Origin of the sequence: Corynebacterium sp. KPL2895, from assembly GCF_040225815.1 — a bacterium.
GTDB lineage: Bacteria > Actinomycetota > Actinomycetes > Mycobacteriales > Mycobacteriaceae > Corynebacterium > Corynebacterium rhinophilum.
On the sequence record NZ_JBEHFY010000010.1, the window covers coordinates 1 to 56,224 of the forward strand.

Consider the following 56,224-nt stretch of genomic DNA (forward strand, 5'->3'; position numbering starts at 1 on the left):
CTCCCACACCCAACCTCTTGGAACTGACCCCCGGCCTGCCCGATACCGCCGGCATCATCACCCCCGAATGGCGCGCAGCCTGGCGCGATGCCGCCGCCCAGCCGCTTTCCGATGCCCCTCCACTCCCCCACCACATCGCCAACCACCTGCGCTACATGCGCGGGCTGCGGGTGGATCCGCGCCGCATCGTCGTTACCGCCGGTGCCCGCGATGGCCTGGCTTTAGTGCTGCGCACGCTCGGTACTGCGCTGCGCGTCGGCGTCGAATCGCCCGGTTACCCCAGCCTGCGGCGCATTCCGCAGGCGCTTGGCCATGAGCTGGTGAACGTACCCACCGATGCCGATGGCGTTACCGTTCCCGATACCGACCTCGACGCGCTCATTGTCACCCCAAGCCACCAGTACCCGTATGGCGCCTCACTGCCGGCCGAACGCCGCGCCGAACTCGTCGCCTGGGCCCGCCAGCATGGCGCTTTACTCATTGAGGATGACTTCGATTCCGAGCTGCGCTACGTAGGCCAGCCGCTGCCCGCGCTCGCCGCGCTCGCCCCAGAGCGCACGGTGTTGCTCGGTACGTTTTCCACCGTGATTTCACCGTCCATCGCCTGTGGCTATGTGGTGGTCCCGGATGGGCTGCGCGGGGGCATCGACAAGCAGCGCGATATCTTTGGCCAGCCGGTCGGTACCATCCCGCAGGCCGCGCTCGCCCATTACCTGGCCAGCGGGGCGCTGCGGCGCCACACCGGACGCATGCGCCGGACCTACAAGCGCCGCCGCGACCTCGTGGCCGATGCCCTGGGCTCTCTCCCCGGCGCGCGCCTACTGCCCATCAATGGCGGTCTACATGCGGTTTTGCTGTGCGACCCGACCATCGTTCCGCGTGCCGCCGCCCGCGGCATCAAGCTGACCCCGCTGCGCGAATACTGGGGCGGCGTGGACGCCGAAGACGGCGTCGTTTTAGGTTTTGGTCACTTAAGCGATGACGACCTGCGCCGCAGCCTGAGCGCGGTCGCCGCCGCGCAACGCGAATGTTAGCCTGAATTTAAATGCCCTCGCACAGAAAGACGTAAGAATGACGCTTGGCCCGCTCGAACTTCTGCTCATGCTCATCCCGCTAGCTATCTACATCGGACTTATAGCCGGTGTCATTTATTTAATCGTGCAGGTCGCGCGCAATTCCAATGATATTAAGCAGAATTCGCAGGCCATCGCGCAACTTCGAGAGGCACAGAAAAACGGCCCCTCCGCTGGGCAGGGGCCGCATTCTTAAATGCCTAGTCCGCAGGCTTTTCCGTATTCACCGCGTGCGAAAAATTTTCGCTGAATTCCTTGAAGCCCTTATTAAAGGTGCCCAGGTTTTCCATGAACCCGCCCATGATGTCTATGGGCAGCGGGAAGACGATGGTGGAGTTTTGGTCCGCGCCCAGTTCCAGCACCGTTTGTAGGTAGCGCAGCTGCAGCGCCGCCGGGGCCTTGCCCAACTCCTCTGCAGCCTCGCGCAGCTCGCGGGAAGACTGCAGCTCACCGTGGGCCGAAATGACCTTGGCGCGGCGCTCGCGCTCCGCCTCCGCCTCGCGCGCCAGGGCGCGCTGCATCATCTCTGGGATTTCCACGTCCTTAATCTCCACGATGCGGGTCAACACTCCCCACCGTTCGGTTTGGCCGTTGATGATCGCCGCTAGGTCCTCGTTAAGCTCCTCGCGGTGGGCCAGCAGGTCATCGAGGCTCGCCCGACCCAAAAGCGAACGCAGGGTGGTCTGCGCAATCTGCGAGGTGGCCACGGCGTAGTTTTCTACCTCGAGGACCGCCTTGCTCGAATCGGTGACCTCGAACATGACCACCGCATTCACGCGCACGGACACGTTGTCCTTGGTGATGATTTCTTGCGGCGGAATCGTCAGCGTGACCACGCGCAAATCCACGCGCTCCAGCTTATCGATGCCCGGCAGCAAGAAATGCAGCCCCGGCTCCAGCATCGGTCGCAGGTGGCCAAAGCGGAAGGTCACGCCCCGCTCATACTGCTTAATCACCTTGAGCGAGTAGGACAAAAACACCCCGATGAGAGCGAGGATGATGCCGATGACGATCGGCCAGAATACGGGAGCGGACACTTAGATTTCCCCTTCCAGTTCTTGACGCACCGAGCGGTAGCGCGTGGATTTTCCGTACTTCGAACCATAGCGATCGACCTGCGCCGCCAACTCCGCCTCGCGGTTATCCATCTCCGGCACCACCAGCTGCGGCGCGTTCGAGGGCGTATTCCACAGGTGACGGGCCAACGGGTACACGCCGAAACCGGTGATGATAAGCACCGTAGCCAGCGTCAACGCCACTTCCGCGGGCGAATGGTAGCTAATCAGCGAGGCCAAGGGCAGCAAGTAGCCCATCGCCGCCACCGCCAGCGCGATGCCGCGGTGGAAGCGCCCCGAATCCGAGTGCGGCCACGGATCCAACTGGCGCGTGACCTCCCGCCCGTGGTGCGAGACCGTACACTGCTGCTTGACCGGGCAGGTATTGCACACGGTCGGGTTCGCGCGGTAGCGCATGACGCGGTTTTCCGGGTCGAAGCTGGAGGGCCAGAGCCAGTGATCTTCGGGGCATCGCCAAGCATCGTGGTCTTCCATGTACCGGAACGTGCCGGATTGGTTGGACATGGTGCGGTTGGCGGTTTGTTGCGCCAGCAGGTCGAATACCCAGGCCACTGCGAGCAGGAAGAGCCCGTAGCACGCGGATAGTACGGTAAATGCACCCGGCATTAGTCGTCCTTCTTATCCGAGCGGTAGGTACCGCCCCACTTCGTGCGCGATTCAAATTCCTGGCGCGGCGCGGTGGCGGAATCGCCGCGCTCAGCATCGGGATCTTCCTCCTCCACGAAGGCACCGCGCTCATCGATGTACCCGTAGCGCCGGCCCGTGGAGCTGCGCTTGTCAACGCGCCCCTTGCCACCCGAGACCAGTCCCACCGAGGAACCCACGGGGACCTCGCCCGCGTGGTCGTCCTCATCTGGGGTGATGATGCTAAACAGCGGATTGGTTGGGTGCTCCTCCACCGTTGGGATGTCCTTCTTGTAGAGCACGCCGCGCAGCGCCATCCAGAGGAAGGGCAGGACGCCGAGGAGGAACATGACATCGCCAGGCAGGCGCAGCCATTCCATGATGAAGTTGCCGGGCTGGGTGATGTAGCCCAGTGACCGCGCTTCCACGTAGCCCGATCCGACGGATTCGTAGAGCTGCATGATGCCCAGCGGCAGGAGCGAAATGACCACCATCCACAGCAAGCCCAGGTTTTGCAGCCAGAAAGCCCAGCCCATGGCCTTATCGGACCACTTGTCCTTAGGAATGAGATAGCGCAGCGCAAAGACCGACAGGCCCACGGCCAGGAAGCCGTAGACGCCCATCATCGCGCCGTGGGCGTGGTTTGCGGTAAGCGCCGTGCCGATTTCGTAGTAGGAAACGATAGGCAGGTTGACGAGGAAGCCGAAAATGCCCGCGCCCAAGAAGTTCCAGAAACCGACGGAGACCAGGAACATCACTGCCCAGCGGTGCGGGAAGGGGCGCTCGCCCGAAGCGCGCTGGCGGGAACCCAGCTGCATGAAGGTCCAGGCCTCAACGGTCAACAGGGTCAGCGGCACGACCTCTGCGGCCGAGAAGAATGCGCCCAGGGCCATGTGCTCGACCGGGGTGCCCGAGAAGTACAGGTGGTGCATCGTGCCCAGCACGCCACCGGTGGAGTAAAGGATGACGTCCAAGAAGATGATGCCCAGGGCGATCTTTTCGCGGACCACGCCGAGCAGGACGAAGACGTAAGCCACCATGACGGTGGTAAATAGCTCCAGGAAGTCCTCGACCCAAAGGTGGACCACCCAGAAGCGCCAGAACTCAGCGACGGAGATGTGGGTTTCCGATCCCGCCAAGTTGCCCACCGCGTAAAACGCGGGGATGGCCAGGCCGGCGAAGAAGAAGAGCCACGGCATATTGGACTTGTGCTCGTTTTTCAGGCGGCCGCGCAGCTGGCGGTAGATGATGCCAATCCACACGAACATGCCGATGGTAAGCAGTACCTGGAAGAAGCGCGGCAGGTCCAGGTATTCCCATTGCTGGGAAAATAGCGTGCCCTCTTCGATGTAGCCCATGGTAGAAAGCCATTCAAAGGCCATGGAGCCAAAGACCACGACCGCGATGGCGCCGAGCAGGAACCATACGAGCCAATCCTGCTTCTTCGGTTCCTTCTTGCCCACGAACGAGGCTAGGAAGATGCCGGCCGCCAAGAGCCCGCCGGCGGTCCACAGGAGGGAAAGCTGCACGTGCCAGGTGCGCGAGACGTTATACGGCAGGATTTCTTGCAGCGGGATGCCAAAGAATCCGGTCAGCTCCGTGCGGTAGTGCTGGCTGGCCGCACCCAGCAGCGCCTGGATTAAGAACAGCAACGCAATGACCAAGACGAACCAGGCCACCACCTTCTGCGACTTGGTCAGCCCGACCTCGCCCGGCTGCTTAAAGTCCAGGTTCGGCGCTTCTTCCGAATGCCAGCCGATGGACTTGGACCACCGGCCGTAAATCGCGAAGATCAAGCCGGTACCGCCGATGAGCGCGATGAGCGAGAGCACCGACCACACCACAAGATCCGCGGTCGGGCCGTTGTCCACGCGCGATTCCGCCGGCCAGTTATTGGTATAGGAATAGTCGTGGCCCGGACGCTCTGCCGCCGAAGCCCACGCGGTCCAACCGAAGAAACCTACGAGGTTATTGATGTCTTGCTCATCGGTAATAAAGTCCGACGGCAAGCCACTGTTGTGGGAATCCGGGCCAAAGTACTGGGCGTAGTAGTCCTTATTGGCCTCGAATGCCGAAATCTGGTTATCGGTCCACTCCAGTACGCCCGTTTCTTCGTCATAGCGGTTGGTGCGGAATTCTTCTACCACGGCTTCTTCGGGAGTGGCGGAAGAATCAACGAAATCGGGCATACCATTCGCGTCGTTTTCCTCGCGGGCGTGATCGAGAGCGCGGCGCAGGTACTCCGCCGTATAGTCCGGTCCTAGATAGGCGCCGTGGCCCAGCACGGAGCCGTATTGCTGCAGGCCGCGGGCCTGGTACAGCGCCTGGCCGTTAGTGATCTCTTCCTTGGTTAAGACCGTTTCGCCCGTGGATTCGGAGACAATCTTTTCCGGCAACGGCATGGATGCGTCATAGGTGCGGTACGCCAAAAATCCCATGACCAAAAAGCCAAAGATCATGACGAGGGCGATGCCCTGCACCCACACGTTGCTCACCTTGAGGACCGGTTTCTTCCGGTCCTCAACCCCAGTCGTGGTGGCCATAAAGTGTCCTTTTCACAGTTGTAGAGAGTTCGACATACATCATTATGAACGGACAAAGCGGTGTTAAATAGTCGAACGGAAGGCCCCTACCCCCATTCGCCCACATCGGCCAGCCCGCACGCGAGCATTATTGGGAAAATCGGTGCACCATATAGCCGGGTTCCGCCCCCAGAATCCCCACCCAGCTTGTTTACCCCCGGTTTTTCCGTAACAATTAATGCATGACATTCGCAGAGCACACCAAGCGCAATTGGCTCATCACGTTCTTCGCCGCGATTTTCCTCGCCGCCATCGTCTGCATGATTTTCTTAAACGATCCACACCGCACAATGGTGGTCGCCATGGTCTTTATCGCCTCGGCAATCCTGCTCTTCGGCGCGATCCTCGGCATCTGGTACCTATTTCGCCGCAAGGACGAAAAAGACCCGCAGTAGATAGGCTGGGGCGCATGGAATTTAGCTTGCTTGGCCACGCCTGCGTCGCAGTTGCGGCGCCGGGCGGGCGTATCCTCATCGATCCCGGAACCATGACGCCCGCCATTCCCGACGCCGATGCGGTGCTCATTACCCATGCGCATGCAGATCACCTAGACTCGGACCGGCTTCCCGATGCCCCACTCTGGGCACCTGCCGAAGCCTGCGAACAACTGGGGCGCGGTACTGCGGTCTCACCGGGCGAGACCATCACCGTCGCCGGCCTCGACATCGAGGTACTCGGCGGCCAACACGCGCCGATCCACCCAAATATTCCGCGCCCAGTCAATGTGGGCTACTACTTGGGCGGCCTGCTCCACCCGGGCGATCAGTACATCGATCACCCCGCGAACGTGCTGCTCCTACCCATTGCCGGGCCGTGGGTGAAGGCCGCGGAGGCCGCCGATTATGCCCAGCGCGTCGGCGCCGCGGTCACGATCCCCATCCATGACGCCGTGCTTTCCGATGTCGGCCGCACCGCCTTCGACACCATGCTCACCAAAGCCGGAGTACAGGGCTATAAGCGGCTAAATCCAGGCGAGAAATTTACCGCTTAGTCTATTTTTATTCTCTGACTACCCTGCGGTTTCGCAGCGGGGTGCTGTACGTTACATACCGCTTGGTCTAGTCTTGCGTGGCATGACGACGAAATACGATAACTCCAACGCAGACTGGTCCTTCGCCACCCGCTCCGTTCATGCAGGCCAAAACCTCGACGGCGCGCACAACTCCCGCAATGTGCCGATTTACCAAACCACCTCGTACGTCTTTGATGACGCCGAGCACGCGGCCAACCGCTTTAACCTCTCCGATGCAGGCCCCATCTACACCCGCCTGACCAACCCAACGCAGGATGCGCTGGAAGAGCGCTTGGCCTCCCTTGAAGGCGGCGTGGCCGCCGTGGCCTTTGCCTCGGGCCAGGCCGCAGAGACCGCGGCCATTTTCAACCTCGCCTCGGCAGGCGATCACATCGTTTCCTCCCCGCGCCTCTACGGCGGCACCTCCACCCTCTTTACCGTCACGCTCAAGCGCCTTGGCATCGACGTCACCCTCGTGGAAAACCCGGACGACCCCCAGTCCTGGCAGGACGCCGTACAGCCTAATACCAAGGCCTTTTACGGCGAGACCTTTGGCAACCCGGTAGCCGATGTCCTCGATATCCCCGCCATCGCCGAGGTCGCGCACACTAACCAGGTCCCGCTCATCGTGGATAACACCATCGCCACCGCAGCGCTGGCCCGCCCGCTCGACTTGGGCGCGGACATCGTCGTGGTTTCGACCACGAAGTTCTACACCGGCAACGGTTCTGCGGTGGGCGGCGCGATTATTGACGGCGGCTCCTTCGACTGGACCGTCGAGCGCGACGGCGAGCCGGTATTCCCCCACTTCGTCACCCCCGACGAGGCCTACCACGGCCTGAAGTACGCCGACCTCGGCGCCCCCGCCTTCGCGCTCAAGGCCCGCGCCGGCCTGCTGCGCGATACCGGCGCCGCCATTTCTCCGTTCAATGCATGGCTGACGCTTAATGGCATTGAGACGGTAGGGCTGCGCATCGACAAGCACAATGCCAACGCCCAAGCCGTGGCCGAGTACCTGGAAGGCCACGCCAAGGTGACGAAGGTCAACTACGCCGGCCTGGATTCCTCGCCGTATAAGAAGATCAAGGAGAAGCTGGGTTACTCCTATACCGGCTCCGTGCTGTCCTTCGATATCGACGGCGGGCGCGAGGAAGCATGGGCGTTTATCGATGCCCTGAAACTCCACTCCAACCTCGCCAATATCGGCGATACCCGCTCGCTCGCCGTTCACCCGGCGACCACCACGCACTCGCAGTCCGATGATGCTGCCCTTGCCGCGGCGGGCATTGCGCAGTCGACCATCCGATTGTCTGTGGGCATTGAAGATATCGACGACATCATTGCTGACCTCGAATTGGGATTTAACGCACTGGCATGAGCTGTATAAGTATCGGCGATTTTCGCACCGAAGCAGGCGCCACGCTTTCCGATGCCCACATCGCCTACCACCGCTTCGGCCATTTCCTCGGCGATCCGCACGGCGGAAATAACGTCATCTTGGTGGAACACGCGCTGACCGGCAACGCCGATGTGGCCGAGTGGTGGTGCGATCTCATTGGCCCAGGCAAGGCGCTGGATACGACGAAGTGGTGCGTTATCGCCATGAACGCACTCGGTGGCTGCAATGGCTCCACCGGCCCCTCCTCCTCGCATCCAGATGGCCGCAGTTGGGGATCGCGTTTTCCGGCGTTATCCATTCGCGATTTGGTGGCCGCGGAGAAAAAGGCGCTGGAAGAACTCGGAATAACGCGCGTACATGCGATTATCGGCGGTTCTATGGGTGGTGCACGCGCCTTGGAATGGACGCTGATGTACCCGGAGGCGGTCGATGCTGCGTGCGTTATCGCCGTCTCCGCGCGCGCCTCCGCGTGGCAGATTGGTATCCAGTCGGCGCAGATTTCCGCGATTGAACGCGATCCCTTCTGGCACGGCGGCGACTATTATTCCTCCTCCCAGCGCCCTCGCGAGGGACTCGCGGCGGCGCGGCGCATCGCGCACCTGACGTATCGCGGCGAGCAGGAAATTGATGAGCGCTTTGGTGTTCAGGCCCAAACCGACGAAGAACCCCTCGGGCCCTATCGCCGGCACGACCAGCGCTTCGCCGTGAACTCCTACCTGGATTATCAGGGCTCGAAGCTGGCGGATCATTTTGATGCCGGCTCCTATGTCACACTTACCGAGGCCCTCAACCGCCACGACATCGGCCGTGGCCGCGGCGGCCTGAACCGCGCGCTGGGTTCTTCGCAGGTACCGACCATGGTCGTGGGCGTCGATACGGACATCCTTTATCCCTATCACCAGCAGGAACACCTCTCTCGGAACCTAGGCAACCTGCTGGCCATGGCGAAGGTAGTCTCTCCCGTCGGCCACGATGCGTTCCTCACGGAGTCGCGCCAGATGGACCGCATCCTGCGCAACTTCCTCACCCTGTCCCAACCGCACCCGCTGGACGCGGACAGCACAATCGACTACGCCATCTAGCCAACCCCGCCTACACGCCGGCGCGTGCGCAATTCCGCATCGCCTACGCCAGCGGTTTACGGTCACTGGTGGCTCGACGCACGAACGGGACGCGGCGCGAGGCAGATAGTGGCGGGGTCCGGAACGGGGGCACGGTAAGTGGCTAGCCCGGACTCCTTGCAGAAGGCATACAGAAGGATCGCCGGAGCGGCGCAGGTTTAACTGCGCTGGCTTCGGCAATGTTCTTTATCGGGCCCAGGGCGGGCGCCACACGATGCCTTCGTGCGGGTGGCGCTCTAGGCGCCCACGACGGGGCGGGGCATTTGGGTCATCGTCGTTGACGGCGTTGTGATACTTGCAGGCGATGGTCAAGTTCTCGGAGTTGGTCTCGCCGCCGAGCAGCCACGGTTGCAGGTGGTGAACCTGGCATTCATCGGCAGGGATATGACAATCAGGCCACGGGCACACCGGATTTTCGGCCATCGCCATCTGCCGCTGCTTCCAGGTGGCCAGCCGGCGCGTGTGGTACAGGTTCACGGGGCCGGTGACGGGGTGGATGAGGGTGATGAGGCCGGCATCGGCAAGCGCGCGCTCCGCTAGCTGCGCACCGGTGATGGTGGCACCGTTAGTCAGCTGCAGGGTGACGTCGTCCTCGCCGTGGGTAACCTTCACCATGTCATCTAGCGTGAGGACCACGTTAGTAGTGATGGTGGAGGCGGCCGCGCCCTCTGCAAATACCCGGCGCGCATCGTCCACGGTGGAGACGTGGTTATTAATCTCAGCCACCAGGCCCGATTCCGCGGTGATGGTCAGCGTCCACAGGTCATCGGTGCGGCGGGTAAGACGCACGCCCTCCGCGCGCTTCTGTGTGCGCTCCTCCTTGACGCGGCGGCGGGCGCGCTTTTCTATCTCGCTGGTAGAAACGTTGAGCCGGCACAGCTCCTCGCGCAGGGCCCACGCCGCGCGCTGGGTCTTCAGCTTCTGCGCGTGCACCTCAATGATTTTCAGCGCATCGAGCGGGAGCGCGGTAGTGCGGGCGGCGCGCTGCTTGGCGCTAAACGATGTCTTGCCAAAATACGTATCCGCCAAGCGCGCGAATTCCGCGGCCTCTTTATCGCTAAAACCGCGGTCTACCAATTCGGCTTCGGATAGCCCAGCGCACTCCCCGATGAGCGCCATCGGGGAGTTTATCGCTGCGAGGTAATCCGAAATCATGGCCCCGAGCCTAAACCGCGGGTAGCTGAGGGCGCGAGGCCAAGTGCGCGGCGGCTGTGGATAGCCGCGCGACACGCCGCAGATTGGTGATACTGAAACAATCACCTGTGGATAACTAGCTGCCCAGCGCGTCCACGGAGTAGGCGAGAAAGGCCATCAGCGCGCCGATGACCCCGGTAAAGGTGGCATCGAAGCGGCGCGAGCGCACCGCCAGCACGCCGACGCGGCGCGAATCGCACGTCAGGCGCACCACCGTCAGCCACAGCAGCGCGAGCCCGAGCAAGAAGGTAGCTCGGCGCCAATACTCGAAGATGGCATAGCCGCCGGACAAGGCCACCCCGGCGATGAAGAGCCCGATGGCCACCCACTGCACGGAAGCGGGCAGCGGGGACGGTTTCAGGTGCGCGTCGTGGGGATTGTCTAAATTCACGCCAGCTTTTCCGCGCGCTCAACGATGTTGCGCACCAAGAAGGCCCGCGTGAGCGGTCCGACGCCGCCTGGGTTGGGCGAGACGAACCCAGCCTTATCCCAGCAATCGGGGGCGATATCGCCGGTGAGCTTGCCGTCGACGCGGGATACGCCGACATCGAGAAGCGCGGCGCCTTCCTTAATCATGTCCGCGGTAAGCATGTGCGGTTGGCCGGCGGCGGCGATGACGATATCGGCATTGCGGGTTTCGGCGGCAAGATCCTTCGTGCCGGTGTGGCAGAGGGTAACGGTGGAGTTCTCACTGCGGCGGGTCAACATCAGGCCAATGGGGCGGCCGACGGTCACGCCGCGGCCGATGACGACGGTCTTGGTGCCGCCCAGCTCCACGCCGAAGCGGCGCAGCAGGTGCAGGCAGCCATTCGGGGTGCACGGCAGCGGGGCTTCCTCATTGAGAACGAGCTTGCCCAGGTTGACCGGGTGGAGACCATCGGCGTCCTTTTCCGGATCGATGCGCTCGAGGATGGCGTTTTCATCCAAGTGCTTGGGCAGCGGGAGCTGGACGATGTAGCCGGTGCAGGCGTCATCGGCATTGAGCTCATCGATGACCGCCTCGAGTTCCTCCTGCGAAATATCCGCCGGCAGGTCCTTGCGAATGGAGTTGATGCCCAGCTTTTCGCAATCGCGGTGCTTCATCTTTACATAGGACTGGGAGCCTGGGTCCTCACCCACCAGAACGGTGGCCAGGCCAGGGGTTATCCCCTTGTCCTTCAGGGCGGCCACGCGCTCAGCGAGGTCCGCAAAAATCTCGTCACGGTACAAGGTGCCATCTAGTTTGGTAGCGCTCATAGCCCCCATCCTAGACTGAAGGCATGAGCCAGCTGCACATCGTCTTTGATAATCCCGTCATCCCGACCAATACCGGCAATGCCATTCGCACCGCGGCGGTGACAGGCGCGAGCCTGCACCTGATTGAGCCGCTGGGGTTTAATTTTGACGATAAGCACTTAAAGCGCGCCGGGCTGGATTATCACGACCTGGCAGATGTGCAGATCCACAAGGATTTCGACGCGTGCATGGAGGCACTGCCCGGCGCGCGCGTTTTCGCCTTTACCACGCATACGGATAAGTGGTTTACGGAGGTTGAGTACCAGGACGGCGACGTGCTGCTCTTTGGCACGGAGCCGACCGGCCTGCCAGATGAGCATGTCAACCATCCGCGCATTACCGATCAGGTGCGCATTCCGATGGTCCCGGCCAGGCGCTCGATGAATCTCTCCAACTCCGCATCGACCGCGGTCTTTGAGGCGTGGCGCCAGCTTGGTTTTAAGGGAGCGGTGTAAGTTCTGGCAGGTCGCGGGAGCGCAGGCGGTTGAGCAGCGCGTGGGCATCGGCAAGCGCGAGGTTGCGCGCCGCCATGGACACGGGCCCCTGCACGAGGTCGAGCTCCACCGTGGCTAGGCCGAGCAGCTGGGATATCGGGCCGCGGCGCAGGGTGAGTTCCTGGATGTGGCGCAGCTCGATGGCTTGGACGCGGCGGTTGAAGCGGCCGGCGCGCACGATGACATAGTCGCCGGTCAGCGCGACGGTTTGCTGCCGGTAATCGATGGGCGAGACCCATTTGGCGCGCGCGGGCGAGGCATAGGTCGGGGCGGCATCGGCGGGCAGGAATTGCCGGGCTTGGCTGCGCTTGCCGACGGGCACGATGCGCGTCGATCCCGATCCCTCGCCGCTGGCCATGCCGCCGTAGCCGGCGACCGACACGCGCGTTTCGTACCAGTCGAAGGGCCGCCACAGGAAGGGCTGGGTGACTTGGACGGCGTGGATGCGCTCGAGGCGGATGTTTTGGCGGCGGCGATCGGCAAGGCCGTAGGTGATATTGAGTACGCCATCCTCAAGGCTGGCGGTATAGCGCCACGAGGAGTCAATCACGTTCCAGGCGCGCGGGACGGTGGCCAAAAGGATGGGCAGCGTGATGGTCAGGGACATCGGCGTGACCACGAGGAATACGAGGGCCGCAATAAGAACGATCGTGGACACGTGCAAAGCGGCCGCGACCAGGGAACGCGCGATGGGGATTTCGGGGATGAGGACGTTGTCCTCTTCCTCGGCCGGCTGTTCTTCAGCCGGTTCCTCGGCGTGCGGCTCGCCGTGGACGCGGGAGAGGATTTCGGCGCGCAGGGCCTCGGCATCGCGCTTTTTCAGGTAGGCGATTTCGATGGCGGACGACTGCCCGCCGGCCGTTTCCACGCGCACTGCCGCGAGCCGGAAGAGCCGGGCGATAACGGGCTCGACGACGTCTACAGCCTGCGTGCGGTCATAGCGCGCCGTGCGCTGCTGCTTCGAAATAACCCCGCGGCGCAAGGTGAGTTCCTCCTCGCCCAGCCGGTAGCCCATCTGGCGCCACCACACGCCGGATACGAGCCAAACCACCGCGCATACTGCAATGAATCCGGCTAGGGCGAGGCCGATATCGCGCAGGTCCGCGGCGCTGTGTTCGCCGGTAACGAAGGCAAAGATTCCGCGCAGTGCCTCCATATTGACGTTTAAGGCAAAAGCCGCGATGACGGCCAGGATGACCGACCACAGCTGCAGCAGCGGGGTCAAGCGGTGGACGCGGTGGTAACTCATAGCCCGCTCATCCGTTCGCGGGCGTGGTGGGTAAGGCGGGTGCGGAGGGCATCGGCAAGCGGGGCGTCCAAGCCCTTCACCGTGGCGTCCGTGGTTGCGGAGGCGGTGTGCAGCTGCAGTTCCTTGAGCCCGAAGGCGCGCTCGAGGGGGCCGGCGGACACGTCCACGAACTGGATGCGGCCGTAGGGCACAACGGTGAAAGAATGCCACAGCTTGCCGCGCGTAATGAGCAGCTCATCGTCGGTTTCGCACCAGCCCATGCGGCGCACCTGGGCCGGAATGAGCCAGAGCAGCCAGAAAAAGAGGACGGCGAAGAGCCCCGCCGCCCAGTAGAACCACGGGGTCCACCAGTACCCTGCCGCTGCGGCCGCCGTGGCGGAAATAACCGTCCAGCCCAAGTGACGGATATAGCGCACCTTCACCAAACGCGGCGAGACGGGGTTCATTTCTTCGCTCATAGCTACTGACTGTAGCAATCGGACTCGCGCCCTTGTGCAACTTATCGTTATTCGATATTATCGAATTACGACAACATCGAAAGTCGATAAGGAATCGACGGAAAGGATTGTCATGACCACCCCGCAACCCACCTCCCAAACTGAGCGCCGCGAAATTACCGCGGCGGCCACCCTCTGCCTGTTCACCATTATCATCCTCGGCCCCACCTACCTGCGCGACCTTGTCACCGGACGCTTTTCCACCGCACTGAGCGCGGCCGTCCCGGAAGGCCTAAGCAAGCACAACCTCGACGGCGGGCCATTCTGGATGCTCACTGCGGGGCTCGTCGTCAAGATTGCAGGAATCTTGATTATCGCGTTCTTTGCCTACCGCTTGGTCAAACCAATGCTTCGTGGGCAGGTTTTCAATACGAAAAACATCCGCTTTCTTAACGGAATGACCATCGGAATCCTTGTCTGGTTTATCGGACGCTTCCCACTCGAAGGTATGGGCAATAACTGGGCTTCCTCGCAGCTCGACATTGACTGGTGGGCCAACCAGAGCGGATCCTCACTAGGCGAGCTTGCACTGCCCTACCTTTTTGTCTGCACCCTCCAGCTCTTCTCAGTTGCCATCAAGCGCGGCAGCAAGCTCGAAGAGGAGGTTGAAGGCCTTGTCTGAGGAGCAAGAACCCCAGGTGATCTGCCACCTCGACCGGATAATGGAAGAGCGCGGTATTACCGGAGCGGCGCTCGCCAAAGAGGTAGGTATCACCCCAGTTAACCTGTCCGTCCTGAAGAATAATCGCGCCAAGGCCGTGCGCTTTAACACCCTTGCGGCACTGTGTACGGCGTTGGACTGCCAGCCGGGCGATATCTTCGAAGTAGAATAGAAAACCTTGTCATTATGTTGGGTTTATGCAGTACTTTGACCTATGTCCACTGAAACCTATAGGAAGAATTCCTAATGGCTAACTAACTCGCCGCCGGCGCCTAGTTCCGACCGGCGATGTTTTTCTCGGCCTGGCCACCGCTTTTGGGCTTCGCTGCGGAGAAAACTAGCGGAAATCGCGGGAGCCGCGCGAGAGGAAATCACCAAAGTCCAGCGGCTCGAGCTTGTCCGCGACCACGCTTACCGCGCCGGTGGCGTTTTGCACGATGCCGCGGATGATAAGCGCGCGAGCGGTGCGGGCGAGCACCTTCTGCCGGGACCACAGCCCGGGCGAGACCATCACGTTCATCAGTCCGGTTTCATCCTCCACACCCAAAAAGGTCAGGCCGGAGGCGGTGCGCGGGCGCTGGCGGTGCGTAATGATGCCGGCGATGCGCACGCGGGTGCCATCGGGGACGTGGGGAAGATGGGAGGAAGGCAGGACATCGCCAAGCGCGGCCCTGACTAACTCCATAGGCTGCTTATCGTGGGTGACGCCGGTGGCGGCGACATCGGTAGCCATCAGCTCGAACGCCGACATGCCGGGCAGGTGCGGCGAGGCGAGCGCGGAGGTGCCGGGCAACATGCCCTCGCGCTCGGTGGCGGCGACGCCAGCCTGCCAAAGCGCTTGGCGGCGCTCCAACCCCAAGCACTCCAGCGCCCCCGCCGTGGCCAGCGCCTCTACCTGCTCCACGCTAAGATCCGCCCGGCGCGACAGATCGGAGACGCTGCTAAAAGGCGCTGTGGCCTCCACGCGCTCGGCGGCCTTATCCCCCAGCCCCTTGATGAGGTTGAGGCCCAACCGGATCTCGCCGGTGGGCAGCGCCCTAGCCTGCGCGCCGGAATCGTTGATGCTCACCGGCAGCACGCGCACGCCGTGGCGCCGGGCATCCTGAATGAGCGACTGCGGCGAATAAAAGCCCATGGGCTGCGCGCGCAGCAAGCCCACGCAGAACTCCGCCGGGTAGTGGTGCTTGAACCACGCGGAAAAATACACCAGCGAGGCGAAGGACTGCGAGTGCGATTCCGGGAAACCGTAGGCGGCAAAGGCGGTGATCTTGGCCCAGAGCTTCTCCGCGACCTCACCGTCGATGCCGTTGGTGGCGCGCAGGCCCTCGAAAAAGCGGCTGCGCAGCGCGGCCATCTTAGCCGGCGAGCGCTTCGAGCCCATGGCGCGGTGCAGGTCATCGGCCTCGGCGCCGGTAAAACCGGCGGCATCTACCGCAATCTGCATCAATTGCTCTTGAAAAAGCGGGATGCCCAGGGTTTTACCCAGCGATTTCTCCAGCACCGGGTGGTCATAGGTCACGGGCTCGAGGCCATCGCGCCGGCGCAGGTAGGGGTGCACGGAGCCGCCCTGGATGGGGCCGGGGCGGATGAGCGCGACCTCCACCACGAGGTCGAAGAAACAGCGCGGTTTTAGCCGGGGCAGCGTGGCCAGCTGCGCGCGGGACTCCACTTGGAAGACACCGACGGCATCGGCGCGGCACAGCATGTCATAGACCGCGGGCTCGGCTAGGTCGAGCTCCCACAGGCGCACCTCGCGGCCGGTGGTGGCGCACACAGCATCGATCATGTGGTGCAGCGCCTCCAGCATGCCGAGGCCCAGCAGATCGAATTTCACCAGCCCGGCGGCGGCGCAATCGTCCTTATCCCATTGCAGCACGGAGCGGCCTTCCATGCGGGCCCATTCCATCGGCACCACGTCCGCGATCGGCCGGTCGCATAAGACCATGCCGCCGGAGTGGATGCCGAGGTGGCGTGGCTGGTCGAGGAATTGCTCGGCGAGTAAGGCGACATCGGCAGGCGGCTCGGCTATTCCCTTCGACCACGCATCGGCAGAGCCCTGCGGATAGCCCAGCGCGCGGGCGGCGTCGCGGGTAGCCCCCTTGCGGCGGTAGGTAATGACGTTGGCAACCTGTGCGGCGCGGTCGCGGCCGTGGGTGCGATAGACGTACTGGATGACCTCCTCGCGCCGGCCGGATTCGATGTCGATGTCGATATCGGGCGGGCCATCGCGTTCCGGTGACAGGAAGCGCTCAAAGAGCAGCTGCGCGGAAATGGGCTCGGCGTTGGTAATGCCCAGCGCGAAGCAGACTGCGGAATTGGCCGCGGACCCGCGTCCCTGGCACAGGATATTTTCCTGGCGGCAAAAATCCACCAGGTCGCAGACGATGAGGAAATAGCCCGGAAAGCCCAGCTGCTTGATGATGCCCAGCTCGTGCCGCATCTGCTTTTTCGCCTTAGCCTGTATTTCGGGCGGGCGCGAGGCGTAGCGCTTTTTACCGCGCCGCCACACCTCATGTTCGAGCCAGCTCATCTCGGTATGCCCCTCTGGGACGACAAAGTCCGGGAGGTTGGGCGCGAGGGCACCCCAGGTAAAAGAGCACTCGCGGGCGAGGCGGACGGTTTCGGCGATAAGCTCGGGCCGGCCTGGAAGCAACTGGGCCATCTGCTCGCCGGAGCGCATCCAGCCTGCGCCCATCGGGTGGGCATCCGGTGCGGCTTCCTCTAAGGATTGGCGGTGCGCTAAGGCGCGTTTGGCAGCGGCGAGCCGTACCTGGTCGCGCGTTGCTGCCGCAGGTCGAGCGGTTGCAATGGCGCGGAGATTATTGTACTTATCCAGGAAACTGTGGTGATCCGCATCTTCGGGAGACATTGTGCACGCATATTCGAGAACTATGCTGTCTATTTTTATTCTTTCGAGAACGTGATCGATTTTTTGTATAGCCTCCCACCCCAGCAGGAAAAAGCACTCGCCCTCGAGCTCGCGCGCCACGGCGTCTAGGGGCGGGTAGGCAACGCCTCCTTTCTCACCGGCATCCATCCGCGCGCGGGCGATAAGGCGAGAGAGGCGGCGATAGCCTTCCGGCGTGCGCGCCAGCACGGTCACTGGGGCCTCCGCGAGGGAAAGCTCCGCGCCATACACGGCCGGAAGGCCCGCCTTAGCTGCGGCTTCCGCGAATTTCATCAGGCCGTAGAAGCCATCCCGATCCACGACGGCCAGCCCCTCGAGGCCAAGCTCTAGGGCGCGGGCGACCAGCTCTTCCGGCTCGGCGGCGCCGTCGAGGAAGCTATAGGAGCTTACCGCGTGCAGCTCCGCAAAGGGCACGGCGGAATACCCGCGCTGGACAGGCTCATCGCCGCCGCCGAGGTGATGCACGGCGACGGGCGCGGCAGCGTCCTTGCCGGATAGTACCCTTTCTAAACGCGACCACGGCAGCGCCTTTCCACCATTAAATTTCACCCTTCACAGGGTAATGTCGAATTAATGTTCTATACAACCCGGCACAATGAGACGCGTTCAATAGACAAAGCGGTTCGCTTATTGCTAGATTGCTAAACGGTCAATTTATTTAAACTCCTACATGTAAGGGGACCTCATGCAGATTCGTCGCGCAGCGGCCGCTACCGCCGCCGTTACCGTCGCCGCCACCAGCCTTGTGGCCTGCTCCTCCGACGCAGATGATGACAAGACCATCACCGTTGGCACCACCGATGATGCAAAGCAGGCCTGGGTTGCCTTTGAGCAAGAAGCCAAGGACGCCGGCTACGACATCGACATCAAGTCTTTCTCGGATTACAACACCCCGAACCAGGCCCTAAACCAGGGCGAGCTGGACACCAATAACTTCCAGCACCTGAAGTTCCTGGCCGAGTACAACCACGGCAATGGCACCAACCTGGTCCCCATCGTCGCCACCGAAATCGTGCCGCTGGCGCTGTTCTGGAAGGGCCACGACTCCCTCGATGGCATTGAGGGCGAAGAAGTTGCCATCCCGAATGACTCCACCAACCAGGGCCGCGCCATCAACGTGCTGGTCCAGGCTGGCCTTATCACCTTGAAGAAGGACGGGCTTATCACCCCAACGCCGCTGGACATCGATGAGAAGAAGTCCAAGGTCAAGGTCGTGCCGGTCGATGCAGCCCAGACCCCATCCGCGCATGGCGAGGGCACCCCGGCGATTATCAATAACTCCTTCCTGGAGCGCGCCGGCATCGACCCGGCCACCGCCGTCTTCCAGGATGACCCGAACTCCGAAGAGGCTGAGCCTTATATCAACGTCTTTGCCGTTCGCGAGGAAGACGCCGATAACGAGGACATCAAGAAGCTCGCCGAGCTGTGGCACTCCGATGCGGTACAAAAGGGCGTCGACGAGGACTCCGCAGGTACCTCCGTCGAGGTCGAGCGCACCCCAGAAGAACTCCAGGAAATCCTGGACAAGCTCGAAGCAGATTTGGACTAATCACCCTTGCCTTCTACCCCGCCGGTTTTCACCCCGGCGGGGTTTGGCACTTCCTCACTAAGGACGCAACCCGTGGCAGATTCCACCCAGAACGGCACTCGCATTGAGTTCCGCAATATCACCAAGGTCTTCCAACAGAAAAAGGCCGAGGTCAAAGCTCTTGACGATGTCTCCTTGACCGTCGATTCCGGCGAGATCATCGGCATCATCGGCTACTCCGGCGCCGGCAAATCCACCTTGGTCCGCATGATCAACGGCCTGGATACGCCCACCTCCGGCGAGCTGCTGCTCGATGGCCAGAATATCGTCGGCATGTCCGAAAAGAAGCTGCGCGGCATCCGCCGCAATATCGGCATGATCTTCCAGCAGTTTAACCTCATGAACTCCCGCACTGCGGCGGGCAATATTGAGTACCCGCTGCAGTTGCAGGGCATCGGCAAGCGCGAGCGCCAACAGCGTGTGCAGGAGCTGCTGGATTTTGTTGGCCTGGGAGATAAGGGGAAAAGCTACCCGGAACAGCTTTCCGGCGGCCAGAAGCAGCGCGTGGGCATCGCGCGCGCCCTGGCCACGAATCCTTCGCTGCTGCTTGCCGATGAAGCCACGTCCGCCCTCGACCCCACCACCACGCAGGAGGTCCTCGACCTGCTGCGCCGGGTGAATAAGGAGCTCGGCATCACCATCGTGGTCATTACCCACGAAATGGAGGTCGTGCGCTCCATCGCGGATAAGGTTGCGGTGATGGAAAATGGCCGCGTCGTAGAACAAGGCAGCGTCTACCAGGTCTTTTCCAATCCCCAGACCGCCGTGGCCGCCAAGTTCGTTGCTACCTCGCTGCGCAATGAGCCCGACGTGGTGGAAACCGATGACCTGCTCGTTCATGAAGGCCGCCTGTTTACCATCAACCTGACCGAGGAATCCGGCTTCTTCGGCGCCGCCGCCAAGCTGAAGGATGCGGGCGTATCCATCGCCGTCGTCCACGGCGGTATTACCACCTTGCAACAGCACTCCTTTGGCAAGCTCACCGTGCGCTTGAGCGGTGACGACGCCGCCATCGAAGAGTTCTACCGCGCCCTATCTGCCACCACTCAAATTGAGGAGATTGAACGATGAACGTCAACTATCTCGCCGCCGCCGACTGGGACCGCTTGGGCGGATCGCTTGTCGATGCCATCGTCGACACCCTCATCATGGTCTCGACCACCCTCGTCGTCGCCGGCATTTTGGGCCTGGGGCTCGGCATCTTGCTCTACACCGCCCGCCCGGGCGGCATCCTGCAAAATAAGGCCGTCTACCTGGTGGTCAACCTGCTGGTGAACTTCGTTCGCCCCATCCCGTTTATTATTTTGCTGGCGTTTGCGCAGCCACTCACCGTCGCCGTGATGGGCGGATCCATCGGCCGCGAACCGGCCACCTTCGTGATGGTCATCGCCGCCACGTTCTCCGTAGCGCGCGTGGTGGAACAAAACCTCGTGGCCATCGACCCAGGCGTTATCGAGGCCGCCCGCGCCATGGGTGCTTCACCGTGGAAGATCATTACCTCCGTGATTATCCCGGAGGCCCTCGGCCCGCTGATTCTGGGCTATACCTTCCTGTTTATCGCCATCGTGGATATGTCCGCCATGGCCGGCTACGTCGGCGGCGGCGGACTGGGTGACTTCGCCATCGTCTACGGCTACCGCGCCTTCGAGTGGGAAGTCACCGTCGTGGCCACGCTTATCATCATCGTGCTGGTGCAGGCAGCGCAGTTCTTTGGCAACTGGCTATCCTCCAAGGTTATGCGCCGCTAATAAGCTCCACATCCGTGGCCACAAGCGCCTTGCCGGTCTTGGGTGCGTCGCCGCAGGAAGAAACCACTCCTTCCACGGCGCGCTGCTCGAGCGTCACGCTCCACCGCCGGCCATCGGCATGCGTGACCACGGGGCCCTGCTTTTCGTCTTCTGCGTAGAGCTGGCCGTAGTAGAGGTCCTCAGAGGCATCGATAAGCTCGCGCGCTACCGCCAACTCCGCCACTTGGCCGCGCGGGCCGAAAATGCCGCGCCCGCGATTGACCGGGTAGAAATATTTCCCTTCCGCCGCCGCCGCAATCATCTGCGCGGCGGCTTCCTTATTCATCCGGCCAAAGGAATAGGCCCACGGCATGAGCATGACCGAGGGCGCGAAGCGGTGCCCCTTCGTGTGCGAGGTCTCCCACACCATATCCGGGTAATCCTCCACCAGCTCCGCGGCGAGCGGGCGCCCCTTCACGGCGCAGCACTTATCGCGCTTAGCATGGGTGCACACCAAAACCAGGGGCGTATCGAGGGTTCCTCCCCCATTGCGGCCCGGCGCGGAGAGATCCAGATCCAGAATCTTTTCCGGGCCGGTCAAAAGGACCAATTCCATCACGCCCTGCTCAGCCCACACCAGGTAACACCGGTGCATGGTGCCGATTTGGCGGCCATCGCGGCCGGGGCGGCGAATCAATTGCAGCCCGGCCTGGCCCTTGAGTTTTTTCTTCAGTTGGGCCGTGAGTTCTGGGCCAAAAGTATCGCCATCAAGCACGTCGCGCGACCAGCCGCCGGGCCACTCAAAGAGGACAAACACGGACTCTTTTTTCGCTGTGCCGGGCAACGGTTCCACCTGGTAATCTGAACAGAAATCGGTCATGTACCCTAGCCTAACCCGTCTGCAACTCAGCTCACATATTTGGCAACAATTCGGTCAAGATCTGCCCCCAACGCTAGGCAGTAATTAATGGAAATTATACTCTAGTGGTCATGTATAAAGCCCGCCTCTCACTCCTGCTTGCCGCCGCAGCCCTCCTCACCGGCTGCAGCACCGAATCAGCGGATGACACCACCATGGCGGCCTCTGTGGGAAACTCGCACATCAACCCGCTGGGTGAGGCGGATATGAGCATGAAAACGCTGCGCCCAGAAGCCCCTTCGGAGCTCGTGGTGACCAAGGTACGCGTGGGCCAGCACGATGGTTTCGAGCGCGCCGTCTTCGAGCTCGAGGGCGAGGGTTCCCCAGGCTGGTTCGTGGATTACGCCGATAACCCCAAGCAGCAAGGCTCCGGCCAACCCATTAACTATGCCGGTGATACCGCGCTCAATGTCAATATCGATGGCGTGGTCTATCCGTTTGAGGCCGGCATTGACGAGCCGCGCATCGGCATCGTCGATGCCCCCGCCGGCGGCGTTATTACCCAAGTGGTCAACGGCCGCACCTATGAGGGCCGCAGCCAGTTTGTCATCGGTATGAACCAGCGCAAGCCTTATTCCGTGCAGGTGCTAGAAAATCCCACGCGCCTCGTGGTAGATATTCGCTCCTAATACGTCGCTTCCACGCGCCAGCGCCCCTCTGACCACACCAAGAGCCAGGCGCGCTGGCGTTGCTCCCGTTCAGCCTGGCCCACAATTTGTAGCCGCGCCGCGTGCTGCGGCTGTTCGGTCCACCACTGCGTATCCACCGGCCACGGCCCAGCCCAGCCGATAACGCGGTAGCGGTGCGCGCCCCACCCGAGTGCCACGGGCACAGAGGATAGGAGGGCCTCGGCGGTGACGATGACGTCCCGCGCGGCGGCATCGATAAGCCGAATGCGCGCGGCCGGGTGGTTCGGCCCGCCGCCTAGGCGGGCGGGAAGCGGCGCGGGGATCCTGCCTGGCCAGCTGCCCTGCGGCGTGGCATCGCGCTGCTCCCCATAGGGCACGTACTCGATGCGCTCGGCCACCCCACGGCCACCGGCGGCCCGCGGCTGCAAGACGCGGTCTATGCCCAGCTGCGATTGCACGCGCGAAATCACCCGCTTGACCTGTTCCTGTGAGGCATCCCCGCCCCAGAGGCCATCGGCCTGCGGCCTAGCCACCTCCACCGGCTCAAGCACCAGCCGCACGATCGCGGCACCGTCCTTGCCGCTCGACCGCGCCGCCGTAAGCCACCCATCCAGCTGCCAGCGCACCCGGTCCGCGGTCGCCTGCTCCGTGAGCGCCTCATGAGTGCGCCATACCCGAGCCACGGTTTCGCCAGTAGCCAACTCCGCCACCACGCGCAGGCGCACGCACACCACTTCCGCCTCCGCCAACCGCACGTGCAGCTGCGCGGCCAGTTGCCGGGCCACGAACGCCGCCGCATCCACGCGTTCGATGGATTGCTCGCTGCTAACGGACAGGTCAGGCCGCGCCATTTCCGGGGATACTCGCCGGTCCGCCCGCGCGTGTGCTACCTCGTGCGCGCGTTTTCCCTGCTGCCCAAACCGGGTAACCACCTGCTTAAACGGCAGCTCCGCCACATCACCTAGCCGGCGCACACCCAATTTCTGCAGCTGGACCACAAATTCCGCAGAAAACCCCAGCGCGGCCTCCGCGGCTAAAACGCTCACGGGCTGGGCGGCCAAGAAATCCCGCGACTCGCCCTCCGGCAACACCGCGCCTACCCCGTGGTGCCGGGCCGCGATGATGGCCGTGGCAATCTCGTCTGCCACGCCGAGGGTGGAATCAAAACCGGCGTGCGCGGTGGCATCGGCAAGCATCTCCAGTGCTTCTGGCCCGTGATAGCGCAGCGCCGCGCCCGCATCCACGATGGCCAGGCCGGGCCGCAGCACCTCCACGGACGAGGCCACGGCATCCAGGCCCGCCGCAATCTCCGCGAAGGCCGCTCCATCCCTATCCGGGTTCGCCTCCACCACCTTTACCTCAGGACAAATCGCTTGGGCCTGGCGCAGGCGCATCCCGCGCCGAATGCCCGCCCGGCGCGCCGCACTATCGCAGACCAACACCGCGTGATTGCGCGCGATCAACACCGGCCCTGCCTGCCCAACCGCCTGGATGGGCCAATCCGGAAACCACACCGCAGCCGCCCTCATACGGCCGCCAACCTGCGGGGCTCGCCCATGGTAAGGCTCCCGCGTGCGGTGCCCTTTTTCGAGTCCACCGCAAGATCAATATCCACGCCGCGGATGCGCCCGCTGCCCTTGCCGATGCCCCGATACGTACTCACCTCCGCCCCAATGCGCACCGCGGTGCCCGGCAGCCGCGCACCCACGGTCAGCACCGCGGCCTGCCCGCCGCGGATCTTCGCCCACACCGGCCGCGCCTTGGCCAGGCTCAGCTCGCCGGGCGGGCCGTGGTGGATGATAAGGTCCATGCCCTCTGCCAGCACGCTGGTTACCGCCCATGCCTCCAGGCCCGGATCGGGGACGGTGACCACGTTGTTGAGCTGCCCCATTTCGGCAACTTGTGCGAGAGAAAGATCCGGCCACCCCACTAGCCCCACATGACCCCCGTGGGCCGTAAGATGGCAGATAAGCTCCACCACGAGCGCGGGACACTCCGCGCACGAGACCACCTTCCGCCGGGCGAGCCCACCTGCGGGAAGTAGCCGCGCCAGCTGGGGAACGGTATCTACCAGCTCGTCTTCGTCTTCCTGCTCCATCGCCTGCATGCGGGCGCGCAGCACCGCAACGCGGTCGGACCTATCCAGCCCTGCCACCGCTTTTTCTAGGCGAACGTTCGTTTGACTCACCCACACAGTATGAACCCTCAACCGGACACATGCAACTGTATGTTCGAATGGTAGTCTTAAGCGCATGAACCTGAACGAGGCCTACGGTGCTATGCGCGAGAATCCAACCCCCATCCCCACCCCGCCGTGGGTGCGCCTCGGATCCTCCATCCTGATCGGCGCCACCGTCGCGCTACTGACCACCCGCACCCATTTCTTCGCCACCCTATCTGGGGCCGCGGTCTGCCTCGTGGCGGCATTCGTCTTGGTCTTTGCCCACCCCTACCGCCGCGAGATGCGCTCCTATGCTGACCGGCACGATGCCGATCTCATCCCCACCATCGCGCAGCTAGTACCGCTGATGATTCTATGGCTTCTCATCATGCTCGCGCCCATCCTGGGCCTGCCCGCGTGGGGCTCGGCGCTGGTGTGGGTTGCGGTCTCATGCATCAGTTTTATCGCCTTCCCCCACGTGGATGGCACGCGCCGGCTGGCCTTTGTCTAATCCATGCGACACTGCGGGGACTTATCCACAGAATTTCCCCGGGTTTTCGCGCTGCGGATCCGGGTTATCCACAGTTTGTGCCCTTGCGGTTGCCCTACCGATTGAGCGCGGGCTAACACCGCCCTAGCGTAGGCGGCATGAACGCACTCGAGACCTACCTGACCGCCCTCGCGCCCGGCATGGACATCATCGCCGCGTGCCGCGGGCTCTCTGGGTCTGAGCTCATGGAGCGCGGCGCGCCCGATGCCATCGCCGCCGACCTGCTCCTTTTATGCGAAAGCTACTACGGCCGCACCGCCTTTAGCCGGATGCAGCGCCGCGCCATTGCCGATGCCCGCACCAACGCCCACCCCATTTCCCTCCTGGCCGGCATCGAGCGCGTAGTTAATCGCGCGCCCAGCAAGAAACAGGCGTGGGAGCTGCGTGCGGAATGCTGTGCGATGTCTGCGGAGATGAGCGTTATCATCAAACACGCTCGGCGCCGGGTGCGCGAGATGAAAAAGTCCACGGTCAGCCCCGGCGTGCGCACGTACCGGCGGCCCAATGACTACTGGACGCTTGCCATTACGGGGACCTCTCGCTTCATCGCGGATCTGCAGGGCGCGATTACGGCCACTGATAAAAAGCCGCTGCAGGCGGTGGAAGATATCTTCTTCGGCGCCGGCAGCGCCGCGCGCTCCACGGTGGTAACCAACGCCGTCGTGCCGCTGGAGAAATTCATTCGCATCCGCGATGGCCACGGCGATGACGTGCAGCTCGATCTCACCAACGGTGCGACCATGTCCGGTACCGAGTACTTGCGCCGCGTGCTTAACGATGCCGGCTATTCCGCCCCCGGCCCCAGCCCCAACGGCAATGGCGACGGCGACGCCAACGGCAGCGGCAGCGGGGACGGCGAAACGGGTTATGTCACCCTCGTGCATCCGGTAGAAGGGCCGGTCAACCTCTACCGCACGGCGCGCGTGGCCACCGATAAACAAAGAATGATGGCGGCCGCGGAAAATCCACGCTGCGCCTGGCCCGGGTGCAACCAACCGGCAGATCTATCCCAGGTCCACCACCTGACGGCCTGGAGTCGCGGCGGGGAGACCAATATGAAAAACCTCGTCGTGTGCTGTGCTTACCATAACGGCATCAACGACGACGACCCCAATGCCCCGCCCCGGCGCGGGCGGCTAGAAAGAGTGGGCGGTCGCATCGTCTGGCGGCCACCCGTAACACCCCGCAACTAGCCGCAGGTATGCGAAAAGGCGCTCAAGTACTGAGCGCCTTCTACGCATGCCGTTTTGTGGGTTTTACTCCCACTCGATGGTTCCCGGTGGCTTGGAGGTGCAATCCAAGACCACGCGGTTGACGTCCTTGACCTCGTTGGTGATACGGGTGGAGATCTTCTCTAGCACGTCATACGGCAAGCGGGTCCAGTCCGCGGTCATGGCGTCCTCGGAAGATACTGGGCGCAGCACGATGGGGTGGCCGTAGGTGCGGCCATCGCCTTGGACGCCGACGGAGCGGACATCGGCAAGCAGCACGACCGGGCACTGCCAAATCTGCTCATCCAAGCCGGCATTGGTCAGCTCGGTGCGGGCAATAAGATCCGCCTGGCGCAGAGTCTCGAGGCGCTCCTCGGTAACCTCGCCGATGATGCGGATGCCTAGGCCCGGGCCCGGGAAGGGTTGACGGCCGACGATCTCTTCCGGCAGGCCCAACTCGCGACCCACCGCGCGCACCTCGTCCTTAAAGAGCAAGCGCAGCGGCTCGACGAGCTCGAACTCGACGTCATCCGGGAGGCCGCCAACGTTGTGATGCGACTTAATATTGGCGGTGCCATCGCCGCCGCCGGATTCAACGACATCCGGGTACAAGGTGCCCTGGACGAGGTAATCGACGGTGGAGCCGACGGGGGCATCGTCAAGCACACCGGCCACGGCGCGCTCAAAGGAGCGAATGAACTCCGCGCCGATAGCCTTGCGCTTTTCCTCGGGGTCGCTCACGCCAGCGAGCTTCTGCAGGAAGGCCGAACGCTCGTCGGCGGTAACCAGCTTGGCGCCGGTCGAGGCCACGAAATCCGTTTCAACCTGCTCGCGCTCACCCGCGCGCAGCAGGCCATGATCGACGAATACACAGGTCAGGCGATCGCCAATGGCGCGCTGCACCAAAGCTGCAGCGACCGCAGAGTCCACGCCACCAGACAGGCCGCAAATAGCGCGGCCTTCCTCGCCTACTTGGGTGCGGATATCCGCGATGAGCTGCTCGGCGATATTATCGGCGGTCCAGTTTTGCTCCAGACCGGCGATCTCCGTGAGGAAGCGGGTGAGCACTTCTTGGCCGTGGGGCGAGTGCAACACCTCTGGGTGGTACTGCACGCCGGCCATCTGCTTGGCCGGGCACTCCATCGCGGCGACGGGGGCGCCGGCGGAGGTAGCGGTTACGTCGAAACCCTCGGGGGCGGCGGAGACGGCATCGCCGTGGGACATCCACACCTTGTGCGTGGGCTCGAGGCCCTCGTGCAGGATGCCACCCTTGACGTCGATATCGGTGCGGCCGTATTCACGCTCACCGGTAGACGATACGGTACCGCCGAGGATGTGGTTCATGGCCTGGAATCCGTAGCAAATGCCGAAGACCGGAACGCCAAGCTCCAGCAGCTCAGGCTTGAGCGCTGGGGCACCATCGGCATAGACGGACGACGGGCCGCCGGACAAAATAAGCGCGGCGGGGTCTTTAGCTTTGATTTCCTCGATAGAGGCGGAGTTGGAAACAACCTCGGAGTAGATTTTGGCCTCGCGCACGCGGCGGGCAATGAGCTGCGCGTACTGAGCGCCAAAGTCCACGACGAGGACTGGGCGCGGGGTAGTATTTGGCTTAGTCACGCCCCATAGTCTAGCCCATAGGCCCCGCGGCCTAGGAAGCGCTTGCCCATGTAGCGCATTGCGGCGGCTTTCGCACCGTGGTGGCGCGGGGCGCGCAAGCGAATCGGGGTGCGCAAGGGACCCTGGACACAAGTAACACAGGGTGCGCCAGGAAGCCGTGAGCGCGGCGGCGCCGGGCGCAGCGATTCGGCGCGCGGCGGGATTCGGGGCGAGCGGCGCGGGCTTGCACGGTGCGAGGCGCGCCGCACGCTACTTAGTAGCGAACCGCGAGCTCGACCTTCTGGAAGGACTTCAGGTCGGTGTACCCGCACTTTGCGAGGGCACGCCGCAGCGCACCCACAAGGTTGGTGCGGCCGAATGGTTCGCTGGATGGGCCGTGCAGCACGGTTTCCAGGCTCGGCGCAGCCACGGGCGCGGTATTACCTGCGGTGAGGAAATCCACATCGAGGTCGGTATCGACCCCGGCGAACTGCGCGTATCCGCGCGGGAACCGCGGGTGGCCTGCGGTAGCCGGCCAGTACCATCCCCTACCGCCTGCCTCACGGGCCTGGGCAAGAAGGGGGCCGAGCGCAACACTATCGGCGCCGCAGGCGAAGGCCTTGGCGATGGTCCCGGAATTATCGAATTCCGCATCCGCAATGATGTGCACGTAGCGGCCCTCGGTCTCGTCAAGGTAGTCGCGGCGGGCGGCGGCGGCATCGGCAATGGCGGTGGCCATGGCGGTATCGATGCCGACGGTTTCCGCATTAGTCGTCACGCCCGCGCCCACGATGACGCCGGCCGCACCGGTGCGCATCAGGTGCAGCGCCGTGGTGTAGTCGGCCACGCCACCGGCAATGACGGGTACTTCGAGCGAGCCGATGAATTCCTTCAGGTTCAGCGGCTCGCCGCCGGTGGCGACGTGCTCTGCTGACAGCAAAGTGCCCTGGATGAACAGTAGCTCGGCTCCGGCGGCAATGGCCTTCGGCGCCATCTCGCGGGCGTTTTGGGGCGAAACGCGCACGGCGACGGTCACACCGGACTCGCGCACTTGGGCAATGCGGGAGGCAAGGAGGGCATCGTCAAGCGGGGCGGCGTGCAACTCCTGAATGGTGGAGTTATCGCCCGGCTGGGAATAGATGCGCGCCAACGCACCCTCGAGGTCCTCGTGGCGGCCCCACAGGCCTTCGGCGTTGATGACGCCGAGCCCGCCCTGCCTGCCCATCTCGATGATGAACTCGGGCGTGGCGAGCGCATCGGTGGGGTGCGAAACGAAGGGGGTATCGAAAGTATAGGCATCGATATTCCAGGTGGTATCCACGTCCTTGGACGAGCGCGTGCGGCGCTGGGGGACGATGGAGACCTGGTCTAAATCAAAGGTGCGGCGGGCCTCGCGGCCGATGCCGATTTCGGCGTATTCACGCATGTTTGTCCTAGCGGTAGTTCGGGGCTTCGGCGATTTGCTGCAGGTGGTGCGGGTGGGATTCCTTCAGGCCCGCGGCGGTGATCTGGACAAATCGCTTGGTCTTGAGCTCATCTAAGGTGGCCGAGCCGGTATAGCCCATGGCCGCGCGCAGGCCGCCGATGATTTGGTGCACGATGGCATCGATCTCACCGCGGAAGGGCACGCGACCCTCCACGCCTTCTGGCACCAGCTTGTCCTCGCTGCGTACGTCGGCCTGGAAGTAGCGGTCCTTGGAGTAGGAACGCTTTTCGCCGGAAAGCCCGCGACCCTGCATGGCGCCCATGGAACCCATGCCGCGGTAGCGCTTGTACTGCTTGCCCTGGTACACCACGATGTCACCGGGCGCCTCAGTGGTGCCGGCGAACATGGAGCCCAGCATGACGGTATCGGCACCGGCGGCCAGCGCCTTGGCGATGTCACCGGAGTACTGCATGCCGCCATCGCCGATGACCGGCACGCCCGCGGGGGCGGCGACGGCTGCGGCCTCCATCAGCGCGGTGATCTGCGGCGCGCCGACGCCGGCGACGACGCGGGTGGTGCAGATGGAGCCCGGGCCGATGCCGACCTTGATGGCGTCCGCGCCGGCGTCGATCATCGCCTGGGCGGCCTCGCGGGTGGCGAGGTTGCCGCCAATGACATCGACCTTGTCGCCAAAGTCCTTCTTCACGCGGGAGACCATTTCGAGCACGCGGTTATTGTGTGCGTGGGCGGAGTCGACGACGAGGGCGTCAACGCCGGCATCGACAAGCGCGGCGGCGCGCTGATAGGACTCCTCGCCGGTACCAATGCCCGCGGCAACCAACAGACGGCCGGAAGCATCCTTGGAGGCGTTGGGGTACTGCTCGGATTTGACAAAGTCCTTGACGGTGATAAGGCCAATGAGCTTGTTATTTGCATCAACAATCGGCAGCTTTTCTACCTTATTGGCCGACAGCAGCTCTAGGGCCTCGTCCTTGGACACGCCCTCGCGCGCGACGACGAGCGGCATCGCGGTCATGACATCGCTGACTTTGCGGTCAAAGTCCGGCTCAAAACGCATATCGCGGTTGGTGCAAATGCCCAGCAAGGTGCCGTCCTCATCCACGACCGGCAGGCCGGAAATGCGGAAGCGGGCGCACAGGGCGTCGACCTCGCCAATAGTCATCTCGGGGCGGGCGGTGACCGGGTCCGTGACCATGCCGGACTCGGAGCGTTTGACGATTTCTACCTGCTCGGCCTGCGCTTCCGCAGAAAGGTTGCGGTGCAGCACGCCGATGCCGCCCTGGCGCGCCATGGCGATGGCCATGCGGGCCTCGGTCACGGTATCCATCGCTGCGGATGCCAGCGGGACGCCCAGGCGAATATTGCGGGTAAATTGCGCGCCGGTATCGACCTCGGAGGGCACGATATTGGACTCGGCGGGCAAAAGAAGCACGTCATCAAAGGTCAAGCCGCGCAGGGCTACCTTGTTCGGGTCATCTCCACCAGTGTGAATAGGGTAATCGCTCATCGAGGTATCTCCTTAAACAGGTTCAGCGGCTACCCCAACTGTAGTGCGTGCCCGGCCAAGGACACCATTCAGGCTAGGGGTTAATTGCCTTAAGCGGGCAAGTTCAATAGGCTCGCAGGCGTGAACTTCTTCGCCAATATGCCCCGCGATCCTTTTGCAGACGATCCGAATGACCCTGCGTCCTTCCTGGAGGAGGACGAGCAGGTCATGCCGCTTTCCGATGAAGACCGCCTCGCCCTCATCCACGATCTCGCTCGGGTAGAGAAATTCGCAAGTGTGCTCGGCCCACGCGGGATCGATGGCATCTTCTTCTTGTGTGAAGACTGCCAGGAAAACCACTTCTACGAGTGGGACATTATGGCCGCCAATATGCGCGCCACGCTGGCGGGCGAGCTCGCCCCAGTGCACGAACCGGGGGCAGAGCCCGACCCGCGCCGCTACGTGCCGTGGGACTACGCGCTGGGCTACGTCGACGGCCTAGAAAACCGCTAGGGCGTGTAAGTCACCGCCCTCGTTATTACTCGGCGCCCGCCCCCAACTGAATGGTTGTGGTGGGTGCTTCTTCGGGCTCGCGCGTCTCCGGCTGCGGATTCGCCGGCGCCTGCTCCGTTACCACCACGGTTGAGGTCTCGTACTGCGTTTCCGTTACGGTTTTTGGTGCTGGCTCGGGGTTATCCTGCGGCTTTTGGCCCGGCGCGGTCTCAGTAGCAGTTTCCGTCACGGTTTTCGTCTTCGGACGGGCAGGACGCTTCTTTTCGGCTTCCTCTTTGGCAGCGATGGCATTTTCTTCTTTGCCCTCAGCCTCTTCAAGCTTGGAGCGGGCTTCCTTCATAAGCTCGCGCGCGCCTTCGAAATCTCCCTCTGCCGCGCGGGATTCCATCTCATCTAAGGTGCCGGCCAGCTCCACGTTGCGGGTCTCATCCGGCCCATCAAACACGCCAGAATTAACCATGACCCCGCCCGCACCGGCGAGGATGACGGTGGCGGCGGCCGCGCCGATAAGTCCGTGCATCACGGGGCGATTGCGCCGACGAGACCGCGCCTTATCGAGACTAATGACTTCTGGTTCTTCCTCTGCCCCGTCCACGCGCGGGGCTGGCGGCATCTGCTTATCGATGTCCCCCTTCAGCCCTAGCAACAACCCAGCGAGCTCATCGCTGCCGTTGGAGGGGTCTTTGCCCTGCGACAGCTCGGTGAGGAATGCATCATCATCTACCAAGGGCTGGAGCTGCTCCGTCAGGTCATCGTTATTCTTTTTGGAGTGTTTGGAGGCCATGATGGTTTCTGTCCCTCCTTCCTTTCTGAAGGTTTACGCGTGTCTCTAGAGCGGGGTTGTGGCTTTAGCCCTCAGTGGCTAGTTGTTGCCCAAGGGCCTTTCGCAATTGTGCGAGAGCTCGGTGTTGTGCGACGCGAACCGCACCCGGGGTAGACCCCACGATATCGGCGGTTTCTTCTGCCGAAAGACCAACGAACACGCGCAAAATAACGATGTTTTTTGCCTTGTCACTTAAGGTATCGAGCAACGCGCGCATTCTGTTACTACCGTCATTTTCCAGCGCCCATTCCTCGGGAGTCGCCTCGTTCGCGGTGCTTTCTGGAAGCTCTTCGGTGGGTGTAGAGCGGTCGCGACCCATGGCGCGGTGGGCATCGGTGACCTTATTAAAAGCGATGCCGTAGACATAGGCCATAAACGGCCGGCCTTTATCTTCATAGGAATCGATAGAGGTAGCGACGGCGAGGCAGATTTCTTGGGTCACGTCTTCCGCAGTGGGCTGGCGCCCGCCACCGATGCGCGCGCGGCAATAACGCAGCACCTGCGGATGAATAATTTGCAGGATAGATTGCAGTGCGCGGCGGCTACCACCAGCGGCCAGCGGAACGAGATCCGCTAGCTCTTTATCCTTATCGCTCACGACTGTACCCTCTGCAGACTATTAAATCGATATTCAACCATATTTCCTCTGGGGCAGGGAGCGCAAAGGGACAACTGCGTTGCACACCTCCGCCTCGGCACTGCCCTTGCTTGGCGATGCCCCAGCAAGGAAAAACACCACCAAGAAACCCGCGCCCAGCGGTTGTACCTGCTTTGAAGGCGGGTTTATGGCCCCTGCACAATAGAAAGAGGAAAATTCATAATTCGTTAACCTTAGTCATTATTGCAGGTAAATGGGCGCTAACGAGTCCCATAAATAGATACAATACCTAGAAGTTAAATACTAGTAACCCTTTGTTTACCAAGACGCGACACACTACAAATCGTTGCGGTTCGCGGATGACTCTCCACCGGCCGCCAGCGTAAGAATTCTCGTCCTGTTATAAGGAGATTAAGAAACGTGTCTCAGTCCAAGTCTCTTCTCGGACCTACTGCAGATGTATGGGATTGGCAGTTGCAAGGTGCGTGCCGCGGTGAAAACTCGGACGTTTTTTACCATCCAGACGGAGAGCGTGGCCGAGCCCGCGCCCAGCGCGAAAACCGCGCCAAGGCCATCTGCAATTCCTGCCCGGTTATCGAGCTGTGCCGCGAGCACGCCCTGCGTTCAGCCGAACCGTATGGCGTCTGGGGCGGCATGAGCGAGTCTGAGCGCGTGGTGGCGCTGCGCAAGCGTCGCCGCACAACGGTCAACGTTTAACCCAAAATTAAAGTTAGCGCGCAAAGTCCACACACCGCGTTCGCGGCGGGCGGGAGTCCGGGGTTCCGAATTAGCCCTGCGTAGCAAGCGCCTGCTGCAAATAACGCCCCGTGAGGGACGCCTTCGAGCCCGCTAAGCCCTGGGGTGTGCCGCTAAAGACGAGGCAGCCTCCGGCTGAGGAGGAACCCTAAGCTTGGCACCTTTTGTGAACTAGCCTCTCCCCTGCTGCCGCTGGCGGCTAAAAAGGTCTACCGTGGCATCGCACGGGTTATGTTCCCGCGTGCTTTACGTATAAGCCAGAAGCCCGCCGCAAGCCTCCCCAATAAGACGGGGAAGGTGCGGCGGGCTCTGAGCTAAATACAGCGCAGGAATTAGTGGTGGTGATGGCCGTGGCCGTGACCGGCCTCAGCGTTGTCTTCTTCCTGCGGCTTTTCCACAACGGATGCCTCGGTGGTAAGAACCATGCGGGCAACGGAGGTGGCATTGACCACTGCGGAGTGGGTGACCTTCACGGGATCGATGATCCCGTTATCGATGAGGTTGCCGTACTCCAGGGAGTTGGCGTTAAAGCCTTCACCGTTGGCCATCTCAGATACGCGGGAGACAATGACGGAGCCATCGAGGCCTGCGTTTTCTGCGATCCAGAATGCCGGGCGGGTCAGGGCGCGGGCGACGGCGAGAACGCCGACCTTAGCCTCGCCCTCGAAGTCCTGGGCAAAGGACTCGAGTTCCTTGGAGATCTGCACCAGCACGGAGCCGCCGCCGGCGATGACGCCTTCTTCCACGGCCGCGCGGGCGGCGTTGATGGCGTCCTCGACGCGCAGCTTGCGCTCGTTGACCTCGGTCTCGGTTGCGGCACCGACGCGGATAACGGCGACGCCGCCGGAGAGCTTGGCCAAGCGCTCCTCGAGCTTTTCCTTATCCCAGGTGGAATCGGTGCGGGCGATTTCGCCGCGGATCTGTTCACGGCGATCGTCGAGGGCTGCGGCGCTGCCGCCGCCATCGACAAGCACGGTGTCTTCCTTGGTGATGGTCACGCGGCGTGCGGAACCCAGCACCTCGAGGCCGACCTCGTTCAGGTTGACGCCCACCTCAGGGTCCACCACGGTGGCGCCGGTAACCACGGCCAGGTCATCCATGAAGCCCTTACGGCGCTCGCCAAAGTACGGTGCCTTTACGGCAGCAACCTTCAGGACCTTGCGGATGGAGTTGACCACGAGCGCCTGCAGCGGCTCGCCCTCGACGTCTTCCGCGATGATGAGGGTCGGGCGGTTGGTTTCTGCAATCTTTTCCAGCAGCGGCAAGAAGTCCGGCAGGGAAGAAATCTTGTTGCGGACGAGCAAAATGGCGGCATCGTCAAGCACGGCGTGGTTGGTCTCTTCCTCCGTAGCGAAGTACGGGGAAAGGTAGCCCTTGTCAAAGGAAATACCTTCGGTGACATCCACGGTGGAGTCCATGGTCTGGGACTCCTCGACGGTGACGACGCCGTCCTTGCCCACCTTTTCCATGGCGCCGGCCACCATCTCGCCGACCTCCGGATCGCGGGAGGACACGGTAGCTACCTGCGCGATTTCGGAGGCGGAGTTAACCGGGGTGGCGCGTGCCTTAAGCTCCTCGACGGCCTTTTCCGCCGCTGCGGAGATGCCGCGGTTGAGCTCAATCGGGTTAGCGCCGGCTGCAACGTTGCGCAGGCCCTCAAAGATGAGCGCCTGGGCCAGCAAGGTCGCGGTGGTGGTGCCGTCGCCGGCGATGTCGTTGGTCTTGACCGCTACGGACTTAACCAGCTGGGCGCCGAGGTTCTCGAAGGGCTCCTCGACATCGATATCGCGGGCGATGGTCACGCCGTCATTGGTAACGGTCGGGCCACCGAAGGCCTTGGACAAGACGACGTTGCGGCCGCGCGGGCCGAGGGTGACCTTAACGGCATCAGCCAGCGTATCGACGCCGCGCTGAATTCCCTCGCGGGCTTCTTGGTCGAATGCAATAAGCTTTGCCATAAGTAGTTCCTACTTCTCGATGATGGCGAGGATGTCGCGCTGGCTCAGCAGCAAGTACTCTTCGCCGTCGTACTTCAGCTCGGTGCCGCCGTAGCGGGAGAAGACAACGGTGTCGCCTTCCTTAACGTCCATGGGGATGCGGTCATCGTCATCTTCCCAGCGGCCCGGGCCGACGGCGATAACGGTTGCTTCCTGCGGCTTTTCCTTTGCGGAGTCCGGGATAACCAGGCCGGATGCGGTGGTGGATTCTGCTTCTACGATCTGTACGAGGACGCGGTCCTCAAGCGGCTTAATAGTTGCCATGATGTTTCCTCCGTATTGTTCGTTTGCGCACCTTAATGGCGCGCGCGTGCCGGTTGTGGATGTCCAGCACAGCCGTCGTCGCGGGTGAACAACTGTGGGTCAAACAACCTGATTAGCACTCTACCCTCGTGACTGCTAACCCTCAACAACGACGCGACCCCCGTTGCTGGGCCGCGCTACGGCGCCAAGTGCGTCAGGGACACCACGCGTACCCCGCTCGGATGCCGAAAGCTCAGGTTTCCTCCCGTCACGATCATCAAGACGGGCGGGACCTCCCATTCAAAGCGTTCTGCGAAGGCCTGCAAATTGCTTACCGCCTTCTCAATGATCTCTTGGCTTTGCCCCAATTTAATTTCTACGAAAACGGTCCTGCCCGCCAGCTCAAATACCGCATCCACTTCCAACCCAGAGGCATCACGGGCGTGAAAAATACGCTTCCCGCTTAGCACTGCCAGGTCATGGACAACTTGGGATTCAAAAAGCTGCCCGACAAAGGCAAGGTTGCGCAGCAACTTGTCTGGGGACGCGTCCACGGCAGCAGCCGCCAACGCCGGATCCGCCAGATGCCTCTTCGGTGCCGTTCGCAGGCTAGCCCGGGAGCGAAGATGGGAGGACCATGCCAATTGTTCTTCCACGATGAAGATGCGCTGCAACGCAGCAAGGTACTCGCTGACCGTAGCCCTTTGCGCGCCAATATCGGTAGCAATAGAAGAAATGGACTGTTCTGTGGCTACCCCACGGGCAAGCGAACGAATAAGTGTCGTTACTTTTACCGGGTCCCTTCGCACACCATCGGCGGCATTGATATCCACGTGGGCCACAGTATCGATATAACTGCGCAGATTCTCCTGCGCCGCCTCAACGGAAAAATTCCGGTTTGCGGGCCAGCCTCCGTGCGCCATGCGCTCGATAATCCCTGCAACATCTACAACCGTCTCCCCATTCGACTGGGGGGATTCCTGAGCTACCAATTCGGCTAATGATACTGCGCCATTAGAATGCCCCGACTCATAAAAACTGAAGGTCTTCATCCGCAGCCTGGCTATGCGCCCCGCACCCGAGTGCCTGGATTGTTCCTCCATTGGCGCAGTCGACCCAGTAAGAATGAACTGCCCAGGCGCTTGCCGACGGTCAATCTCATGCCGCACCAAGTTCCACAACTGCGGTTTTTCTTGCCACTCATCAAAAACTCGCGGCGTATCCCCCTCCAACGCCAAATCCGGAACGGTGCTGAGCTGCATGTCGAGATTTAAATCCGTATCCACTTGGACGAGACTGCCCGCAATTTGCCGTGCGGTCGCGGATTTCCCACAGCCCTTTGGGCCTTCTATCAACACTCCACCGGATCGCTGCAGGACTCCATGAAGCCGCGAATCCTCTACTCGCGGGAGATAAACATAGCCTTCTTGACCAGTCATTTTAAACCCATCCATCAGTTTGAGCGCGTTTTACCCATCAGAATATCAGAGTTTTGCCCATCAGTTTGAGCGCGTTTTACCCATCAGAATATCGGCGATTCATCCATCAGTTTGTGCGGATCTGGGCGGTTGAGCGCAGAAATCCCGCGAGAATGAGCTTGACGGCGCACAGCGCGAGAAACATGGCGCCAAAAATTAGGCCGAACGGCGCCCACCACACCCCGGCGAGGCCCTCCCACAGCGCGCCCATCCCGGAATGAGAATCGGGATGCAGCAGCTGGTTGAGCAGCATCACTACCGTTGCGCTCAAGGCAATGACTATCGCCGCAGCGGTAACGGTCAGGCAAAAGGCCTCTCCCACCTGCACCCGTGCCCACGCCGCCGGTGAGGCGCCGGCCAACCGCAGGCCGCGTACATCGCTAGCGATGCGCGAGCGCATAATGAGTGAGGTCAACACCGCACCAACGATGCTCGGGGCAACGACTGGGCCGAGAAATGCCGCGAAGACTCGCCCCGATGACAAGGTATCGAGGCTTTCCGTACCTTTGAGCATCATCACCCCAGAGCCCACTGCAACGATCAGGCCACCGAGCAATACCCACGGCACGATATGAGGCACTGAGAAGCGGCGGCGCACCCGCACATTGGCCCCGGCGATGCCGCACAGGCGCGTCCATTGGTCCAGGGCGGGCATAAGCCACGGCGTCATGAGTGCCACCAGGATGACCAGCCCCATGGAAGCGGCGAGGCTATCGCCAGGATCTTCTATCTGCAGGCAGCCGTACACGGCACCGCCTACCAAGCCTGCGGCCACGAGGCAGCGCAGCACCACCCACACCGGGCGCGATTCCACCCGCGGGCGAAAGACCCGGCGCAGCGGTATGAGGGCACCGCAAACCGCCGATGCCACACACACGGACACGGCGATGCGGATGACCAGCGGGGTAATGGCCAATTCCGGCATGGGAATCCCGTCGCTGCGAAAGGCCGCGGCCATGGGCTCGACAAACAGGCGCGCCGGGAAGGTCCCGATGAGCGCCGCGATAGCGCTTACGGCACTGACCTGCCCCACGATGAAGCTATTGATCATCCACCCGGGCATGCCAATCATGCGCCACGAGCGGTAGACGGGTTCGCGTTCCTCAATGATCAGCCGCATCTGCGACAACGTAATCAACACGACGGCGCAGACCGCCATGCCCAGCACGGTACCACCGAGAGGCCCCGTGGGATCATCGTCCGCGTCCGAGGTGGCTACCAGCATCGATACCGCCAGTGCACACGCGGCCGATGAGACCACCATGGTCAGCGCAACGGCAAGCCAGGATAGCCAATTGCTTTGTAAATCCTTAAGCCACACCAGCATGGTTGGCCTCCTGGAGCTCGATAATGCGGTCGGCGGCCTCCGCGGCAAGGTAGGAGTGGGTCACCATGACCACTGCGGCCCCGCCCCGTGCGGCGGTGCGGAGATGGGTAAGGACGAGCTCGGCGGTGGCATCGTCAAGCGCGCCCGTGGGCTCATCAGCAAAGATATACGGTGCACCGGCCAGCAAGGCGCGGGCCACGGCAACGCGCTGCTGCTGGCCGCCGGAAAGCTGCGCGGGCAGGCGGCGCTCAAGCCCGTCAAGCCCCAGAGACGCAAAGGTCTTCTGCACCTCGTCGCTGGTGCAGCGCCGGCCGGAAAAGTGCGCGGTCAACGTGGCATTTTTGCGGGCGTTGAGCGATTCCAGCAGGTTATAGTCCTGGAATACGAAGGCGCGCTCCGTGCGGCCCGGCGCGTTGACCGTGCCGGAGCTGGGCTTATCCAGCCCGGAGAGCAGGTTCAACAGGGTGGTCTTGCCGCTACCGGATGGCCCCATAATCGCGACAAATTCCCCCGGCTCGATGCTTAAGTTCACCTCGGCGAGAGCGGGATGGGTGCCGTAGCGCTTGCTCAGATTCTGTGCTTTTAACATGCTTCCCATTCCACCGGCCGCATCCCGCACGCGCGATGGGGATAGCTGCCCAGAAAATGGTGGGGCTAGCTCTACTGCCACCACCCCGGCGCGGCGGCTAGGCTGAACGAATATGCGAACTGTCAAGGCCAATGCGTGGAGCCTCGTCCTCGGTGTGCTCGCGCTTCCGGGACTGGTGGTCTCCGTACTCATGCTGCCGTGGATTCCGCTGGTAGCCCGCGCCGCGGAGTTTATCGGCCGCTGTGGTGCGAAATGGATGGGCGTTGATATTCCCGCGCGACGGGCCAACCGTTGGTTTGATTGGCAGCAGCTTTATCACCTCCTACTGCAACTTCTTATTTGCGTGGCCTGCTTTGCCAACTGGGTCTTTGTCGGTTTTGTCGCGGGCGTACTGGTTATCGCGCCGTTTATTCCGCAGGCCGAGTTCAACGTCGGCGAGTGGACCACCGATAATCGCCCATTGATTTTTGTCGTGTGCTGGCTCGCGGCCACCGTGCTCTTCGTCCTACTGGTGGTGCTCAACCGCCTGCTGGTCAAGGCCTCTATTTCCCTCACCCGCCTCGCGCTGAGCCCTTCTGCGCAGGAGTTGGCGGCCTCACGCGCCACGCTTATTGATGCCTTTTCGGGCGAGCGCCGCCGCATCGAGCGCGAGCTCCACGACGGTCCCCAGCAGTACCTGACCGCGCTCAAGCTCAACCTGGCTGCGGCCAAGCTGCAGGCCCCGCCCGAGGCTCAGCAGGCGCTTGCCGATGCCGAACACAACGCCACCCATGCCCTATCCGCCCTGCGCGCTACCGTGCGCGGCATTGCACCACAGGTGCTTTTCGATGACGGCCTCATCCCCGCCCTCGATGAGCTCTTAGCCCACAGCGGGCTCGACGCGGAATTGCACGTTGAAGGCGCAGAACGCTCCATTGGGGAAACGACGGCGCTACTGGCCTACCACGCGGTAGCAGAAGCACTAACCAACGCGTCCACCCACGGCGCGGCCACCGCCGCCACCGTGTCCATATCTTTTGGCGACGATCTCCGCGTGAGCGTCCGCGATAATGGCGTCGGCGGCCTCTCCGCAGGAGGAGGCCCTAGCGCGTCCGGCCCCGCGCATTCCCGTGCCGGCGTTGGTACCAGCGCCGACACAGGTGACGAAGCGACTAGCGCAAAGACCACCGGGGCGACTGCGGGCACTGGGTTGGCAGGGCTGCACGAGCGGGCAGCGGCACTAGGCGGCAGCGTCGACTTCTTTCCCGCTCACACAGAGGGACAAGGAGCAACCTTAACCATGTCACTACCGCTAAAGGAGGCCCGATGAAACTCTTATTGGCAGAAGATTCTGCCCTTTTGCGCGCCGGGCTAGAACAGCTTTTGACGGCACTGGGCCATAGCGTGACCGCTGTCAACGATGCGGAGGAATTGCGCGCCTGCGCGGGCAGTGACCACTTCGATCTGATCATTAGCGATGTCCGCATGCCGCCTACCATGAGCGATGATGGGCTGCGCGCCGTGCACGATGTTCGGGCAGCAGACCCGTCGCAACCGGTGGTGGTGCTCAGCCAATACGTGGCGGCAAGCTACTTGGACCGGCTCTTAGAGCACGGCGGATTCGGCTACCTGCTCAAAGAGCGCGTATCTGATGTGGACGAATTCGTGCACACCCTCGAGGAAGTGGCGGGCGGCGGTACCGTCGTCGACCCAGAAGTGGTCACCGCCCTGCTATCCGCGCGGCGCACGGGGCTGAGCCAATTAACCGCCCGCGAACGCGAGGTTTTGGGGCTCATGGCACAAGGTTTGAGCAATCAAGAAATTGAAAACGCGCTGGTATTAACCGCGGGCGCGGTAAGCAAGCACGTCTCCAATGTTTTTCTAAAACTCGGATTTCGTCCCGAAGACGCCAATCGCCGGGTCAAAGCGGTGCTGATGTGGCTGCGCCACACCGAGCGTTAAAAAGGGTGCTTATGCGCTCTTCGTGGAGTTGATGACCGCAGCGCGCCAGAGCGTGTACTCGTCCGAGAAATCCTCGCGGTAGTTTTTCACCGCGCGGATGCCGTGCTCAACGGATGCGATGACCTCGTCGATGTAGTCTTCCTCGCCCTCTGCATCCACGAAGATAACTGGGCCGCTGATAGCGCGGATGGGATCCTGCAAAAAGGCGGAGTTTCCCGTGTCGGCAGCATTGCGGGCCAGGGAAGCAACCGGGTTGGGCTCGGCGCCTTCCTGTTTAGCTTCTGGGTTATACAGCGCGGCGTAGGTCGTGCCGTCATCTTGAAAGACGACGGAGACGCGATCCTCGGTGGTGCCGCCCAAGAACTGGTTGGCGTGTTCTAACTCAAACTCGATTTTTCTGCGAGTGAGATCGGGGTTGACGAGGAAACCAACGGTCATGAGAGAAAGATCCTTTAAAGCGGAGAAGGCGTGAACGCGTTAAACGTTACCGCCGCTTCCCCCACCCCGCAGTGCGAGGAAGAAGAACTTTAGGTTAACTGTGGCTCTTCCACATCCATTTGCGTATCGGTGCCAATACCCAGGCTCGACGGCGCAGCCCCCTCATGAATGAGCTGGGCGCCAAGGGCTGCAATCATCACGCCGTTATCGGTGCACAGGTTAAACCGCGGCACGCGCAGCTCCACACCGGCGGCATTGCAACGCTCGGCGGCTAGCTCCCGCAGCCGGGAATTGGCCACGACGCCGCCACCGAGCAACAGCACCTTCGCCCCGGTATCCTCGCAGGCGCGAATGGCCTTGGCGGTGAGTACGTCGGCCACCGCCTCTTGGAACGAGGCGCATACATCCTCCACGGAGATGGTCTCGCCGGCCTTTTCGGCGCGCTCCACATAGCGCGCAACGGAGGTTTTGAGCCCCGAGAAAGAGAAATCATGCCGGTGCTCGCCGCGCAGATCTTCGGCACGCGACATGCCACGGGGAAAATCGATGGTGGGTTTTCCGCGGGCGGCCAACTTATCAATGACCGGCCCGCCCGGATACCCCAGCCCTAGGAGGCGGGAGACTTTGTCGTAGGCTTCACCGGCGGCATCGTCAAGCGTGGAGCCCAATTCGCGCATGGGCTTTCCTACGGCCTCGACCTCGAGCAACTGCGTGTGCCCACCGGAGACCAGCAGGGCGATCGAGTGCGGCAGGCTCTCGCCCTCGAGGTTGGCCACGGCGACGTGCCCGCCAAGGTGGTTGACGCCATAAAAAGGCACGCCCCACGCGGCGGCATAAGCCTTGGCTGCAGAAGCACCCACGAGCAGGGCTCCGGCCAGGCCCGGGCCCACGGTGGCGGCAATGGCATCGGGCTTATCGATGCCCGCCTCCTCCAGCGCCGCCCGCATCACCTGCGGCATGGCCTCCAGGTGCGCACGGGAAGCGATTTCTGGCACGACGCCGCCAAAGCGCGCGTGCTGCTGCATTGACGAAGCAACGGCATTGGCGATGATCTCCATGTGGCCGTCTTGGTCCAGCTCGACAATGCCCACCCCGGTCTCATCGCAGGAGGACTCGATGCCCATGACCTTCATTACTGCTCCTTTGCTTCGCGCTGTCTTGCTTGTGGCGACTGGCCGGGGCGCACCATGACGTGCGCATCCGCGCCAGAAGACTGATAATAATTGCGGCGAATCCCCTCGATGTTAAAGCCATAGCGCCGGTATAGCTCGATGGCGGGATCGTTTCCCACACGCACCTCTAAGAAGATGGGCGCGCTTTTTAAGTCCGCGATATAGCAAATATTGTCCATCATCATGCGCGCGATGCCGCGGCGCTGGGCCTTTGGATCGACGCCGATGGTGTGGATTTCAAACTCGGGGTCCGCGGCTGGGCCCATCATGCCGATGCCTGCATAGCCCAATAAGACCGGCTCCTGGCCGTCCTCCGGCGCTGCGGGATCGAGGGCGCCTTCCACCCCGAGGTAGAAGTTGAAGGGCTGAGCCATTTCTTGCTTAAATACCGCTTCCGTCCACGGGGTTTCACCGGGAAAAAGCACCTTTTCCAGCTCGGCGCAGCGCGGGGCATCGGCAGGGGTGAGCTCGCGCAGGTTCACAGGCGCACCTCTGGAATGGCCGCGGAAAGCTGCTGCTTTTTGGGAGGAACCGCATCGGGTCGGCGCAGGTACAACGGTACGAATGGCTCCGGATCCGCGTCGAGCCGCGCGACGGCCACCAGGCCCTCTGCGGTGGGCGCGGCTTCGCTGCGTGGCAGCGCAGCGAGTTCCTCCGGCAACCCCTCAGCAAGCTTCTCCGGGATGACCACCTGCGCGATGTCCTGCAGGTCAAGCTCCCCCGGCTTCGAAACGTCCGGACCCACAATGCGTTGTCCCGCGCGGTAGGTGGCCCAATAAATTTCCTTGCGGCGGGCATCGGTAGCAACCAGCGCTGCGTCTGCCGCGTCCCTTTCATCGGCTGCATCGGCCCCCGCTAGCGCGGCGTGCGCGATGGCATCATGGGTGCAGACGCCGTGGAGGGGGATGGAGAGGGCATCGGCAAGCGCCTGCGCCGTGGCCATGCCAACGCGCAAGCCGGTAAAGGGGCCAGGGCCCATGCCCGCAACGATGGCGTCGAGGGTGCCGAGCTCCAGCCCAGCCTCGCTCATCACCTCGAGGATGGTGGGCATGAGCCGTTCATTGTGCGCGCGCGTATCGGCCAGCACGCGCTGTGTTATCTGCCCAGACTCGGTGTCGACTACCCCGGTGACCAGGGCGGTCGTCGCCGTATCAATGGCCAGGACGTGCATTAGCCGACCAGCTTCCACACGCCGTCTTCGCTCTGGAAGGCCAGCGGCTGGGAGCCCTGAACCAGCGGAACCCCGCCGTCGAGCCCGTGACCCTGCTGCTCCATGGCCTTAACCTGGGCGTTGATCATCTCGCAGACCTCAACCTCGGAGGAATCCAATTCCTCTACATAGGGATCAACGTTGTGGCCCAGGGCCATGACGTAGCTCTTGCCCTCAGGGACGACGCCGTCCTCGAAGGTGATGTCATCAGGGTTCGGGGCTGCTTCCTTAACCTTGTCTTCCGCCATGCCGGAGCAGATGAAGCCGATGGCGCTGTAGTCGGCGCCGTAGACATCAGAAGGAATGAGCGACATTACCTCGAGGTTCCGCGGGGCGTGCTGCAAGGTATTGGTGAGGTTTCCCTCCAGGGAATCCTCATCACGCAGGGTAGCCCCGGCAACGAGCACCATCATCACAATGATAAATAGCGCGATAATGGTCGTGGTCAGGTTGCGAGCAAATTTAGTCATGGGGTGAGTAACGCTCCTCGGGTCAAGGGGGTCCTATATGTACATATGGTGAAGTGATTGTCAGTTCTATTACCGAGGCTACTCGGCGGCTAACAAGCACTCACCCACTGGGTAGTGCCTGCCAGTGTAGGCGGCATACCCAGTGGGTGAATAATTAGCGCGGGGCATACGGGGCTAAAGCAATAACAATAACAGCACCTGAGCGGCGATAATCTTGCCAATGATGGTGGTGGGATACACCGTTGCCCAGCCGCGCCCAGCGAGCTCCGTGCCGGTTTGGCCCCGGATATAGGCAAATACTGCCGGGTTCGTGGTCATGCCGGCCGCACAGCCCATGGCCTCGTCCCACTTCAAGCGCAGCACTAGCATGCCGATGACGCCGATGAGGATGGCCGATACCAAGGTAATGATAAGGCCAACGCCGATGATGGTCAGCGAGGACGGATCTGTCAGGGCCTCGCGGAACGATGCGCCTGCCGATGTCCCCACGCCCGCAAGGAAGAGCGTCAGCCCCAGGTTCGAGAGGGTTTCCCTGGTATGGAAGGGCATCTGCCAATTGATGGGGCCGGTGCGGTTCAGGTAACCGAGGATGAGGCCGACCACGACGGGACCGCCACCAAAGCCCAGCTGCAGGGTCGATCCGCCCGGCATAGGGACGGGGATAAGGCCCAACAGCATTCCCAAGGTCAAACCGATGGACATGGACAATAGGTAAGCGTTGCCGAGCGCCGATTCGGAATCGCCCAAGTACTTGCGCACCTCGCGCACGTGGTGCGAGCTACACACCACGCGCACGCGGTCGGAGTAATTCAGCACCATATCCGGGTGCGGGACCTCATCGCTATCGCCCTTGCGCACACGGGCGATAATGAAGCCGTGCTCGAGCGCATCGATATCGCGGATGCGCTTTCCCGCCACCTTCGGGTTCGACACGGTCACGCGCTTATATTGCAAGCCCGCCTCTGGGGTGAGCTCGACGGGGTATTCCTCACCGAGCACCTCGATGGCACCGGCGACGTCTTTTTCGGAGCCATTAATAAGGAATGCCTCGCCCTTGCGCAGGGGCATATCCGGCTGTGCCAGACGGTGATTTTCCATATCGGAGATCTCGCGGGTGGCCACCACACTATGTCCGGTTACTTGGTACAGGTGCCCGGCCGTATCCGGGAAGTCTTTGGTCAGCCGCACGCCTTTGGCTACCAGTGGAGCGGGAATCATCCCCTCTTCCTTGGCGTCCGCCTCGTGGTCTACCTTGAGAACCTTCGCGCCGATGGCGGCGACCAGAATCGCACCGATGACCGCGCCTGGATAAGCCAGCGAATAGCCGACGACTGGGGTGGAATTGCCCAGCATATCCACCACAGCCGCCATACCTGGCGTGGACGACAGCGAACCGGCAAACATACCGGCGGCCACATCGGTTTCGAGGCCGAATACGCGGATGAGCCCGAAACCCACGCCGACCAACAGGACCAACATGCCGATCATAAAGACGGTCAGCTTCCAGCCGCGGGTAGCAAATTCGCGAACGAACGACGGTCCGAAGTTCAGGCCAATGGCATAAACAAAAATGGCCAAGCCGAATTGATACACCAGCGGTGGAATCTGGATATCCGGATTGGCGGTAGAAAGCCCGAGCGCCACGAACATCGCGGCCGCGGCGCCAAGAGAGATGCCAAAGAATTTGATTTTGCCGATGGCCAAACCAATGGCCATGATGGCAAAAAGGGCGAGCAGAGGACTAGAGGCTAGGAGATCTAACACCCTTCAAGGATCCCGCACCTTAAATACCTAAAGCAACTTGACGCCCTAAGATGTCCATCACTTATACCTTGAAATTAATGAGGCCTAGCTAATCATTGTGTCGCCACGACCAGCTAATGCGGCGCACGTCCTCATCTGCGCCGGCAAACTCCGCCGGTTCGCGGTCGATGCTGACAAAGAGGTACCTATCTGCGATCTGCTCGATGAGGCCGCCGCCCCATTCGGCGACGACGACGGCATCGGCAAGCTCGGTGTCCAAGTCCAAGGCATCCAGCTCCCCCAGGGGATCGCCGGAATTGGCCCCGCCCTCATCCAAGAGGCGGTAGGCGTCCACGTGCACTAGGTCCGGTCCCCCAACCCGGGAGCGGTGCACGCGGGCGATGACGAATGTGGGCGAGGTAATCCGGCCCTTGACCTGCATGCCCTGCGCAATCCCCTGGGTGAAGGTGGTCTTCCCCGCACCCAATGGGCCGTCCAGGATAACGACATCGCCAGCTTCTAGCGCGGCGCCCAGTTCCTTGCCGCAGGCGTGGGTCTGTTCCACCGTTGCCAGATCGCGGGTTCCAGTCTCCGGAAAATTACTGCGCATCGGCCTCTCCTATATATTCGCGTTCGGTGCGGCCGGTGGGCCGGCACACCACTTCATAGTTGATGGTGCCCACGGCATTAGCAAGCTCAGTGGCAGACATGCCACCCTGTCCAAAGATGGTCACCTCATCACCGGGGGCAATACCGTGCGGGTTATCTCCTAAATCCACCACTATTTGGTCCATGCACACCCGGCCTACCTGGGGATAAAGCCGCCCGTCGATGCCCACCTGAAGGTGGCCCTGGTACGCCCGCGGCAGGCCATCGGCATAGCCACAATCCACCGTGGCCAGGAACCCTGGCTTATCCGCGCTCCAGGTCCGCCCGTAGCTGGTGGCCTCATCCTTATCGATTGGCTTGACCCCGAAGACATTCCCGGACCAGGTCATTGCCGGGCGCAGGCCATGGTCCCGCCCAGCGATGGGCTCGAGCCCGTAACAGGCGACGCCAACCCGCACCTGCTCAAAGTGCGCCGATGGGCGCGAGAGCGTGGCCGGCGAATTGGCCAAATGATTAACCGGGCACTCCAGACCCGCCGCGCGCGCCGCATCCAGGGCGCGCCGAAACTCTTCTTCCTGGGTGTCATTATGCGCGTTATCCGGATCGTCCGCGCAGGCAAAGTGGGACATGAGGCCCAGGACGGTGACATGCGGGGCATCCCGCAGCAGCGCGAAGACCTCATCCCAGTCCGCCTTATCCACCCCGGAGCGGTGCATCCCGGTTTCGACCTTGATATAGACCTCTGCGGGGATTTCCGCTTCCACCAGCTTCCGCGCCTGCGCCGGGGAATTGACCGCAATCTGGATGCCAGAGGCCAGGGCCTCTTCAAGCACCTGTCCCGACTGCCAAATCCACGCCGCAATCGGTGAATCCACTCCCATCCGCCGCAGCTGCACGGCTTCTGTCAGCGTGGCGACGCCAATGGAATCCGCCCCCGCTTCCAGCATCACGGGCACGACCCTTTCTACCCCGTGCCCATAAGCATCCGCCTTCACCACGCACATCAGCTTGACGTCTGGGCCGATCTTCTCCTTAATCAGCCGCACATTATGCGCAATGGCAGCAAGGTCAATTGTGGTTTTCAGCATGTCACTATTGTGCCACTTTCCACCCGCGCGCTGAATTTACTACAGATATGCGCAAGAACCCTCCCCCGTCCAGTGCAAGCAAGGGCGAGAAAGGGGTTTGAGGCGCCGGAAAGGTTATTCCACGGTCACGGATTTGGCCAGGTTGCGCGGCTGGTCAACGTCATATCCCTTGGACTTTGCCACATGTGCGGCAAAGATCTGCAGGGGCACCGTAGCAAGGAGCGGCTGCATCAACGTCGGCGCCTTTGGCACGCGGATCACGTGGTTAGCGTAATCCTCTACCGCGGTATCGCCTTCTTCTGCGATAACGATGGTGATGGCACCGCGGGCGCGGATTTCCTGAATATTGGATACCACCTTGGAGTGCAGCGAATCGCGCCCGCGCGGGGAGGGCACGATGACAAAGACCGGCTGGCCCTCCTCAATCAGCGCAATCGGGCCGTGCTTGAGCTCGCCTGCGGCGAAGCCTTCTGCGTGCAGGTAAGCGATCTCCTTGAGCTTCAGCGCGCCTTCAAGGGCGACCGGAAAGCCTACGTGGCGGCCCAGGAAGAGCACGGATTCCGCATCCTTCATGGAGTTAGCCAGGCCGGCTACCTGCTGCTCTTCATCGATGACGCTTTGCACCTTGTCCGGCATATTGCGCAGCTCGGCCAGAACCCCCTGAATTTCATCGGAGAACATATTCCCGCGCAGCTGTGCGAGGTACAGGCCCAGCAGGTAGGTCGCGGTAATCTGCGCCAAGAAAGCCTTGGTGGAGGCCACAGCGATTTCGGGACCCGCGTGAGTGTAGAGCGCCGCATCGGATTCACGCGGAATGGACGAGCCCTGCGTATTGCAGATGGCGATGACCTTCGCGCCCTGCTGGCGGGCGTGGCGCACAGCCATCAGGGTGTCCATGGTCTCGCCGGACTGGGACAAGGCCACGACCAAGGTCTTCTCATTAACGATCGGATCGCGGTAGCGGAACTCGTGGGCGAGCTCAACCTCGGTGGGAATGCGGCACCAGTGCTCGATGGCGTACCGCGCCACATGGCCAGCATAGGCCGCCGTGCCGCAGGCGATCACGATGATTTTATCGATGGACTTCAAGACCGACTCATCGATGCGCAAGTCATCCAAGGTCAGCTGGCCCTGCTCATCAAAGCGGCCGAGCAAGGTATCGCGCACGGCGGCAGGCTGATCGTGGATTTCCTTTTCCATGAAGGAATCAAAGCCGCCCTTTTCAGCGGCGGCCGCGTCCCACTTGATCTCAAAGGACTTGCCTTCGGTGGGGTTGCCGTCATAGTCAGTAATGACCACATCATCAGCAGTGATGGTGACTACCTGGTCATTGTCCATTTCCACTGCGGACTTGGTGTAGTCAATAAAGCCCGATACGTCAGAGCCCAAGAAGTTCTCGCCCTCGCCCAAGCCGATAACCAAGGGCGAATCGCGGCGGGCGGCAACGATGCGATCCGGCTGATCAGCGTGAATGGCCAGGAGGGTAAACGCGCCGTCGAGGCGCTGGGCGGTCAGCTGCATTGCCTTGGTAAGGTCACCTGCGGCGTCATTATGGAAAACATCGCCAAGCAACGCAGCGGCAACTTCAGTATCGGTTTCAGAAACGAAGTTGTAGCCCTTGTTCAAGAGCTCGGTCCGCAGCTCCGCGAAGTTTTCGATGATGCCGTTGTGCACCACAGCCAGCTTGCCGCCGTCAACGACGTGCGGGTGCGCATTGAGATCGGTCGGACCACCGTGCGTGGCCCAACGGGTGTGCCCGATTCCCAAAACGGAATCCTTCAGCGGACGCGCTGCAATCTCATCGTCCAAGGCAGCAACCTTGCCCGCCTTCTTCCGCCAGCTAATCTCCCCATCGGCGTACATCGCCACACCAGCGGAGTCATAGCCGCGGTATTCCAGTCTGTGCAGACCTTCCACGACTACATCCAGAGCGAAGTATTCGCGGTCACCGCTAGCTTGACCAACATATCCAACAATTCCACACATAAAAAGGAATCCTACCTCATTGGTCAACACGAACCGGGGGTTGGACTAGGGGCCTGTTATTTATGGCCACATACTAATTCAGGCCTTTTATAGTTACTGAAAACTGGTCTGCCCACCGCTAGTTTTCGCACCCTCGGTGAGCAGCCCTCCCGCGCTGCGGCTGGCTGAGGGCGCGGGAGAAGAAGGGGCATCGGCAAGCAGCCGCGCCCCTTCCCTACCGGACCGCTAGCGGGTGGCGCGCTCCAGCATCTCCAGGACGTGGTGGTAATCCTCGCCGGTGGCGCGGGTCATGCCCAGCTCACACGTGCGGTTGGTAGAGGCGTGATACTGCGCGCCCAGCTCGTGGACCTGGGCGGCCTCGGCGCGGGTGGCGGACTCCGTGAGCTCCGGGTGGAGCATGCCGCGGTCGCCGGCATAGCCGCAACAATTCCAGGCGGTGGGGATGTGCACCTCCGTAGCTGCGGCGCGGGCGACCTTTTCAACATCTCCCATCATGCCAAGCTGGAACGCCGAACAAGTTGGATGAATCGTCATGGAATCGACCGGCTGGGTGGTCTCAAGGCGCGGCAGCAGCGTATCGGCGGTAAAGCTCAGCGCATCGATGACGGTGATGCCCACGGATTCCAGCATCTCCTGGAAGCCGGCGGTACAGCTGGACGCGTCCACAATCACGGGAAGGCGGGCGTTATCGGTAGCCTCCATGACGGTCTCGCGCACGCGCTGCTCCATAATGTCGTGGCCCTTGCGCATGCCCTTTGAGGACCATGGCGTTCCACAGCAGAGCTTTTCGATGCCCTTGGGAACCTCCAGCGCTATCCCCGCCCGCTCCAAGACGGTAACGAAGGCTTCCGTCGCTCCCATGCCTTTGCCTTGCGGGGCGAACATGGAGTTTACGCAGGCTGGAAGGTAGATTCCCGAGGTCTCAGCGTAGCGATCGCCCACGCGCCCGGCCAGGCGCTCGCGGGACTTGCCGCCCTTACCTAACTCCGGTTGGTATCCCGGCACAGAATCGGGGCCGACGAGCGAGCGGGCCGCATCGGTGACCTTCGTGACCAGCTGCGCCGGCAACATGTGCGCGCCGGTAAGCGCCGTTGCCGCACCGCGGCTAGTAACCTGCCAATTCTTGGCGGCAGTGGACCAGACCTTTTCTTCTGCGGCCCCGGCCTTCTCGTGGCGCAGCTTCTTGATAAATTTACCGGTATCGATGCCCACTGGGCATGCGGTTAGACACATGGAATCCACGGCGCACGTATCGATGCCCATGTACTCATAAGCCTCATCAAGTTCTGCAACTAAGTGCGTATCGCCACTTTCCTGCGCCCGCTGGCGGGCACGGCGCACCACGATGCGCTGGCGCGGGGTCAAGGTGAGATCCCTGGACGGGCAGACCGGCTCGCAATAGCCGCACTCAACGCACGGGTCGATTTCCTCCTCCACCGTGGGGTTGAGCTTGATATTTGTAATGTGTGCATCGGGGTCATCGTCTAAGATGACGCCTGGGTTCATGGTCCCAGCGGGATCGCAGGCGCGCTTGAGCAACTGCATGACCTCGTAAAGCTCATCGCCGTACTGGCGGCGCACATACGGGGCCATGGCGCGGCCGGTGCCGTGCTCGGCCTTGAGGTTTCCCTCCGCCGAAAGCACCAAGTCAACCATTTCCTCATTGAAGTTGTTATAACGGCCAATGGCGCTATCGCCTTCGAAGCGGTCCGTTAGAAGGAAGTGGATATTGCCATCTTTCGCGTGGCCGAAAATGACCGCATCATCGTAGGAATAGCGGGTAAAAAGCTCCTGCAAGGAAGAACAAGTATCGGCCAAATCCCCCACCGGCACCACAACGTCTTCCAAGAGCGCCGTGGTTCCTGAAGGTCTTGCTTCTGCCACCTGGGCATACAAGCCCTTGCGGAAGTTCCACGCGGCGGTGCGGGTGGGAATATCGGCAGAAAACTCCGCCGGCGATTGGAGGTCCAATTCGCGCAAAAGAGACGAGCCCTTGTTTTCTTTTTCCCGCAGCTCTTCCTTGTCATCGGATTGGTACTCGATGAGCAGCGCGGCCTGTGAATCCACATCGAAGCCGGTAATGGCCTGCGGGACCTTATCGAATCCTTGGCCGACGCGAATAGAGGCAGAATCCATTAGCTCCAGGGTGGCGGCACCGGTCTCCACCAGGGAAGGCAGCGCCTTCGTAGCGGCGGAGAGATCGGTAAAGACCGCCACGGTGGTCGTCGTGAGGTCTGAAATGTTGACGGTGCGAAAGACCGCTTCCGCGATAAACGCGAGTGTTCCTTCGGAGCCAACCAAGAGGTGCTCAAAGAGCTTGACGGGGCTTTCAAAATCCAGGAAGGAATTAAGCCCGTAACCCATCGTATTTTTCAGCTGGAAGTGGCGGCGGATGATATCTACTGATTCCTGGTTATCGCGCACGCGGCGCTGCAGGCGGATCAGCGTATCCACCAGCTCGGGTTCTTGCGCTTGGAATTGCCGGTCCGCATCAGAGTCCGCGGTATTGATCACCGTGCCAGAAGGCAAGACAAAGGTCAGCGATTCCAATGTGTTGTAGGTATTGAACTCGGTGCCGCAGGCCATGCCGGAGGAATTATTCGCTACCACACCGCCGATGGTGCAGGCCGCCTCGCTGGCCGGGTCCGGGCCGAGCTTGCGGTTGCGCAACCCCAAACGCGCATTGACTTGGCGCACGGTCGCCCCTGGCTGCACGCGCACCCGCTTGCCGTCATCGAGGACTTCTATGCCCCGGAAATGCTTGCGCACATCCACCAGGTAGCCCTCGCCGGAGGCCTGGCCAGCCAAGGAGGTACCACCCGAGCGCAAGGTCACCGGAATACCGTGCTGCCGCCCCGCTTTGAAAATGGCAGCCACGTGTTCTGCCGAGCGCGCTTCAATCACGGCCTTTGGGGTGTAGAGGTAGTGCGAGGCATCGGAGGCATAGGCCACCCTGTCGATGATGCCGGTCTTTACCTCCGGCCCATCCTGCGAAAATAATTGGTCGATCTTAAGGGTGCCGGTAGTCATATGCGGCGACCTGCCTTCCCAGAGAAGCATAGAGAATGTTACCTAGTGCACATTTTCGCCTGCTTTCTCGCCGGCGCGCAAGTAAGGCAACCCATATAACTTCGGCGCCGCGCACCCCTTTTGGCCTCCGCGAATCCCCCGCATGTGCCACTCGCCACCCCTTGCCACCAGCACGGGGTGATCTTCATCTATCCTAGAATGCGTGTCTGCGAATTTGAATAAACACCTCGGAACATTATCGAAGCGTGGCCGCAACCGCGTGCTGGTTGGCGACCTCGATTATGCAGGTATTACCGGCAAGGTTTATACCCCTGCGGAAGGCCAAGGCCTGCCCGCCGTCGCCTTTGGCCACGACTGGATGCACAAAATCAAGGATTACCACGCCACGCTGCGCCACCTCGCCAGCTGGGGCATCGTCGTGGTCGCCCCCAATTCTGAGACCGGCATGTTCCCCGATCACCGCAACCTGTCTGCAGACATGGAATCTGCGTTGCAGATCGCCGCTGGGGTAAAGCTCGGAACCGGCAATATCACCGTATCGCCGGGCAAGCTCGGCATGATCGGCCACGGCATGGGCGGCGGCACCGCGGTTTTGAGCGCGGTTGATAACCCGAAGGTCAAGGCCGTCGCCGCAATTTACCCCGCCGTGACCGCCCCGTCCGCCGTCGAGGCCGCCCGCAGCCTCGATACGCCGGGCTTGGTCATTGGCTCTGGGCGCGATGATATTTTCAATGCCGGAAACCCCGCCAAGCTGGCCTATAACTGGCGCGGCCAGGTGGCCTACCGGGCCATCGATAAGGGCACGCAGGCCGGCTTTAGCGAAGATCGCTTCCGCAAATTGGCCATCGGTTCCGGCGCCTTCCAATCCGGCCCCACCGAAATCGCCCGCGGTCTCGTCACCGGCTTCTTGCTTTCCACCCTTGCCGGCGAGTCCGCCTATGACGGCTTTGCGGATCCTGAGGCGAGCGCAAAGAAGGTTGAAAGCTTGACCGGTGACGACCTGGCCGAGCGCGCCGGCGTTGCCCGCGATGACTAAAAGCTAACTCGCTGAACTAGGCCTATCCACGTCGCAGCACAGATTTCACCTGCCCCGATGCGTTATTGACACGCGTTGGGGCAGCACCATTTCGGCGCCACGTTCCAGCAGCTGCTTGCCGATGCCCCACCGCATCACCGTCCCTTCCCCCACGCTGCTCATTTTTGGCCTGCTGCACGGCCTTGGCCGTGGACTTTTCTAGCTCGTCTTGGGCCTTAGCCAGGCTTTTTTCAAATTCCAGCATGCGGCGAGCAGTGCGCTCGCGAAACCCCTGCGCGAATTCTGCAAAATCGTTATTCATTACCACTGCCCTGCCTTTCGTGCAGTCACGGATGGTTCATCTGAGCTTGGCTCTGGTGCAGGCTCAGGGGCTGGGGCTGGTGCCGGGGCCTGTGGCTGTGCAGGTTCCGGTGCCGGTGCTGGTGCAGGCTCAGGTTGAGGCTGCGGCTCTGGCGCAGGTGCTCCAGCTCCAGCGGCTTCCGCTGCCTGTAGGTGCTGCACCTTTTCTGGAGGCGGGGTCGGTTCTTCCACCTGAGAAAGCTCCGGAGGCGGCTCAATTGTTCCGTCTTCCGGGCACGGTTCAGGCGCGGGTTCGGGCTGCGGCTCAGGTTCTGGGCACGGCTCAGGTTCTGGGCACGGCTCCGGTTCCGGTTCCGGTTCTGGTTCTGGTTCAGGACAAGGTTCTGGTTCAGGCTCCGGTGCGGGCTCGGGTTCCGGTTCAGGCGCAGGTTCCGGTTCCGGTTCCGGCTCTGGGCAATCTGCATCGGCGATATTTTCCAGGCACTCCGCAGCGCCTTCAATGATGAGACCTACGCCCACCAAAGCGATTCCTGCACCAACGATTCCCAAGCTGCCACTGCAGGAGGACTCGATGTCACAGGCCGCATCATCTTCCACGGCAGCCGGTGTTGTTGGTTCTTCTTCGCATTCAGAATCTTCCGGCTCAGGCTCAGGGACTGCGTCCTGTTCTGGCTGCGGTGCGGGGTGTTCCTGTTGTTCTGGTGGGCAGTCTTGTGGTTTGGGTTCCGGCTCAGGATCCGGATCCGCGTGCGCCGGGGTGGTCGTGGACTCGTTCTGTCGAGACGGCTCGTTTACGAAACCGCGGCACTGTTGGCACTGGCACCCGGAAGGGTGCTGCTCAGGTGAGGATTCAGGAGCCGGCTTCGGAGTCGGTCCTGGTTTTGGCTCCGGTTGCGGCTCGGGAGCTGGTTTCGGCTCGGGTGCGGATTGTGGTTGCGGTGCCGGCTTCGGTTCTGGCTTCGGGTCTGGCCTTGGCTCCGGGGTCGGCTCTGGCATCGGTTCCGGCTTGGGCGGGCACTCAGCGGTAGATGCGGGTTGCGTCGGCTGCGCTGGCTGTGGCGGGTTGGAAGTGGTGTCGCCCCCGCCATCGGGCATCGGACGCGTGGGAGCTGGCGTATCTGGGCACTTTTCCACTGGCGGTGGGCAGGAATCCTCCTCGGCCTCTGCCGGCTCGGGGCATTCCTCAGGAAGAGGCCGCTGACAGACACATTCGCAGCGGGATTCAAACTCGTCATAGCAGGATTCAATGGCATCATCGCGGTCCCGGCACGTGCTGGCGATGGAGTCATTGGTGTCATCGATGATCTTCGCACCAATGGTAGAGACGATGGGAATAATGAACTTGGCCAGCGGGTGCCTGGTAGCCACCATGGACAAGATATTGAGCAGTGGGATTACCGCAGAAATCAGCTCGGTGAGTGCGGTATCGGAGGTATCGACGACATCGGAAATAGCGCCCGAGCATTGCTTGGCAGAGTCAGTAAGCTGCTTTCCTTCATCGCGGTGGATATCAAAATCTTTTTGAATGCCGGTCAGGTGCTCGCGCAAGGTGCCATGGGCGACTTCGGAATCATCCGTGCGCAGAAAATCCGCAAACCCCGTGCCGCCGCCGTGCGGGAGATTTCCTCCCACCGCGGAGATGGTGTGGCGCAGTATGTTTTGTGGGGCGATTCCATCTACCGCGCTGATGAGCTCACTCAGAAGCCCCAATGGCATACTGGGGCCGGAATAATGTCCCAGGCAGGCCAGTTGGAACTGCGAAATGGCGGCGGAATAATCCCCTAAAAGTGATTTAGTCAGCGTACTCATTAGTCCACTGCCTTTCCGCTTTCTCCTGCAAAGGAGCGGCTAAAGCCGGCATCGTACGTGGCGAATGCGCGCATCTGATCGTGCGCTGCCTGGCCCGTGGCAGAGATATTGTCTAAGCGCCACGTTCCATTGTCATGAATGCGCGCGAGGATGCTGCGTATGCGCTCCCCGTGGCCGGAAAAATTCCGCCCAGCCGCGGCAACGGGAAAGTCTGGAACATCGGCGCGGTGGGCTTGGCGCTGTTCATCGTTGGCGCTTATAGCTTGTTGTAGTGCTGACATCGCCTCTGCGGGGCGAAGAAAAACCTCAGACATCGGTATAAATCCCCAAATCCATATGCGGTAAGTGTGCTCACCTTCATTGGACTGGGGTTTATACCAAATGGTTCCCAGTACTTCTTATTTTCCTGCCTATACCGAGGCGACGACGGCAGAAAGCCTGCCTGCCACCTTGCGGGCGTGTTCCTCTTCTGCAGCTTCCACCATGACGCGGAACAGCTCTTCGGTGCCAGAGGGTCGGAGCAGGACGCGGCCGGTCTCCCCGAGCTCTTCTTCTGCCTCCACGATGGCCTGCTTGACCTCGGCAG

At 62.0% G+C, this 56,224-nt stretch carries 56 protein-coding genes (1 of these 56 cut by a window edge); 20 read left to right on the top strand and 36 right to left on the bottom strand.

What is annotated here, in order from left to right; all coding sequences use genetic code 11:
* Together pdxR and ABRP95_RS05815 are read left to right on the top strand one after the other, a co-directional pair.
* The coding region (gene pdxR / locus ABRP95_RS05810; protein ID WP_349839092.1) for a MocR-like pyridoxine biosynthesis transcription factor PdxR at positions 1–1,034 on the top strand (1,034 nt) is incomplete at its 5' end.
* 37 nt (positions 1,035–1,071) lie between these two features.
* Positions 1,072–1,269 carry a hypothetical protein gene (locus tag ABRP95_RS05815; RefSeq protein ID WP_023016815.1) on the top strand — a complete coding sequence of 66 codons (198 nt, stop codon included), beginning with the start codon at positions 1,072–1,074 and terminating at the stop codon, positions 1,267–1,269.
* 4 nt (positions 1,270–1,273) lie between these two features.
* Here ABRP95_RS05815 and ABRP95_RS05820 read toward each other — a convergent pair whose 3' ends face one another.
* The 3 genes from ABRP95_RS05820 to ABRP95_RS05830 are packed head-to-tail and all read right to left on the bottom strand — an operon-like array spanning position 1,274 to position 5,316.
* The gene (locus ABRP95_RS05820) at positions 1,274–2,110 is read right to left on the bottom strand and encodes an SPFH domain-containing protein (RefSeq protein ID WP_023025338.1); all 837 of its coding nucleotides are present in this window, start codon (positions 2,108–2,110) and stop codon (positions 1,274–1,276) included.
* Complete coding sequence (locus tag ABRP95_RS05825) at positions 2,111–2,755, bottom strand: hypothetical protein (RefSeq protein ID WP_284770131.1); 645 nt, start codon at positions 2,753–2,755, stop codon at positions 2,111–2,113.
* On the bottom strand, positions 2,755–5,316 hold the full coding sequence (locus ABRP95_RS05830; RefSeq protein ID WP_349839093.1) for a nitric-oxide reductase large subunit: 2,562 nt from the start codon (positions 5,314–5,316) through the stop codon (positions 2,755–2,757). The genes ABRP95_RS05825 and ABRP95_RS05830 overlap by 1 nt, the downstream gene beginning before the upstream one ends.
* Positions 5,317–5,537: 221 nt before the next feature.
* On the opposite strand from ABRP95_RS05830, the gene ABRP95_RS05835 reads away from it, so the two are divergent.
* The 4 genes from ABRP95_RS05835 (at position 5,538) to metX (ending at position 8,848) form a co-directional block, all read left to right on the top strand.
* The gene (locus tag ABRP95_RS05835; protein ID WP_284895929.1) at positions 5,538–5,750 is read left to right on the top strand and encodes a hypothetical protein; all 213 of its coding nucleotides are present in this window, start codon (positions 5,538–5,540) and stop codon (positions 5,748–5,750) included.
* 14 nt (positions 5,751–5,764) lie between these two features.
* The gene (locus ABRP95_RS05840) at positions 5,765–6,346 is read left to right on the top strand and encodes an MBL fold metallo-hydrolase (protein WP_349839094.1); all 582 of its coding nucleotides are present in this window, start codon (positions 5,765–5,767) and stop codon (positions 6,344–6,346) included.
* Positions 6,347–6,428: 82 nt separating this feature from the next.
* Positions 6,429–7,745, top strand: a complete 1,317-nt coding sequence (locus tag ABRP95_RS05845) for an O-acetylhomoserine/O-acetylserine sulfhydrylase (RefSeq protein WP_284853400.1) — start codon at positions 6,429–6,431, stop codon at positions 7,743–7,745.
* Positions 7,742–8,848, top strand: coding sequence for a homoserine O-acetyltransferase MetX (gene metX / locus ABRP95_RS05850; RefSeq protein WP_349839095.1), 1,107 nt, complete (start codon positions 7,742–7,744; stop codon positions 8,846–8,848). The genes ABRP95_RS05845 and metX overlap by 4 nt, the downstream gene beginning before the upstream one ends.
* Before the next feature lie 225 nt (positions 8,849–9,073).
* Here metX and ABRP95_RS05855 read toward each other — a convergent pair whose 3' ends face one another.
* The 3 genes from ABRP95_RS05855 to ABRP95_RS05865 form a co-directional block, all read right to left on the bottom strand.
* Complete coding sequence (locus tag ABRP95_RS05855) at positions 9,074–10,042, bottom strand: HNH endonuclease signature motif containing protein (RefSeq protein WP_284770137.1); 969 nt, start codon at positions 10,040–10,042, stop codon at positions 9,074–9,076.
* Between the two features lie 115 nt (positions 10,043–10,157).
* Entirely contained in the window at positions 10,158–10,472 is a 315-nt protein-coding gene (locus tag ABRP95_RS05860) for a DUF3017 domain-containing protein (RefSeq protein ID WP_284781887.1), read from the bottom strand.
* The gene (locus tag ABRP95_RS05865) at positions 10,469–11,317 is read right to left on the bottom strand and encodes a bifunctional methylenetetrahydrofolate dehydrogenase/methenyltetrahydrofolate cyclohydrolase (protein WP_284781889.1); all 849 of its coding nucleotides are present in this window, start codon (positions 11,315–11,317) and stop codon (positions 10,469–10,471) included. Before ABRP95_RS05865 ends, ABRP95_RS05860 begins: the two co-directional genes overlap by 4 nt.
* 23 nt (positions 11,318–11,340) lie before the next feature.
* Here ABRP95_RS05865 and ABRP95_RS05870 point away from each other — a divergent pair, with 23 nt between their 5' ends.
* Entirely contained in the window at positions 11,341–11,811 is a 471-nt protein-coding gene (locus tag ABRP95_RS05870) for a tRNA (cytidine(34)-2'-O)-methyltransferase (protein WP_296086844.1), read from the top strand.
* Here ABRP95_RS05870 and ABRP95_RS05875 read toward each other — a convergent pair.
* Positions 11,795–13,099 (bottom strand): PH domain-containing protein, encoded by a 1,305-nt coding sequence (locus ABRP95_RS05875; RefSeq protein WP_296086846.1) that lies wholly within the window; start codon positions 13,097–13,099, stop codon positions 11,795–11,797. The genes ABRP95_RS05870 and ABRP95_RS05875 overlap by 17 nt on opposite strands.
* Positions 13,096–13,557, bottom strand: a complete 462-nt coding sequence (locus tag ABRP95_RS05880; RefSeq protein WP_005277248.1) for a PH domain-containing protein — start codon at positions 13,555–13,557, stop codon at positions 13,096–13,098. The genes ABRP95_RS05875 and ABRP95_RS05880 overlap by 4 nt, the downstream gene beginning before the upstream one ends.
* Positions 13,558–13,669: 112 nt before the next feature.
* Between ABRP95_RS05880 and ABRP95_RS05885 the strand changes: the two genes are divergently transcribed.
* Positions 13,670–14,218: a hypothetical protein gene (locus tag ABRP95_RS05885; protein ID WP_244262130.1), complete on the top strand. Its 549-nt coding sequence runs from the start codon at positions 13,670–13,672 to the stop codon at positions 14,216–14,218.
* Complete coding sequence (locus tag ABRP95_RS05890; RefSeq protein WP_034659621.1) at positions 14,202–14,429, top strand: helix-turn-helix domain-containing protein; 228 nt, start codon at positions 14,202–14,204, stop codon at positions 14,427–14,429. The genes ABRP95_RS05885 and ABRP95_RS05890 overlap by 17 nt, the downstream gene beginning before the upstream one ends.
* A 165-nt stretch (positions 14,430–14,594) precedes the next feature.
* On the opposite strand, the gene ABRP95_RS05895 is transcribed toward ABRP95_RS05890, so the two are convergent.
* Positions 14,595–17,714 (bottom strand): error-prone DNA polymerase, encoded by a 3,120-nt coding sequence (locus ABRP95_RS05895; protein ID WP_349839096.1) that lies wholly within the window; start codon positions 17,712–17,714, stop codon positions 14,595–14,597.
* A 136-nt stretch (positions 17,715–17,850) separates the two neighbouring features.
* On the opposite strand from ABRP95_RS05895, the gene ABRP95_RS05900 reads away from it, so the two are divergent.
* From ABRP95_RS05900 to ABRP95_RS05910, 3 genes are all read left to right on the top strand, one after another.
* Positions 17,851–18,714 carry a MetQ/NlpA family ABC transporter substrate-binding protein gene (locus ABRP95_RS05900; protein WP_023016795.1) on the top strand — a complete coding sequence of 288 codons (864 nt, stop codon included), beginning with the start codon at positions 17,851–17,853 and terminating at the stop codon, positions 18,712–18,714.
* 72 nt (positions 18,715–18,786) lie between these two features.
* Positions 18,787–19,824 (top strand): methionine ABC transporter ATP-binding protein, encoded by a 1,038-nt coding sequence (locus tag ABRP95_RS05905; RefSeq protein WP_284770144.1) that lies wholly within the window; start codon positions 18,787–18,789, stop codon positions 19,822–19,824.
* Positions 19,821–20,501, top strand: coding sequence for a methionine ABC transporter permease (locus ABRP95_RS05910; RefSeq protein ID WP_005277229.1), 681 nt, complete (start codon positions 19,821–19,823; stop codon positions 20,499–20,501). The genes ABRP95_RS05905 and ABRP95_RS05910 overlap by 4 nt, the downstream gene beginning before the upstream one ends.
* Here the strand turns inward: ABRP95_RS05910 and ABRP95_RS05915 are convergent.
* The gene (locus ABRP95_RS05915) at positions 20,488–21,360 is read right to left on the bottom strand and encodes a ferredoxin family protein (protein WP_284770145.1); all 873 of its coding nucleotides are present in this window, start codon (positions 21,358–21,360) and stop codon (positions 20,488–20,490) included. The two genes, ABRP95_RS05910 and ABRP95_RS05915, sit on opposite strands and share 14 nt — an antisense overlap.
* A 110-nt stretch (positions 21,361–21,470) precedes the next feature.
* Here ABRP95_RS05915 and ABRP95_RS05920 point away from each other — a divergent pair, with 110 nt between their 5' ends.
* Entirely contained in the window at positions 21,471–22,028 is a 558-nt protein-coding gene (locus ABRP95_RS05920; RefSeq protein WP_284770146.1) for an AMIN-like domain-containing (lipo)protein, read from the top strand.
* Here ABRP95_RS05920 and ABRP95_RS05925 read toward each other — a convergent pair.
* Together ABRP95_RS05925 and imuA' are read right to left on the bottom strand one after the other, a co-directional pair.
* The gene (locus ABRP95_RS05925; protein ID WP_284796229.1) at positions 22,025–23,557 is read right to left on the bottom strand and encodes a DNA polymerase Y family protein; all 1,533 of its coding nucleotides are present in this window, start codon (positions 23,555–23,557) and stop codon (positions 22,025–22,027) included. The genes ABRP95_RS05920 and ABRP95_RS05925 overlap by 4 nt on opposite strands.
* On the bottom strand, positions 23,554–24,216 hold the full coding sequence (gene imuA' / locus ABRP95_RS05930) for a DnaE2-dependent mutagenesis accessory factor ImuA' (RefSeq protein WP_349838163.1): 663 nt from the start codon (positions 24,214–24,216) through the stop codon (positions 23,554–23,556). The genes ABRP95_RS05925 and imuA' overlap by 4 nt, the downstream gene beginning before the upstream one ends.
* 64 nt (positions 24,217–24,280) lie before the next feature.
* Between imuA' and ABRP95_RS05935 the strand changes: the two genes are divergently transcribed.
* Both ABRP95_RS05935 and ABRP95_RS05940 read left to right on the top strand, forming a co-directional pair.
* Complete coding sequence (locus ABRP95_RS05935; protein WP_005281427.1) at positions 24,281–24,700, top strand: hypothetical protein; 420 nt, start codon at positions 24,281–24,283, stop codon at positions 24,698–24,700.
* Positions 24,701–24,837: 137 nt separating this feature from the next.
* Positions 24,838–25,932, top strand: coding sequence for an HNH endonuclease signature motif containing protein (locus ABRP95_RS05940; RefSeq protein ID WP_349839097.1), 1,095 nt, complete (start codon positions 24,838–24,840; stop codon positions 25,930–25,932).
* Positions 25,933–25,995: 63 nt separating this feature from the next.
* Here the strand turns inward: ABRP95_RS05940 and guaA are convergent, their stop codons facing one another.
* From guaA to guaB, 3 genes are all read right to left on the bottom strand, one after another.
* Complete coding sequence (gene guaA / locus ABRP95_RS05945) at positions 25,996–27,570, bottom strand: glutamine-hydrolyzing GMP synthase (protein WP_349839098.1); 1,575 nt, start codon at positions 27,568–27,570, stop codon at positions 25,996–25,998.
* Between the two features lie 253 nt (positions 27,571–27,823).
* Entirely contained in the window at positions 27,824–28,975 is a 1,152-nt protein-coding gene (locus tag ABRP95_RS05950; RefSeq protein ID WP_349839099.1) for a GuaB3 family IMP dehydrogenase-related protein, read from the bottom strand.
* Positions 28,976–28,982: 7 nt separating this feature from the next.
* Positions 28,983–30,503 (bottom strand): IMP dehydrogenase, encoded by a 1,521-nt coding sequence (gene guaB / locus ABRP95_RS05955; protein WP_284770152.1) that lies wholly within the window; start codon positions 30,501–30,503, stop codon positions 28,983–28,985.
* A gap of 120 nt (positions 30,504–30,623) precedes the next feature.
* Between guaB and ABRP95_RS05960 the strand changes: the two genes are divergently transcribed.
* A complete protein-coding gene (locus ABRP95_RS05960; RefSeq protein WP_284770153.1) occupies positions 30,624–30,995 on the top strand; it encodes a DUF5319 domain-containing protein in 372 nt (123 codons plus the stop codon).
* A gap of 25 nt (positions 30,996–31,020) precedes the next feature.
* On the opposite strand, the gene ABRP95_RS05965 is transcribed toward ABRP95_RS05960, so the two are convergent.
* Together ABRP95_RS05965 and ABRP95_RS05970 are read right to left on the bottom strand one after the other, a co-directional pair.
* Positions 31,021–31,779: a hypothetical protein gene (locus ABRP95_RS05965; RefSeq protein WP_349839100.1), complete on the bottom strand. Its 759-nt coding sequence runs from the start codon at positions 31,777–31,779 to the stop codon at positions 31,021–31,023.
* 64 nt (positions 31,780–31,843) lie between these two features.
* Positions 31,844–32,416, bottom strand: a complete 573-nt coding sequence (locus ABRP95_RS05970; protein ID WP_284770155.1) for a sigma-70 family RNA polymerase sigma factor — start codon at positions 32,414–32,416, stop codon at positions 31,844–31,846.
* A gap of 420 nt (positions 32,417–32,836) precedes the next feature.
* On the opposite strand from ABRP95_RS05970, the gene ABRP95_RS05975 reads away from it, so the two are divergent.
* Positions 32,837–33,133, top strand: coding sequence for a WhiB family transcriptional regulator (locus ABRP95_RS05975; RefSeq protein WP_284770156.1), 297 nt, complete (start codon positions 32,837–32,839; stop codon positions 33,131–33,133).
* Between the two features lie 371 nt (positions 33,134–33,504).
* Here ABRP95_RS05975 and groL read toward each other — a convergent pair whose 3' ends face one another.
* The 5 genes from groL to ABRP95_RS06000 all read right to left on the bottom strand — a co-directional run bounded on the left by groL (position 33,505) and on the right by ABRP95_RS06000 (position 38,806).
* Positions 33,505–35,130, bottom strand: a complete 1,626-nt coding sequence (gene groL / locus ABRP95_RS05980) for a chaperonin GroEL (protein ID WP_023030149.1) — start codon at positions 35,128–35,130, stop codon at positions 33,505–33,507.
* Between the two features lie 9 nt (positions 35,131–35,139).
* Complete coding sequence (gene groES / locus ABRP95_RS05985) at positions 35,140–35,433, bottom strand: co-chaperone GroES (RefSeq protein ID WP_005277188.1); 294 nt, start codon at positions 35,431–35,433, stop codon at positions 35,140–35,142.
* Between the two features lie 176 nt (positions 35,434–35,609).
* Complete coding sequence (locus ABRP95_RS05990; RefSeq protein WP_284849851.1) at positions 35,610–36,851, bottom strand: ATP-binding protein; 1,242 nt, start codon at positions 36,849–36,851, stop codon at positions 35,610–35,612.
* A gap of 106 nt (positions 36,852–36,957) precedes the next feature.
* Positions 36,958–38,217, bottom strand: a complete 1,260-nt coding sequence (locus ABRP95_RS05995; RefSeq protein WP_284770158.1) for an FtsX-like permease family protein — start codon at positions 38,215–38,217, stop codon at positions 36,958–36,960.
* Positions 38,201–38,806, bottom strand: a complete 606-nt coding sequence (locus ABRP95_RS06000) for an ABC transporter ATP-binding protein (protein WP_284770159.1) — start codon at positions 38,804–38,806, stop codon at positions 38,201–38,203. The genes ABRP95_RS05995 and ABRP95_RS06000 overlap by 17 nt, the downstream gene beginning before the upstream one ends.
* 112 nt (positions 38,807–38,918) lie before the next feature.
* Here ABRP95_RS06000 and ABRP95_RS06005 point away from each other — a divergent pair, with 112 nt between their 5' ends.
* Complete coding sequence (locus ABRP95_RS06005; protein ID WP_284781908.1) at positions 38,919–40,115, top strand: sensor histidine kinase; 1,197 nt, start codon at positions 38,919–38,921, stop codon at positions 40,113–40,115.
* Entirely contained in the window at positions 40,112–40,747 is a 636-nt protein-coding gene (locus ABRP95_RS06010; RefSeq protein WP_284770161.1) for a response regulator transcription factor, read from the top strand. The genes ABRP95_RS06005 and ABRP95_RS06010 overlap by 4 nt, the downstream gene beginning before the upstream one ends.
* Before the next feature lie 9 nt (positions 40,748–40,756).
* Here ABRP95_RS06010 and ABRP95_RS06015 read toward each other — a convergent pair whose 3' ends face one another.
* The 10 genes from ABRP95_RS06015 to ABRP95_RS06060 all read right to left on the bottom strand — a co-directional run bounded on the left by ABRP95_RS06015 (position 40,757) and on the right by ABRP95_RS06060 (position 52,493).
* The gene (locus tag ABRP95_RS06015) at positions 40,757–41,185 is read right to left on the bottom strand and encodes a hypothetical protein (RefSeq protein ID WP_284770162.1); all 429 of its coding nucleotides are present in this window, start codon (positions 41,183–41,185) and stop codon (positions 40,757–40,759) included.
* Positions 41,186–41,274: 89 nt separating this feature from the next.
* Positions 41,275–42,318: a tRNA (adenosine(37)-N6)-threonylcarbamoyltransferase complex transferase subunit TsaD gene (gene tsaD / locus ABRP95_RS06020; protein ID WP_284770163.1), complete on the bottom strand. Its 1,044-nt coding sequence runs from the start codon at positions 42,316–42,318 to the stop codon at positions 41,275–41,277.
* Positions 42,318–42,839: a ribosomal protein S18-alanine N-acetyltransferase gene (rimI, locus tag ABRP95_RS06025; RefSeq protein ID WP_349839101.1), complete on the bottom strand. Its 522-nt coding sequence runs from the start codon at positions 42,837–42,839 to the stop codon at positions 42,318–42,320. The genes tsaD and rimI overlap by 1 nt, the downstream gene beginning before the upstream one ends.
* On the bottom strand, positions 42,836–43,528 hold the full coding sequence (gene tsaB / locus ABRP95_RS06030) for a tRNA (adenosine(37)-N6)-threonylcarbamoyltransferase complex dimerization subunit type 1 TsaB (RefSeq protein WP_284852065.1): 693 nt from the start codon (positions 43,526–43,528) through the stop codon (positions 42,836–42,838). Before tsaB ends, rimI begins: the two co-directional genes overlap by 4 nt.
* The gene (locus ABRP95_RS06035; protein WP_284770166.1) at positions 43,528–44,037 is read right to left on the bottom strand and encodes a hypothetical protein; all 510 of its coding nucleotides are present in this window, start codon (positions 44,035–44,037) and stop codon (positions 43,528–43,530) included. Before ABRP95_RS06035 ends, tsaB begins: the two co-directional genes overlap by 1 nt.
* 174 nt (positions 44,038–44,211) lie before the next feature.
* A complete protein-coding gene (locus ABRP95_RS06040; RefSeq protein ID WP_284805865.1) occupies positions 44,212–45,801 on the bottom strand; it encodes an aspartate:alanine exchanger family transporter in 1,590 nt (529 codons plus the stop codon).
* A gap of 88 nt (positions 45,802–45,889) precedes the next feature.
* On the bottom strand, positions 45,890–46,390 hold the full coding sequence (tsaE, locus tag ABRP95_RS06045) for a tRNA (adenosine(37)-N6)-threonylcarbamoyltransferase complex ATPase subunit type 1 TsaE (protein ID WP_284770168.1): 501 nt from the start codon (positions 46,388–46,390) through the stop codon (positions 45,890–45,892).
* Positions 46,380–47,477, bottom strand: a complete 1,098-nt coding sequence (gene alr / locus ABRP95_RS06050; protein ID WP_349839102.1) for an alanine racemase — start codon at positions 47,475–47,477, stop codon at positions 46,380–46,382. The genes tsaE and alr overlap by 11 nt, the downstream gene beginning before the upstream one ends.
* Positions 47,478–47,591: 114 nt before the next feature.
* Positions 47,592–49,463, bottom strand: coding sequence for a glutamine--fructose-6-phosphate transaminase (isomerizing) (gene glmS / locus ABRP95_RS06055; protein ID WP_349839103.1), 1,872 nt, complete (start codon positions 49,461–49,463; stop codon positions 47,592–47,594).
* A 225-nt stretch (positions 49,464–49,688) separates the two neighbouring features.
* Positions 49,689–52,493, bottom strand: coding sequence for an FAD-binding and (Fe-S)-binding domain-containing protein (locus ABRP95_RS06060; RefSeq protein WP_284849847.1), 2,805 nt, complete (start codon positions 52,491–52,493; stop codon positions 49,689–49,691).
* A gap of 202 nt (positions 52,494–52,695) precedes the next feature.
* On the opposite strand from ABRP95_RS06060, the gene ABRP95_RS06065 reads away from it, so the two are divergent.
* A complete protein-coding gene (locus ABRP95_RS06065; RefSeq protein WP_284796245.1) occupies positions 52,696–53,529 on the top strand; it encodes a dienelactone hydrolase family protein in 834 nt (277 codons plus the stop codon).
* Between the two features lie 22 nt (positions 53,530–53,551).
* Here ABRP95_RS06065 and ABRP95_RS06070 read toward each other — a convergent pair whose 3' ends face one another.
* From ABRP95_RS06070 to glmM, 4 genes are all read right to left on the bottom strand, one after another.
* Positions 53,552–53,830, bottom strand: a complete 279-nt coding sequence (locus tag ABRP95_RS06070; protein ID WP_284796247.1) for a hypothetical protein — start codon at positions 53,828–53,830, stop codon at positions 53,552–53,554.
* On the bottom strand, positions 53,830–55,638 hold the full coding sequence (locus ABRP95_RS06075; protein ID WP_349839104.1) for a hypothetical protein: 1,809 nt from the start codon (positions 55,636–55,638) through the stop codon (positions 53,830–53,832). The genes ABRP95_RS06070 and ABRP95_RS06075 overlap by 1 nt, the downstream gene beginning before the upstream one ends.
* On the bottom strand, positions 55,638–55,952 hold the full coding sequence (locus ABRP95_RS06080) for a hypothetical protein (protein ID WP_034653448.1): 315 nt from the start codon (positions 55,950–55,952) through the stop codon (positions 55,638–55,640). The genes ABRP95_RS06075 and ABRP95_RS06080 overlap by 1 nt, the downstream gene beginning before the upstream one ends.
* Positions 55,953–56,048: 96 nt before the next feature.
* Positions 56,049–56,224, bottom strand: partial view of a phosphoglucosamine mutase gene (glmM, locus tag ABRP95_RS06085; protein WP_284796250.1) — the end only. Its footprint extends 1,168 nt past the window's final position; 176 of the gene's 1,344 nt are visible here — the last part of the coding sequence; the start codon falls outside the window, past its right edge; it ends in the stop codon at positions 56,049–56,051.

Excerpts from the sequence above, each read along its gene's own strand:
- ABRP95_RS05855 (WP_284770137.1), bottom strand. The coding sequence starts at position 10,042 with ATGATTTCGGATTACCTCGCAGCGATAAACTCCCCGATGGCGCTCATC.
- ABRP95_RS05870 (WP_296086844.1), top strand. The coding sequence starts at position 11,341 with ATGAGCCAGCTGCACATCGTCTTTGATAATCCCGTCATCCCGACCAAT.
- ABRP95_RS05840 (WP_349839094.1), top strand. The coding sequence starts at position 5,765 with ATGGAATTTAGCTTGCTTGGCCACGCCTGCGTCGCAGTTGCGGCGCCG.
- glmS (WP_349839103.1), bottom strand. The coding sequence starts at position 49,463 with ATGTGTGGAATTGTTGGATATGTTGGTCAAGCTAGCGGTGACCGCGAA.
- ABRP95_RS05865 (WP_284781889.1), bottom strand. The coding sequence starts at position 11,317 with ATGAGCGCTACCAAACTAGATGGCACCTTGTACCGTGACGAGATTTTT.
- groES (WP_005277188.1), bottom strand. The coding sequence starts at position 35,433 with ATGGCAACTATTAAGCCGCTTGAGGACCGCGTCCTCGTACAGATCGTA.
- ABRP95_RS05825 (WP_284770131.1), bottom strand. The coding sequence starts at position 2,755 with ATGCCGGGTGCATTTACCGTACTATCCGCGTGCTACGGGCTCTTCCTG.
- ABRP95_RS05845 (WP_284853400.1), top strand. The coding sequence starts at position 6,429 with ATGACGACGAAATACGATAACTCCAACGCAGACTGGTCCTTCGCCACC.
- tsaB (WP_284852065.1), bottom strand. The coding sequence starts at position 43,528 with ATGCACGTCCTGGCCATTGATACGGCGACGACCGCCCTGGTCACCGGG.
- tsaE (WP_284770168.1), bottom strand. The coding sequence starts at position 46,390 with ATGCGCAGTAATTTTCCGGAGACTGGAACCCGCGATCTGGCAACGGTG.
- ABRP95_RS05950 (WP_349839099.1), bottom strand. The coding sequence starts at position 28,975 with ATGCGTGAATACGCCGAAATCGGCATCGGCCGCGAGGCCCGCCGCACC.
- ABRP95_RS05990 (WP_284849851.1), bottom strand. The coding sequence starts at position 36,851 with ATGACTGGTCAAGAAGGCTATGTTTATCTCCCGCGAGTAGAGGATTCG.
- metX (WP_349839095.1), top strand. The coding sequence starts at position 7,742 with ATGAGCTGTATAAGTATCGGCGATTTTCGCACCGAAGCAGGCGCCACG.
- ABRP95_RS05835 (WP_284895929.1), top strand. The coding sequence starts at position 5,538 with ATGACATTCGCAGAGCACACCAAGCGCAATTGGCTCATCACGTTCTTC.
- ABRP95_RS06075 (WP_349839104.1), bottom strand. The coding sequence starts at position 55,638 with ATGAGTACGCTGACTAAATCACTTTTAGGGGATTATTCCGCCGCCATT.
- ABRP95_RS06015 (WP_284770162.1), bottom strand. The coding sequence starts at position 41,185 with ATGACCGTTGGTTTCCTCGTCAACCCCGATCTCACTCGCAGAAAAATC.
- ABRP95_RS05965 (WP_349839100.1), bottom strand. The coding sequence starts at position 31,779 with ATGGCCTCCAAACACTCCAAAAAGAATAACGATGACCTGACGGAGCAG.
- ABRP95_RS05875 (WP_296086846.1), bottom strand. The coding sequence starts at position 13,099 with ATGAGTTACCACCGCGTCCACCGCTTGACCCCGCTGCTGCAGCTGTGG.
- ABRP95_RS06080 (WP_034653448.1), bottom strand. The coding sequence starts at position 55,952 with ATGTCTGAGGTTTTTCTTCGCCCCGCAGAGGCGATGTCAGCACTACAA.
- ABRP95_RS06010 (WP_284770161.1), top strand. The coding sequence starts at position 40,112 with ATGAAACTCTTATTGGCAGAAGATTCTGCCCTTTTGCGCGCCGGGCTA.
- ABRP95_RS05910 (WP_005277229.1), top strand. The coding sequence starts at position 19,821 with ATGAACGTCAACTATCTCGCCGCCGCCGACTGGGACCGCTTGGGCGGA.
- ABRP95_RS05830 (WP_349839093.1), bottom strand. The coding sequence starts at position 5,316 with ATGGCCACCACGACTGGGGTTGAGGACCGGAAGAAACCGGTCCTCAAG.
- groL (WP_023030149.1), bottom strand. The coding sequence starts at position 35,130 with ATGGCAAAGCTTATTGCATTCGACCAAGAAGCCCGCGAGGGAATTCAG.
- ABRP95_RS05900 (WP_023016795.1), top strand. The coding sequence starts at position 17,851 with ATGCAGATTCGTCGCGCAGCGGCCGCTACCGCCGCCGTTACCGTCGCC.
- ABRP95_RS06005 (WP_284781908.1), top strand. The coding sequence starts at position 38,919 with ATGCGAACTGTCAAGGCCAATGCGTGGAGCCTCGTCCTCGGTGTGCTC.
- alr (WP_349839102.1), bottom strand. The coding sequence starts at position 47,477 with ATGCTGAAAACCACAATTGACCTTGCTGCCATTGCGCATAATGTGCGG.
- ABRP95_RS05880 (WP_005277248.1), bottom strand. The coding sequence starts at position 13,557 with ATGAGCGAAGAAATGAACCCCGTCTCGCCGCGTTTGGTGAAGGTGCGC.
- ABRP95_RS06060 (WP_284849847.1), bottom strand. The coding sequence starts at position 52,493 with ATGACTACCGGCACCCTTAAGATCGACCAATTATTTTCGCAGGATGGG.
- tsaD (WP_284770163.1), bottom strand. The coding sequence starts at position 42,318 with ATGAAGGTCATGGGCATCGAGTCCTCCTGCGATGAGACCGGGGTGGGC.
- ABRP95_RS06070 (WP_284796247.1), bottom strand. The coding sequence starts at position 53,830 with ATGAATAACGATTTTGCAGAATTCGCGCAGGGGTTTCGCGAGCGCACT.
- ABRP95_RS05915 (WP_284770145.1), bottom strand. The coding sequence starts at position 21,360 with ATGACCGATTTCTGTTCAGATTACCAGGTGGAACCGTTGCCCGGCACA.
- ABRP95_RS05815 (WP_023016815.1), top strand. The coding sequence starts at position 1,072 with ATGACGCTTGGCCCGCTCGAACTTCTGCTCATGCTCATCCCGCTAGCT.
- ABRP95_RS05885 (WP_244262130.1), top strand. The coding sequence starts at position 13,670 with ATGACCACCCCGCAACCCACCTCCCAAACTGAGCGCCGCGAAATTACC.
- ABRP95_RS05940 (WP_349839097.1), top strand. The coding sequence starts at position 24,838 with ATGAACGCACTCGAGACCTACCTGACCGCCCTCGCGCCCGGCATGGAC.
- ABRP95_RS06000 (WP_284770159.1), bottom strand. The coding sequence starts at position 38,806 with ATGTTAAAAGCACAGAATCTGAGCAAGCGCTACGGCACCCATCCCGCT.
- ABRP95_RS06035 (WP_284770166.1), bottom strand. The coding sequence starts at position 44,037 with ATGACTAAATTTGCTCGCAACCTGACCACGACCATTATCGCGCTATTT.
- guaB (WP_284770152.1), bottom strand. The coding sequence starts at position 30,503 with ATGAGCGATTACCCTATTCACACTGGTGGAGATGACCCGAACAAGGTA.
- ABRP95_RS05935 (WP_005281427.1), top strand. The coding sequence starts at position 24,281 with ATGAACCTGAACGAGGCCTACGGTGCTATGCGCGAGAATCCAACCCCC.
- ABRP95_RS05995 (WP_284770158.1), bottom strand. The coding sequence starts at position 38,217 with ATGCTGGTGTGGCTTAAGGATTTACAAAGCAATTGGCTATCCTGGCTT.
- ABRP95_RS05925 (WP_284796229.1), bottom strand. The coding sequence starts at position 23,557 with ATGAGGGCGGCTGCGGTGTGGTTTCCGGATTGGCCCATCCAGGCGGTT.
- ABRP95_RS05920 (WP_284770146.1), top strand. The coding sequence starts at position 21,471 with ATGTATAAAGCCCGCCTCTCACTCCTGCTTGCCGCCGCAGCCCTCCTC.